Annotated in this window: 57 protein-coding genes and 1 tRNA gene (2 of these 58 only partly in view); 19 read left to right on the top strand and 39 right to left on the bottom strand. The window is 59.6% G+C overall.

Translation table 11 applies throughout. From position 1 onward, the window contains the following. Both ACR0IK_RS10735 and ACR0IK_RS10730 read right to left on the bottom strand, forming a co-directional pair. Nucleotides 1-685, bottom strand: the beginning of a protein-coding gene (locus ACR0IK_RS10735) for an adenylate/guanylate cyclase domain-containing protein (RefSeq protein ID WP_480641473.1). The gene continues 857 nt to the left of window position 1, outside the view; 685 of the gene's 1542 nt are visible here — the first part of the coding sequence; it begins with the start codon at nt 683-685; the stop codon falls past the left edge of the window. Between the two features lie 183 nt (nt 686-868). Next, entirely contained in the window at nt 869-2086 is a 1218-nt protein-coding gene (locus ACR0IK_RS10730) for a BCCT family transporter (RefSeq protein WP_480641472.1), read from the bottom strand. A 170-nt stretch (nt 2087-2256) separates the two neighbouring features. Here ACR0IK_RS10730 and ACR0IK_RS10725 point away from each other — a divergent pair, with 170 nt between their 5' ends. Next, nucleotides 2257-3144 carry a DMT family transporter gene (locus ACR0IK_RS10725; protein ID WP_480641471.1) on the top strand — a complete coding sequence of 296 codons (888 nt, stop codon included), beginning with the start codon at nt 2257-2259 and terminating at the stop codon, nt 3142-3144. On the opposite strand, the gene ACR0IK_RS10720 is transcribed toward ACR0IK_RS10725, so the two are convergent. Beyond that, a complete protein-coding gene (locus ACR0IK_RS10720) occupies nt 3120-3641 on the bottom strand; it encodes a glutathione peroxidase (protein WP_480641470.1) in 522 nt (173 codons plus the stop codon). The genes ACR0IK_RS10725 and ACR0IK_RS10720 overlap by 25 nt on opposite strands. 142 nt (nt 3642-3783) lie before the next feature. Between ACR0IK_RS10720 and msrB the strand changes: the two genes are divergently transcribed. Together msrB and msrA are read left to right on the top strand one after the other, a co-directional pair. Further along, nucleotides 3784-4233: a peptide-methionine (R)-S-oxide reductase MsrB gene (gene msrB / locus ACR0IK_RS10715; RefSeq protein ID WP_480592127.1), complete on the top strand. Its 450-nt coding sequence runs from the start codon at nt 3784-3786 to the stop codon at nt 4231-4233. Then, nucleotides 4230-4739, top strand: a complete 510-nt coding sequence (gene msrA, locus ACR0IK_RS10710; protein WP_480641469.1) for a peptide-methionine (S)-S-oxide reductase MsrA — start codon at nt 4230-4232, stop codon at nt 4737-4739. The genes msrB and msrA overlap by 4 nt, the downstream gene beginning before the upstream one ends. 19 nt (nt 4740-4758) lie before the next feature. Here the strand turns inward: msrA and ACR0IK_RS10705 are convergent, their stop codons facing one another. The 8 genes from ACR0IK_RS10705 to ACR0IK_RS10670 all read right to left on the bottom strand — a co-directional run bounded on the left by ACR0IK_RS10705 (nt 4759) and on the right by ACR0IK_RS10670 (nt 16975). Continuing rightward, nucleotides 4759-6762 (bottom strand): hydantoinase/oxoprolinase family protein, encoded by a 2004-nt coding sequence (locus ACR0IK_RS10705; RefSeq protein ID WP_480641468.1) that lies wholly within the window; start codon nt 6760-6762, stop codon nt 4759-4761. 72 nt (nt 6763-6834) lie between these two features. Then, nucleotides 6835-7872, bottom strand: a complete 1038-nt coding sequence (queG, locus tag ACR0IK_RS10700) for a tRNA epoxyqueuosine(34) reductase QueG (protein WP_480592122.1) — start codon at nt 7870-7872, stop codon at nt 6835-6837. Between the two features lie 76 nt (nt 7873-7948). Beyond that, nucleotides 7949-8614 carry an FtsZ-binding protein FzlA gene (gene fzlA / locus ACR0IK_RS10695; protein WP_480592121.1) on the bottom strand — a complete coding sequence of 222 codons (666 nt, stop codon included), beginning with the start codon at nt 8612-8614 and terminating at the stop codon, nt 7949-7951. Between the two features lie 60 nt (nt 8615-8674). Further along, a complete protein-coding gene (gene mtgA, locus ACR0IK_RS10690) occupies nt 8675-9409 on the bottom strand; it encodes a monofunctional biosynthetic peptidoglycan transglycosylase (RefSeq protein ID WP_480592119.1) in 735 nt (244 codons plus the stop codon). A 39-nt stretch (nt 9410-9448) separates the two neighbouring features. Then, a complete protein-coding gene (locus tag ACR0IK_RS10685; protein ID WP_480641467.1) occupies nt 9449-10363 on the bottom strand; it encodes a Hint domain-containing protein in 915 nt (304 codons plus the stop codon). A 186-nt stretch (nt 10364-10549) separates the two neighbouring features. Beyond that, complete coding sequence (gene gltB, locus ACR0IK_RS10680; protein WP_480641466.1) at nt 10550-15082, bottom strand: glutamate synthase large subunit; 4533 nt, start codon at nt 15080-15082, stop codon at nt 10550-10552. Next, nucleotides 15079-15513 carry a GFA family protein gene (locus ACR0IK_RS10675; protein ID WP_480641465.1) on the bottom strand — a complete coding sequence of 145 codons (435 nt, stop codon included), beginning with the start codon at nt 15511-15513 and terminating at the stop codon, nt 15079-15081. Before ACR0IK_RS10675 ends, gltB begins: the two co-directional genes overlap by 4 nt. Nucleotides 15514-15541: 28 nt before the next feature. After that, entirely contained in the window at nt 15542-16975 is a 1434-nt protein-coding gene (locus ACR0IK_RS10670) for an NAD(P)-dependent oxidoreductase (RefSeq protein ID WP_480641464.1), read from the bottom strand. A 230-nt stretch (nt 16976-17205) separates the two neighbouring features. Here ACR0IK_RS10670 and ACR0IK_RS10665 point away from each other — a divergent pair, with 230 nt between their 5' ends. Further along, the gene (locus tag ACR0IK_RS10665; RefSeq protein WP_480641463.1) at nt 17206-18009 is read left to right on the top strand and encodes an undecaprenyl-diphosphate phosphatase; all 804 of its coding nucleotides are present in this window, start codon (nt 17206-17208) and stop codon (nt 18007-18009) included. Here ACR0IK_RS10665 and ACR0IK_RS10660 read toward each other — a convergent pair whose 3' ends face one another. Next, complete coding sequence (locus ACR0IK_RS10660; RefSeq protein ID WP_480641462.1) at nt 18010-18993, bottom strand: complex I NDUFA9 subunit family protein; 984 nt, start codon at nt 18991-18993, stop codon at nt 18010-18012. A 200-nt stretch (nt 18994-19193) separates the two neighbouring features. Between ACR0IK_RS10660 and ACR0IK_RS10655 the strand changes: the two genes are divergently transcribed. Further along, nucleotides 19194-19280: transfer RNA gene (locus ACR0IK_RS10655), tRNA-Leu, on the top strand. A gap of 446 nt (nt 19281-19726) precedes the next feature. After that, a complete protein-coding gene (locus ACR0IK_RS10650) occupies nt 19727-19915 on the top strand; it encodes a hypothetical protein (RefSeq protein ID WP_480641461.1) in 189 nt (62 codons plus the stop codon). 52 nt (nt 19916-19967) lie between these two features. Here the strand turns inward: ACR0IK_RS10650 and ACR0IK_RS10645 are convergent, their stop codons facing one another. From ACR0IK_RS10645 to ACR0IK_RS10575, 15 genes are all read right to left on the bottom strand, one after another. Then, nucleotides 19968-20663 carry an RraA family protein gene (locus ACR0IK_RS10645; protein WP_480641460.1) on the bottom strand — a complete coding sequence of 232 codons (696 nt, stop codon included), beginning with the start codon at nt 20661-20663 and terminating at the stop codon, nt 19968-19970. Next, on the bottom strand, nt 20660-21355 hold the full coding sequence (locus tag ACR0IK_RS10640; protein ID WP_480641459.1) for an alpha/beta fold hydrolase: 696 nt from the start codon (nt 21353-21355) through the stop codon (nt 20660-20662). The genes ACR0IK_RS10645 and ACR0IK_RS10640 overlap by 4 nt, the downstream gene beginning before the upstream one ends. Beyond that, the gene (locus ACR0IK_RS10635; RefSeq protein WP_480641458.1) at nt 21352-22476 is read right to left on the bottom strand and encodes a cobalamin-independent methionine synthase II family protein; all 1125 of its coding nucleotides are present in this window, start codon (nt 22474-22476) and stop codon (nt 21352-21354) included. Before ACR0IK_RS10635 ends, ACR0IK_RS10640 begins: the two co-directional genes overlap by 4 nt. A gap of 10 nt (nt 22477-22486) precedes the next feature. Beyond that, complete coding sequence (locus tag ACR0IK_RS10630) at nt 22487-23089, bottom strand: class I SAM-dependent methyltransferase (RefSeq protein ID WP_480641457.1); 603 nt, start codon at nt 23087-23089, stop codon at nt 22487-22489. Beyond that, the gene (locus ACR0IK_RS10625; RefSeq protein ID WP_480641456.1) at nt 23086-24045 is read right to left on the bottom strand and encodes a cupin domain-containing protein; all 960 of its coding nucleotides are present in this window, start codon (nt 24043-24045) and stop codon (nt 23086-23088) included. The genes ACR0IK_RS10630 and ACR0IK_RS10625 overlap by 4 nt, the downstream gene beginning before the upstream one ends. 154 nt (nt 24046-24199) lie before the next feature. Then, nucleotides 24200-25189: a nuclear transport factor 2 family protein gene (locus tag ACR0IK_RS10620; RefSeq protein ID WP_480641455.1), complete on the bottom strand. Its 990-nt coding sequence runs from the start codon at nt 25187-25189 to the stop codon at nt 24200-24202. After that, nucleotides 25186-26229, bottom strand: coding sequence for a LacI family DNA-binding transcriptional regulator (locus ACR0IK_RS10615; RefSeq protein ID WP_480641454.1), 1044 nt, complete (start codon nt 26227-26229; stop codon nt 25186-25188). Before ACR0IK_RS10615 ends, ACR0IK_RS10620 begins: the two co-directional genes overlap by 4 nt. Beyond that, nucleotides 26229-26993, bottom strand: a complete 765-nt coding sequence (locus ACR0IK_RS10610; protein WP_480641453.1) for an SDR family NAD(P)-dependent oxidoreductase — start codon at nt 26991-26993, stop codon at nt 26229-26231. Before ACR0IK_RS10610 ends, ACR0IK_RS10615 begins: the two co-directional genes overlap by 1 nt. Further along, a complete protein-coding gene (locus tag ACR0IK_RS10605) occupies nt 26993-28045 on the bottom strand; it encodes an ester cyclase (protein ID WP_480641452.1) in 1053 nt (350 codons plus the stop codon). The genes ACR0IK_RS10610 and ACR0IK_RS10605 overlap by 1 nt, the downstream gene beginning before the upstream one ends. Beyond that, nucleotides 28042-29373: a histidinol dehydrogenase gene (gene hisD, locus ACR0IK_RS10600; RefSeq protein WP_480592085.1), complete on the bottom strand. Its 1332-nt coding sequence runs from the start codon at nt 29371-29373 to the stop codon at nt 28042-28044. The genes ACR0IK_RS10605 and hisD overlap by 4 nt, the downstream gene beginning before the upstream one ends. A 14-nt stretch (nt 29374-29387) precedes the next feature. Then, complete coding sequence (locus tag ACR0IK_RS10595) at nt 29388-29915, bottom strand: ester cyclase (RefSeq protein WP_480592083.1); 528 nt, start codon at nt 29913-29915, stop codon at nt 29388-29390. 126 nt (nt 29916-30041) lie between these two features. Then, nucleotides 30042-31196, bottom strand: a complete 1155-nt coding sequence (locus ACR0IK_RS10590) for a carbohydrate ABC transporter permease (protein WP_480641451.1) — start codon at nt 31194-31196, stop codon at nt 30042-30044. Between the two features lies 1 nt (nt 31197). Then, the gene (locus tag ACR0IK_RS10585; RefSeq protein ID WP_480641450.1) at nt 31198-32220 is read right to left on the bottom strand and encodes a carbohydrate ABC transporter permease; all 1023 of its coding nucleotides are present in this window, start codon (nt 32218-32220) and stop codon (nt 31198-31200) included. 73 nt (nt 32221-32293) lie between these two features. Continuing rightward, complete coding sequence (locus tag ACR0IK_RS10580; protein ID WP_480641449.1) at nt 32294-33505, bottom strand: ABC transporter substrate-binding protein; 1212 nt, start codon at nt 33503-33505, stop codon at nt 32294-32296. A gap of 48 nt (nt 33506-33553) precedes the next feature. Continuing rightward, nucleotides 33554-34627, bottom strand: coding sequence for an ABC transporter ATP-binding protein (locus ACR0IK_RS10575; protein WP_480592075.1), 1074 nt, complete (start codon nt 34625-34627; stop codon nt 33554-33556). A gap of 161 nt (nt 34628-34788) precedes the next feature. Here ACR0IK_RS10575 and ACR0IK_RS10570 point away from each other — a divergent pair, with 161 nt between their 5' ends. Beyond that, complete coding sequence (locus tag ACR0IK_RS10570; protein ID WP_480641448.1) at nt 34789-35790, top strand: ester cyclase; 1002 nt, start codon at nt 34789-34791, stop codon at nt 35788-35790. Then, on the top strand, nt 35787-36656 hold the full coding sequence (locus tag ACR0IK_RS10565) for an amidohydrolase family protein (protein WP_480641447.1): 870 nt from the start codon (nt 35787-35789) through the stop codon (nt 36654-36656). Before ACR0IK_RS10570 ends, ACR0IK_RS10565 begins: the two co-directional genes overlap by 4 nt. Nucleotides 36657-36676: 20 nt before the next feature. Here ACR0IK_RS10565 and ACR0IK_RS10560 read toward each other — a convergent pair whose 3' ends face one another. The 4 genes from ACR0IK_RS10560 to ACR0IK_RS10545 form a co-directional block, all read right to left on the bottom strand. Continuing rightward, complete coding sequence (locus tag ACR0IK_RS10560; protein WP_480592068.1) at nt 36677-37129, bottom strand: SRPBCC family protein; 453 nt, start codon at nt 37127-37129, stop codon at nt 36677-36679. A gap of 113 nt (nt 37130-37242) precedes the next feature. Then, complete coding sequence (locus ACR0IK_RS10555; RefSeq protein ID WP_480592066.1) at nt 37243-38781, bottom strand: tripartite tricarboxylate transporter permease; 1539 nt, start codon at nt 38779-38781, stop codon at nt 37243-37245. A 10-nt stretch (nt 38782-38791) separates the two neighbouring features. Beyond that, nucleotides 38792-39223: a tripartite tricarboxylate transporter TctB family protein gene (locus tag ACR0IK_RS10550; RefSeq protein WP_480592065.1), complete on the bottom strand. Its 432-nt coding sequence runs from the start codon at nt 39221-39223 to the stop codon at nt 38792-38794. Nucleotides 39224-39293: 70 nt separating this feature from the next. Next, nucleotides 39294-40262, bottom strand: coding sequence for a Bug family tripartite tricarboxylate transporter substrate binding protein (locus tag ACR0IK_RS10545; protein ID WP_480592063.1), 969 nt, complete (start codon nt 40260-40262; stop codon nt 39294-39296). A gap of 147 nt (nt 40263-40409) precedes the next feature. On the opposite strand from ACR0IK_RS10545, the gene ACR0IK_RS10540 reads away from it, so the two are divergent. From ACR0IK_RS10540 to ACR0IK_RS10530, 3 genes are read left to right on the top strand one after another with little or no spacing between them, the layout of a single operon-like run. Continuing rightward, nucleotides 40410-41081, top strand: coding sequence for a response regulator transcription factor (locus ACR0IK_RS10540; RefSeq protein WP_480641446.1), 672 nt, complete (start codon nt 40410-40412; stop codon nt 41079-41081). Continuing rightward, nucleotides 41074-42465 carry a sensor histidine kinase N-terminal domain-containing protein gene (locus ACR0IK_RS10535; protein WP_480641445.1) on the top strand — a complete coding sequence of 464 codons (1392 nt, stop codon included), beginning with the start codon at nt 41074-41076 and terminating at the stop codon, nt 42463-42465. The genes ACR0IK_RS10540 and ACR0IK_RS10535 overlap by 8 nt, the downstream gene beginning before the upstream one ends. Continuing rightward, on the top strand, nt 42462-43496 hold the full coding sequence (locus ACR0IK_RS10530) for an ABC transporter substrate-binding protein (RefSeq protein WP_480641444.1): 1035 nt from the start codon (nt 42462-42464) through the stop codon (nt 43494-43496). The genes ACR0IK_RS10535 and ACR0IK_RS10530 overlap by 4 nt, the downstream gene beginning before the upstream one ends. Here the strand turns inward: ACR0IK_RS10530 and ACR0IK_RS10525 are convergent. From ACR0IK_RS10525 to ACR0IK_RS10515, 3 genes are read right to left on the bottom strand one after another with little or no spacing between them, the layout of a single operon-like run. Next, on the bottom strand, nt 43493-45025 hold the full coding sequence (locus tag ACR0IK_RS10525; RefSeq protein WP_480641443.1) for a heme biosynthesis HemY N-terminal domain-containing protein: 1533 nt from the start codon (nt 45023-45025) through the stop codon (nt 43493-43495). The two genes, ACR0IK_RS10530 and ACR0IK_RS10525, sit on opposite strands and share 4 nt — an antisense overlap. 10 nt (nt 45026-45035) lie before the next feature. Then, nucleotides 45036-46295 carry a COG4223 family protein gene (locus tag ACR0IK_RS10520; RefSeq protein WP_480641442.1) on the bottom strand — a complete coding sequence of 420 codons (1260 nt, stop codon included), beginning with the start codon at nt 46293-46295 and terminating at the stop codon, nt 45036-45038. A 54-nt stretch (nt 46296-46349) separates the two neighbouring features. Beyond that, nucleotides 46350-47075, bottom strand: a complete 726-nt coding sequence (locus tag ACR0IK_RS10515; protein WP_480641441.1) for a uroporphyrinogen-III synthase — start codon at nt 47073-47075, stop codon at nt 46350-46352. Between the two features lie 85 nt (nt 47076-47160). Here ACR0IK_RS10515 and tsaD point away from each other — a divergent pair, with 85 nt between their 5' ends. From tsaD to ACR0IK_RS10495, 4 genes are read left to right on the top strand one after another with little or no spacing between them, the layout of a single operon-like run. Further along, nucleotides 47161-48258 carry a tRNA (adenosine(37)-N6)-threonylcarbamoyltransferase complex transferase subunit TsaD gene (gene tsaD, locus ACR0IK_RS10510; RefSeq protein WP_480641440.1) on the top strand — a complete coding sequence of 366 codons (1098 nt, stop codon included), beginning with the start codon at nt 47161-47163 and terminating at the stop codon, nt 48256-48258. Next, nucleotides 48255-49217 (top strand): NAD(P)H-dependent glycerol-3-phosphate dehydrogenase, encoded by a 963-nt coding sequence (locus ACR0IK_RS10505; RefSeq protein ID WP_480641439.1) that lies wholly within the window; start codon nt 48255-48257, stop codon nt 49215-49217. The genes tsaD and ACR0IK_RS10505 overlap by 4 nt, the downstream gene beginning before the upstream one ends. Nucleotide 49218: 1 nt before the next feature. Continuing rightward, on the top strand, nt 49219-49488 hold the full coding sequence (locus ACR0IK_RS10500; protein ID WP_480641438.1) for a YciI family protein: 270 nt from the start codon (nt 49219-49221) through the stop codon (nt 49486-49488). Then, nucleotides 49488-49910 (top strand): EVE domain-containing protein, encoded by a 423-nt coding sequence (locus ACR0IK_RS10495; protein WP_480641437.1) that lies wholly within the window; start codon nt 49488-49490, stop codon nt 49908-49910. The genes ACR0IK_RS10500 and ACR0IK_RS10495 overlap by 1 nt, the downstream gene beginning before the upstream one ends. 224 nt (nt 49911-50134) lie before the next feature. On the opposite strand, the gene ACR0IK_RS10490 is transcribed toward ACR0IK_RS10495, so the two are convergent. Next, nucleotides 50135-50476, bottom strand: a complete 342-nt coding sequence (locus ACR0IK_RS10490) for a DUF2853 family protein (protein ID WP_480641436.1) — start codon at nt 50474-50476, stop codon at nt 50135-50137. Nucleotides 50477-50674: 198 nt separating this feature from the next. Between ACR0IK_RS10490 and ACR0IK_RS10485 the strand changes: the two genes are divergently transcribed. Beyond that, nucleotides 50675-51322 (top strand): DUF899 family protein, encoded by a 648-nt coding sequence (locus tag ACR0IK_RS10485; RefSeq protein ID WP_480641435.1) that lies wholly within the window; start codon nt 50675-50677, stop codon nt 51320-51322. A gap of 57 nt (nt 51323-51379) precedes the next feature. Here the strand turns inward: ACR0IK_RS10485 and ahcY are convergent, their stop codons facing one another. Together ahcY and ACR0IK_RS10475 are read right to left on the bottom strand one after the other, a co-directional pair. Continuing rightward, nucleotides 51380-52768: an adenosylhomocysteinase gene (gene ahcY / locus ACR0IK_RS10480; RefSeq protein WP_480592033.1), complete on the bottom strand. Its 1389-nt coding sequence runs from the start codon at nt 52766-52768 to the stop codon at nt 51380-51382. A gap of 101 nt (nt 52769-52869) precedes the next feature. Beyond that, complete coding sequence (locus tag ACR0IK_RS10475; protein WP_480641434.1) at nt 52870-53184, bottom strand: hypothetical protein; 315 nt, start codon at nt 53182-53184, stop codon at nt 52870-52872. A 205-nt stretch (nt 53185-53389) separates the two neighbouring features. Here ACR0IK_RS10475 and ACR0IK_RS10470 point away from each other — a divergent pair, with 205 nt between their 5' ends. Together ACR0IK_RS10470 and ACR0IK_RS10465 are read left to right on the top strand one after the other, a co-directional pair. Then, a complete protein-coding gene (locus ACR0IK_RS10470) occupies nt 53390-53983 on the top strand; it encodes an HD domain-containing protein (protein WP_480641433.1) in 594 nt (197 codons plus the stop codon). A gap of 225 nt (nt 53984-54208) precedes the next feature. Then, complete coding sequence (locus ACR0IK_RS10465; protein ID WP_480641432.1) at nt 54209-54778, top strand: CHAP domain-containing protein; 570 nt, start codon at nt 54209-54211, stop codon at nt 54776-54778. 49 nt (nt 54779-54827) lie between these two features. Here the strand turns inward: ACR0IK_RS10465 and ACR0IK_RS10460 are convergent, their stop codons facing one another. Then, nucleotides 54828-55382 carry an ActR/PrrA/RegA family redox response regulator transcription factor gene (locus ACR0IK_RS10460; RefSeq protein WP_058283361.1) on the bottom strand — a complete coding sequence of 185 codons (555 nt, stop codon included), beginning with the start codon at nt 55380-55382 and terminating at the stop codon, nt 54828-54830. A 76-nt stretch (nt 55383-55458) separates the two neighbouring features. Then, on the bottom strand, nt 55459-56079 hold the full coding sequence (locus tag ACR0IK_RS10455; RefSeq protein WP_480592025.1) for an SCO family protein: 621 nt from the start codon (nt 56077-56079) through the stop codon (nt 55459-55461). Nucleotides 56080-56171: 92 nt separating this feature from the next. Here ACR0IK_RS10455 and regB point away from each other — a divergent pair, with 92 nt between their 5' ends. After that, on the top strand, nt 56172-56456 hold the start of the coding sequence (regB, locus tag ACR0IK_RS10450) for a sensor histidine kinase RegB (protein ID WP_480641431.1). The gene runs 1113 nt beyond the window's last position; only the first 285 of its 1398 coding nucleotides appear in the window; the start codon lies at nt 56172-56174; the stop codon falls past the right edge of the window.

The following is a 56456-nucleotide window of genomic DNA, read 5'->3' as shown; positions in this document are numbered from 1 at the left end:
AAAGGGCGGTCCCCGTTGCAATTGTTGCCGCCATTACGACCATTTCACGGGTCGACTGAAAAACTTCAGCGTTCCTGATTGCGCGGTCGCGCATTTCACCTTCAGCAGTCTGCACGAGGGTATATGCGTCGTCTTGCACTGAACGAATGCGGCGAAAGATCTGGTTCAATCCCAATTCAGCGGCATTCTTCATGTTTCCGTCTCTTCGAAATCGGAGGATGGCGACTGCCTTGGTTTTGATGTCACTCAATTCTACGCGGATTTCATTTATTGCTCGAGCCTCTTCGCTGCCCGTTTGCACGAATCGACGTATCCCTTGCGCAATGTGATGTTGCAGATTCTCGATCTGACCGATGAAGTTGCCGGTTGAAAATGCAAAAATTTCGTCCGAATCGTCTCCGGGCGTTTGATCAATGACCAGGGACAAGTTCATCAGGTTCAACTCGCTCAAAGCCAAATGGATTTCGTTGAAATATGCAATTCTCTCCTGATCGTGAATCATAGCATCGACACGTCCGTTCGATTGCTGCAACGCCGCCATTGCAAAAAGCGCCAAGCCTAGAAGCAACAAGGTAATCCCCAAAAAAGCGACCAGCAGTTTAACGTGAACAGATAACGCCGCTTTTGCCACGCTCCGTGCGATCAGATTGGGTTGCTGAGAGTCTTTTTCGCCTTGCTCCCACATAGATTGTGCCCGACTCGATTGGTGGCGATACATTGAACAGAATACCTATTGCCGCAGGACAAGTCACTTTTGGCCTCAGTTCTTCGGCGGCAATGTCCGCATCGCGGGCAAAGACGCGGCCAGAAGCTGTGCAAAAAAAAATGGGCGCCGAGGCGCCCGTTCTTGTTTCATTGCCAAGGTTTATCAGTGAACCGTCTCGACCTTGTGGAAGTCCAGATCGCGGTCTTCCGGCATCGAGTCGATGCTCATCACCTCTTTGCGCTTGGCAATCAGGATGTAGACCACACAGGCCAGGTACAGGCCGACGACCACGGCGCCGATCCACTGGATCTGCAGCCACTGGCTCTGGAACAGCAGGGTCAGGATGAACAGCAGCGCAACATTGCCACCGACATAGACCAGTTTGCCCAGACGCTCGACCGTCAGGTTCAGGTTGTCGGTGTACAGACGGATCAGCGAATCAAGCGAGTTGATCACGAAGGTCACGCCGACAATCACCATCGCGATGTTGGTGAGGCCTGCGGTGTTGATACCGTTCAGGTGGTAGTAGTAGAGAACGGAGAACCAGATGCCCAGCGGGATCGACGGGAAGATCAGCAGTGCCGCCAGCAACTGCCACGTGGTCAGGCCGCCGACAAAACGCGAGGTGAACTGGCCGATCATGATTGACCAAGCAAACCACCAGAACAGGTAGAAGGCGTGATAATCGGTCAGCGGCAGAACGAACTTGTGGATGTTCGCAAAATAGGCGCCGATATTGCTGCCGGTTTCCACGAACCCTGTCATGCCCATGCCCGCAGCCATCCACATGCCGAGGATCAGCGCCAGAAACAGGAAGGTCGAACCCACCGACAGGATGCGCACGTATTTCAGGTCTGTCGACGAATAGGCCGCAGCCAGAATGACGACGAACACGATGATATAGAAGGTACCGACCACGGATTCTCCGTCGCCGACCTCGGGCAGGTAGCCGGGCAGGTAGATCAGGAACAGGCTGGCGGTGAAAGCGCAAGTGCCGATGATGACCACGTTGTTGATCAGCTTGACCAACGGGATCTCAAAGAACTTCACGCGGGGCTCGATGACGCAGAAATAAAATGCTGTCAGGAAGTAGAACGCCCAGATCAGAAAGCCCCAGAAGCCGAACTCGATTGCCAGCGGATTGGCGAAGGCATAAGCGGGATCTTCGGCATAACCACCGAACTCGGTCAATGGGAACATGATCAGTCCCACATCCAGACCGGATGTGAACAGGATCGCAATGAAAGTGAACAGATGGACGGGGGTCACGCCGACACAGCGCAGGTTCCACCACTTCACTACAAAGAAAGCGACCAGGCCCAAGGCCAGCAGGACGCCAAACGACAGAATGTATTCCAAAAGCACCAAAACGCCTCCCATGATATTTCGGATGCAGATGCTGTTAACTTTTATTGGCCAGTCAATCAATAAAAACGACCGAACAACCTACAACACGCGCCAAATGTGCCTTTTTTGACGCAAGAAACGCCGCTTCTTGCGGCGGTTGCGAAATTGATGAACAGTGCGCGAAAGTTCTAAGGGGGACCGGAATGGATCTTCGCGCCATTGCCATGGGGCTGACATTTGCGTTCATCTGGTCCTCGGCCTTTACCTCGGCCCGGATTATCGTTGCAGATGCGTCTCCGTTGTTTTCACTGGCGTTGCGATTCCTGATTTCAGGGGTAATCGGTGTCGCCATCGCGCGTGCGATGGGTCAAAGCTGGAACCTGACCCGACCCCAGTGGCGAGCGACCATCCTGTTCGGAATTTGCCAGAATGCCCTGTATTTGGGTCTTAATTTCTATGCGATGCAGACGGTTGAGGCCTCGCTCGCCGCCATCATCGCTTCGACCATGCCGCTTCTGGTGGCACTGGCGGGGTGGGTGTTTCTGGGGGAAAAACTACGACCGATCGCGGTACTGGGCTTGTTTGCAGGTTTTGCTGGCGTGGCCCTGATCATGAGCACACGGATCGGCGGCGGCGTTGATATGTTCGGCGTCGCATTATGCTGTGTCGGAGCTTTGGCTTTGACCTTTGCCACCTTGACCATTCGTGGCGCCACTTCGGGCGGCAACTTCATGATGGTGGTCGGGCTGCAGATGCTGGTAGGTTCTGCCGTATTGTTTGTCTCAGCACCGGTGTTTGAAACAATCTACATCCATCCAACCGTGCCACTGGCGCTGGCCTTCACCTACACGACCCTGTTCCCCGGCCTGTTGGCGACACTGATCTGGGTGTTGCTGCTGGACCGGATCGGCGCCACCCGCGCGGCAACCTTCCATTTCCTCAACCCGGTCTTCGGTGTCACCATCGCCGCCATCCTATTGGGTGAAAAACTGGGCCCGCTGGATGCGGTGGGGGTCGGGATCACGACACTCGGGATTCTGGCGGTTCAGTTGGCACGGCAACCTGCTCAGGGCAGCAAGGCCTCGACCTGACGCAGCAACTTTGGCGCGTCCGGTTTTGTGTTCGCGCCATAGGTGGCCACAACTTCGCCATTAGGGTCCAGCAGGATCTTGTTGAAATTCCACCGGGGCTCGAACCCGGTCTGCGCTGCCACCGCCTTGTAGAAGGGATGCGCATTCGCACCTTTCACCGGGGTGATGTCGGTCATCGGCAGGGTCAGGCCATAGTTCATCTCACAGAACTCCTTCACCTCATCGGCCGAGGCCAGTTCCTGATTAAACGAATCCGATGGCACCGCCAGAACCACAAGGCCCTGATCCGAATAGGTCTCAAATACCTTTTGCAGAGCCGCATATTGACCGGTGAACCCGCAATGCGAGGCGGTGTTCACCACCAGAACCGGCTGGCCCCTCCAGTCCTCGATCGACAAGGTTCCCCCATCGATCGATGCGAACTCCCCCGCCAACGGAGCCGCCTGCACTGCGCGGCCGAGCAGGATCAAAACCGTCAAAAGAAAAATTCTGAGCATGATTTGGACTCCCTTTACTTACACTACGTTTCAAAACCGGTTGCAGATCACCCGCACGAACGCGCGAGGCCACTGAAATAGGACTTTGATTTCCGCGCCCCTACCCCCAGATTATGCCACAAGAAAAACGACCGGAGGAGCCATGACCCGTTATACCAAAGACCCCGAGGCCGTCGCCGCCCTGTCCCCCGAAGAATTCCACGTCACTCAGCGCAGCGGGACCGAGCGTCCAGGCACCGGCAAATACCTGAGCAACAAGGAGCCGGGCATTTATGTGGACATCGTCTCGGGCGAGCCGTTGTTCGCCTCGACCCACAAGTACGAGTCCGGCTGCGGCTGGCCCAGTTTCACAAAACCGATCATCCATGAACATGTGGAGGAATTTCACGACACCACTCATGGTATGATCCGCACCGAAGTCCGATCGAAACACGGTGACAGCCATTTGGGGCATGTGTTCCCGGACGGCCCGCGTGAACATGGCGGGCTGCGTTATTGCATCAACTCTGCCGCGCTGCGGTTCATCCATCGGGACGAGATGGAGGCCGAAGGCTATGGCGAATACCTGATCCACGTGGAGGACATCCAATGACCGATGAACGCGCCGTACTTGCCGGGGGCTGTTTCTGGGGTATGCAGGACCTGATCCGCAAACTGCCGGGCGTGTCCCGCACCCGCGTCGGCTATACCGGCGGTGACGTGCCCAACGCCACCTATCGCAACCACGGCACCCATGCCGAGGGGATCGAGATCGTTTTCGACCCTGCCAAGATCACCTATCGCGAGTTGCTGGAGTTCTTCTTCCAGATTCACGATCCCACCACGCTGAACCGTCAGGGCAATGACCGCGGCATGAGCTACCGCTCGGCCATCTATTATGTGGACGATGCCCAGAAACAGGTGGCCCTGGACACAATCGCGGACGTCAACACCAGCGGCATCTGGCCCGGCAGGGTGGTGACCGAGGTCGAACCCGTGAGCGATTTCTGGGAGGCCGAGCCAGAACATCAGGATTACCTCGAGCGTATCCCGAACGGCTATACCTGCCACTTCCCGCGCCCCGATTGGGTGCTACCCAGACGCGACGCAGCTGAATAAAAGGATAGCCCTTTGGGGGCTATCCTGTCGCCACTCGCGGGCGGCCGCTGGCCTCAACAGTGATCATGGCTTCGACGAACACGTCCTGCGCCTCGATCCGGGCGGTGCGGATATCCCGTTCGACCACGATCCGGATATCCTCGGCGCCCGCCTGACGCACGGCTCCTTCTGCCTCGGTCCGCAACACAGATTCCAGTAATTCCAACGCCGCTTCGGATTCGTTGAAATCCTGCGGCCCGTCTTTAAGATGCACCCTGAACCGACCCTCGGACGGGGACGTGACCGTGCCCGTCCTGCGCAGGGTCAGGCGACCCACCACGGCACCGATGGCATTGGCAACGCCCGCATGTTCCGGCAGGATCATGCGACAGCGCAGACGCTCACCAACCGCCGGGTAATAGCTGGACGCCGACGCCCCAAGCCCCACAACATCCACGTTCAACGCCGTATCCAGCGCCAAAAGGCCGCGATGGCTGGAAAGACCCTTTTGCGTCAGAACATGGCGTGCCAACTCGGCCGATGGCACGCCAAACGGCTCGGACTCATCTGCAAAAGCAGTCTCTAATAAGGTCAATATGGTTTGTTCAGTCAACTGATCCACGATGACCTGCGCCAGCTCCTCCGGCGTCTTGGCCAACCTGTCACCAGTTCCAATTCGCTTGCGCGCGACCAGTTCCAGCGCCTTAAGAGCGGCATCCGCATCCCACGTGCCCAACCGGCCCAGAACATGGCTGGCATCTGATGGTGTCACACCCGAGACCTGTACGATCCCCCGATCAACCAACCGCGCCAAAGCCCCGTTCTCCATCCGGGTCCGCAGCAATTCGCTGAGCGGCAGAACTTTGGCACCCAGCCTTTCCAGCAGGTCCGCTTCCCGCGCACCCAAGCCTTCGGCGTAAATACCGGGAACGCGACGAGCGAAACGCGTATCATGCTCGCCCACCGTTGTCGCTCGCAATTGCGCGTCCAAAGCGGCATGAACGGCATCGGGCGCTTCGGATGCAATCAGCGAGACCGGCAGCACACGGCGCGGACCCAGAAACACGCCACCGCCCAAGCCTTCGGTCATCACATGCACCTGGCTGTCACCACCCAGACCATGAGTGCGCATCGCGACCGCCTCGACCATGGTGCGAAACCCGCCAACCTGCGCCCCCGCCGGGTCAATCGCAGGTTTGCCGTCCCGGATCAGCGCCACATCCGTGGTCGTCCCGCCGATATCCGACACAAGGGCGTCCTCTGTTCCCGTCAACCAGCTTGCCCCGACAATCGACGCCGCCGGGCCACTGAGGATGGTTTCAATCGGTCGCTCGCGTGCCTGCTCGGCGCTCATCAGGGCACCGTCCCCCCGCACCACCATCATTGGCGCGGTAATGCCCATCTCCAGCAGCCGGTCCTGAGCACGCCCGATTAACCGGTCGATCATCCCGATCAGCCGGGCATTCAGCACCGCAGTCACTGCCCGTTTCGGACCGTTCAACTTGGCCGACAAGTGATGCGAGCAAGTGACCGGAGCACCGGTCCGCTCGGTAATGATCCGCGCGGCTTCCAACTCATGCGCGGGGTTCCGTGTTGCGAACTGCGCCGCGACAGCAATGCCCGAAATGCCTTTATGAGAGTCTATAAAGGCCTCAAGCGCCGCCACGTCCAACGGCACGGCCTCTCCTCCGGCATGGGTATGACCGCCCCCAACAACCAGGGCCGGATCACCTTTCAGGGCGTCCCGCAGCCCGTGCTTGTCCAGATCACCGTCCTTGAACCCGATATAGACCAGCGCCACGCGCCCGCCCTGTCCTTCGACCAGCGCGTTCGTTGCCAGGGTGGTCGACAACGACGCCATCGAAATCTGCTCGGGCGCCACCTGCGCGGTGTCCAGAACCGCCTGAATCGCCTTGCCCACACCAATCGCCAGGTCAGCCCGAGTGGTCAGAGATTTGGCCGAGGCTATCACCTCACGCTCATCCTTGATCAACACCGCATCGGTATAGGTTCCGCCCGTATCCACCCCCAAAGCCAACGCCATCGGGATCTCCTTTCTGTTCGCTGCAGATGGGTGTAGCGGTTTGGACCGGCACGTCCAGCCTGTTTGCGGCACTTATGATAATCGTTGCACCGCCCAGCGCGCCGCATCGGCCACGGTTGGGTCCGGATCATCTGTCAGATCCTGTGCAACGGACCGCAAGTCATCCATGCCCGAGTTGCCGATGGCATACAGCACATTGCGTACAAACCGATCCCGCCCAATGCGTTTGACCGGCGATCCGGAAAACTTCGCGCGAAAAGAGGTATCATCCAGCGTCGCCAAATCCGCGAGGGAAGGCGCTTTCAGATCATCTCGGGCGGCGTAGCGCATATCGCTCGCGGCAACGGCAAACTTGTTCCACGGACAAGCCGCCAGACAATCGTCGCAGCCGTATATCCGGTTACCAAGCTTGGCTCGCAAGCCCTCGTCCACCGGTCCTTTGTGCTCGATGGTCAGGTATGAAATACAGCGCGTTGCATCCAACTGGTACGGCGCCGGAAACGCATCCGTCGGACAGGCGTCCAGACAGGCCCGACACGATCCGCAATGATCCACCTCGGCCATATCTGATGGCAGGTCCAAAGTGGTGAAAACAGACCCTATAAAGGCCCAATTGCCCCAATCTCGACTGACCAGGTTGGTGTGCTTACCCTGCCATCCCAATCCTGCGGCATGCCCCAAAGCCTTTTCCGGCACCGGAGCCGTATCGACAAAGACCTTCACTTCTCCGCCGCCCTCGGCAATTAACCAGCGCGCCAGGCGCTTTAGCCGTTTCTTGACCAGGTCATGGTAATCCTTGTTCTGGGCATAAACCGAAATCGCAGCCCTGTCCGGGTGATCCAGCACCTCAGTGGGATCATGGTCGGGCGTATAGCTCTCGGCCAGCATGATCACCGACCGTGCCTCGGGCCACAATGCCGCCGGATCGCCACGCCAGTGGGTCCGCTCCGCCATCCACCCCATCTGCCCATGATACCCGGCCTGCAAAAACGCCTCCAACCGGGCGGGAACCTCGGGCACGTCCCAAGGCCGACACACGCGACAGGACACAAAGCCTTCGCTCAGCGCCTGTTCTGTCAATCTTTCCTTTAAACCCGTTCCGCTCTTCATCTGGCCAACAAAATCCTCGGCGGTGAATTGGCCCAAAAGGCCAAGATGGGGGAAGCAGCAGCCCTGAATTACTCTATCAGAAATCCAGATCAGCGTAATGGACTGGCGGCCTGAACCCCGGCACCTGATCAGCCAGAATCGACCGGAACGCTGGCCGCGACTTTATCTTGGCATACCAGTCTTTGACCGCCTGAGACCGGTTCCAATCCACGTCCGAGATGTAATCCAGCGCCGACAGATGGGCCGCAGCGGCAAAATCGGCCAGAGTCATCTGATCCCCCGCCAGCCAGCGACGGTGATCCAGCAGCCAGGCCATGTAATCCAGGTGATATTTGATCGCACGGGCGCCTTCTTTGACGTTCTTGCTGTCGGGATATCCCTCGCCGGTCACTTTCTTATTCACCCGCTCATACAGCAGTTTCGAAGTGACCTCGTGATGGAACTTGTCATCGAACCATCCCACCAGACGCCGGACTTCGTAGCGCGCTTCGGGTGTTTTCGGCATCAATGCAGGTTCGGGGCGCGTTTCCTCGATATATTCGCAAATGGCAGCGCTTTCCGACATCACCTGCCCGTCCAGTCGCAACACCGGCACTTTCCCGGCGGGGTTGCGGCGCAGGAAATCCGGGTCTTTCTCCCAGTATTTCTCCTCGACCAGCTCAACCTCGATCTTCTTCTCCGCCAGGGACAAGCGGACCTTACGGCAATAAGGGGACAGGGGAACGTGAAACAGACGCGCCATGGGCTTCCTAATCGAACCAGTGAATACCCCATCAGCTTTAGCCTTGAGGGGCGATGGTTTTCAATCCTCGAAACAATCCGCGCGACCATCTGCGCGGATGGTGGCCGCCCCGTCCAGGATTGACGCAGCCCGCCGACGCGTCCGAACTGAGGGGTCAGTGACCGACCGATTACGGGGTGAGGGCAGAATCGCCGCGATCCGCGCGGCCTGTACCGGGCTTAGCCGAGAGGCGGGCACGCTGAAATTGCGCTGGGCCGCGGCCTCGACTCCGAACACGCCCTGCCCGGTTTCGGCCACGTTCAGATAGACCTCGAGAATGCGCTGCTTGCTCCAGAAAACCTCGACAACCGGCGTAATCGAGGTTTCCAACGCCTTACGCACCCAGCTGCGGCCCTGCCACAGGAAGACATTCTTCACCACCTGCTGTGTGATGGTCGATGCACCGCGCGTACCACCATTTTCCAGCGCATCGCGGATCGCTTCGACGTCAAAGCCCCAGTGCAGGCAGAAATTGGCATCCTCGGCCGCCACGACCGAGCGAGCCATGACAGGCGAGATTTCCTCGATCGGCACCCAATCGCGCTCGACCTTGCCCAGCCGGCGCCATTCGGACCATATCGTATGGGTCACCGGCGGGTTCAACACCGAGTAAAGCGCCACCAGCCCAACCACAAAGACAACCACCCCCAACACAGCCCGAGTCACCCAACGGCGAATCCGCAATGTGATTGGTTTTCTTGCCTGTGACGCCTTGCTTTTCTTACTGCTCGACTTGCGCGCTGCTTTTTTTGCCATGATGTTGCTATACGACGCGGCGAACTGGTTTGAAACGGTTTAAATCACCAGCGCGCGCGCCTCGCGCGGGCGGACGACGGGACGCGCGGTTTCCGGCATCACCGGATCTCGGCTGCGCAATTCCGGGAACAGGCGCAGCACTTCGGCCTGTGTGTCACGATCCGCCTGACTCACCGCATGTCCGGGATAATAGCTTTCGCTTTTTGCCCCGTTGGCAATGACGATCTCATGCCGGGCAAACAGAAGGTGGATATATTCGACCTCATCGCTTTCGATACGGGTCACCGTGTCGTCGTTGACCAGACTATGCGCGGCGATCAGAACCTCGGAATGACCGAAGAGGTAAGGCGCACGCCAATCGGCCACCAGCATCCGGTGCTGCGGCGACACTGTCAGAGGGCGATCAAGCCCCAAAACGCCGGCCTCAAACCGGATCGGTGCCAGTTTGCCCCGCGCCTCGACACGGGTGCTGCCCAACCACAGCAAAGGCTGCGCGCCGTGATCGGCGGTGGTGACCATATCTCCCGGCTGCAAATCTTCGACCCGGCGCGGGCCGTCCGGTGTTTCGATCATGGTGCCAGGTGTGAAACAGGGCGGACCCAGATCATCAACGTCCAGTGGGCCCTGGGAGGTAACGAAGGTTGAGGATACAAAAGTACCACTTTGCAATACCTTGCCATCAGTTGGCGTAAAAACCCGCGTTCCATCTGCAAGATAAAACGTCGTACCGACATAGGTTACGTTCCCCTGACCGGGCACGTTGATCGTCACCGTATCTCCAGGCCACGACCGGGTGACATCCACACCATTGACGGTATCGTTGTTGAACCGGTCGATATCGCCGTCGTCATTCTGGTCCACCAGATCGTATTTCTGCACCGTCAGCGTCGTTCCCGCTGCGGGCGGGTTCGCCGGGTCCATGTCAAAGAACTGGTCTGTATAGGTCGTTGGCATGTGCCTGCTCCTGCCTATTCGTCACCTTGGACAGCAGTGTCACTGCAAATCCCGAAGAAACTATGGCCATAGCTAGGCGCGAACAGCGCAAAAATGCAATAAATGCGGGTTAATTACCCCAAATCGGAAGAAACCCGCGTGTTCCAGGTGACACGCGGGTTTTTTCTTCAGGGCATTGCCAGTCGCTTACTCAGCCGGAACCGCCTCTGCCTCGTTGGTCAGAGGATGGCTGAGCTTGTTCAGCATCTCTTTCGGGCAAACCTGCAAGAAGTTGGCTTTTTCCACATCCCAATGCTGCAGAATGTCTGCGGCCTTACGGCTGAAGGTCTCGGCCTGATGGGTCTCAATCATCGTTTTCAGCTGCTCTTCCCAATGGTCGACGGTCACCGGGCAGGTCACCAGGGTTTCCATGTTCATCAGCTTTTCGGCCCTACCTTCCGGATCGTACAGATAGGCCATACCGCCCGTCATACCGGCACCGAAATTGGCACCGATATCACCCAGGATCACTGCAACACCGCCGGTCATGTATTCACACCCGTTCGAGCCACAGCCCTCGATCACCACCTTGGCGCCCGAGTTGCGCACCGCAAACCGCTCGCCGGCACGACCGGCAGCGAACAGATACCCATCGGTAGCCCCGTACAGGACGGTGTTGCCGATGATGGTGTTGTCATCCGCCTTCAGCGGGCTGACCTGCGGCGGGCGCACGACGATCACGCCTCCCGACAGGCCCTTGCCGACATAGTCGTTGGCGTCACCGGATACTTCCAGTTTCAGACCGGGCGCCGCAAAGGCCCCAAGCGACTGACCGGCCGAGCCCTGCAGTTTCACATGCAGGTGGTCGGACTGGAACGTGTTCCGCATGCCGAAATTCTGCACAATATGGCTGGAGACGCGGGTACCCACGGTCCGGTGTGTGTTCTGCACCGCGTAAGACAGCTGCATCTTCTCACCGTCTTTCAGGAACCGGGCCGCATCGCGCACGATCTCGGCATCCAGCGTATCCGGCACTGCGTTGCGGTCCTTGTCGCGGTCGTACACGATGTCATGTGCACCATCGACGGTGATCAGCAGCGGGTTCAGGTCCAGATCGTCCAGATGCGCAGAGCCCCGGCTGACCTGCGCCAGCAGATCGGCACGACCGATGATTTCGTCGATCGAGCGCGCACCCAGGCTAGCCAGCAGCTCGCGCACTTCCTGCGCGTAGAAGGTGATCAGGTTGACGACCTTGTCCGCGCTGCCGGAGAACTTGGCGCGCAGGTCTTCGTCCTGCGTACACACGCCAACCGGGCAGGTGTTCGACTGGCACTGGCGTACCATGATACAGCCCATCGCGATCAGCGCGGCGGTGCCGATGCCGTATTCCTCGGCCCCCATCATCGCAGCCATGACAATGTCGCGACCGGTGCGCAGGCCTCCATCGGTCCGCAGGGTCACGCGGTCGCGCAGATTGTTCATCGCCAGAACCTGATGCGCCTCGGTCAGGCCCATTTCCCAGGGCAGACCGGCATATTTGATCGAGGTCGCGGGCGAGGCGCCCGTACCGCCATTGTGACCCGAAATCAGGATGATATCTGCTTTCGCCTTGGCCACACCAGCAGCAATCGTGCCAACGCCTGAAGACGCCACCAGTTTCACCGTCACCTTGCAGCGCGGGTTGATCTGTTTCAGATCATAGATCAGCTGCGCCAGATCCTCGATCGAGTAGATGTCGTGGTGCGGCGGCGGCGAGATCAGGGTCACGCCCTTGGTCGAGTGGCGCAGACGCGCAATCAGGTCGGTGACCTTCATACCCGGCAGCTGACCACCCTCACCCGGTTTCGCACCCTGGGCGACTTTGATCTCAAGCTCTTCACACTGGTTCAGGTATTCGGCAGTCACACCGAATCTACCGCTCGCCACCTGTTTGATCTTGGCCGAGGGGTTGTCGCCGTTGGGTTCCGGCACGAAGTGTGCGGGATCTTCGCCACCCTCACCGGAATCCGACTTGGCCCCAATCCGGTTCATCGCCACGTTCAGCGTCTTGTGCGCTTCGGGCGACAACGCGCCCAGCGACATGCCCGGCGTGACAAAACGCTTGCGGATCGAGGTGATCGATTCGACCTCTTCAATCGGCACCGGCTTGCCCAGCGGTTTGAAATCCATCAGATCGCGCAGGTGGATCGGCGGGTTCGACTGCATCTTGGCCGAATACTGCTTCCACAGCTCATATGAGGCTCTATTACAGGCCATTTGCATCATATGCATCGAGGTCGCTTCCCACGCGTGGGTCTCACCCGACTTGCGCGCTTTGTAGAATCCACCGATGGGCAGCACATCCAAACCGCTGTCCCAACCTTTGGCGTGGATTTCCTCGACCTTGGTCTGGATACCGGTCACGCCGATACCGGAAATCCGGCTGGTCATACCCGGGAAATACTCGGCCACCATGGCACGGCTGAGGCCTACGGCCTCAAAGTTCAGACCGCCACGGTAGGACGAGATCACCGAGATGCCCATCTTGGCCATGATTTTCAGCAAGCCCTGATCGATGGCCTCGCGGAAGCGGGCGACGTTCTCGGTCAGGGTGCCGTCCAGCAGACCACGGTCGATGCGGTCAGCCAGCGAATCCTCGGCCAGATAGGCGTTGACCACGGTCGCACCACAACCGATCAGCACGGCAAAGTAATGCGGATCGACACATTCTGCCGAACGGACATTCAACGAGCAGAAGGTGCGCAGCCCCTGACGTGTCAGATGCGAATGCACGGCACTGGTCGCCAGGATCATCGGCATCGCTACACGACCCTCGCCCGAGTTCATGTCGGACAGCACCAGATGCCCGGCACCGGACCGCACGGCCTCTTCTGCTTCGGCTCTGACACGGGCCAATGCGGCGCTCAGTGCGCCACGGCCGGGTTCAAAGCTGCAGTCGATCTCGGCCAGCGGCGAATTGAAGTTCTCGACCAGCTTGTCCCATTGCGCATTGCCGACAAAGGGACTTTCCAGAACGATGATCTCGGTCTGGCTGCTGTCTTCGTCCAGCACGTTCTTGAGGTTGCCGAACCGCGTTTTCAACGACATGACGCGATATTCACGCAAAGAATCGATCGGCGGGTTGGTCACTTGGCTGAAGTTCTGGCGGAAGAAATGGCTCAGCGGGCGGTATTGCTTGGACAAAACCGCCGACGGGGTGTCGTCGCCCATCGAAGCGATGGATTCCTTGCCGTCTTCGGCCATTGGCGCGAGGATCTGCTCCAGTTCCTCAATCGAATAACCCGCCGCGATCTGCCGCTTGCGCAGCTCTTCACCCGAGAAAATTGGCGCCTCTGCCAATTCGGCCAGCGTGTCATCCAGATCGTTGATCTTGCCGACCCAGTCACCAAAGGGCAGCGCCCGCGCCAGCTTGTCCTTGATCTGCTTGTCGCGGAACAGCTTGCCCTTTCTCATATCAACGGCCAGCATCTGCCCCGGCCCCAGCGCGCCCTTTTCGGTCACGGACGCCTCGTCAATCGGCACCATACCCGCCTCGGAACCCGCGATGACGAGCCCATCGCCGGTCACCACATAGCGCATTGGGCGCAGACCGTTCCGGTCCAGGCCGGCACAGACCCAACGGCCATCGGTCATCGCCAACGCGGCGGGGCCGTCCCACGGTTCCATCACCGAATTGCAGTAGGAGTACATGTCACGCCATGCCTGTGGCAACTCGACCGCCTGCTTGGACCAGCTTTCCGGCACCAACATGGTTTTCGCCATCGGAGCGGAACGGCCCGCACGCACCAGAACCTCGAAGACCGAGTCCAATGCGGCCGAATCTGACGATCCACCGGCAATGATCGGCTTGATGTCTTCGGCATAGTCGCCAAAGGTGCCGCTGGCCATGCGGATCTCGTGGCTCTTCATCCAGTTGATATTGCCCTTCAGCGTGTTGATCTCGCCGTTATGGGCCAACATGCGGAACGGCTGCGCCAACCACCATTGCGGGAAGGTGTTGGTCGAATAGCGCTGGTGATAGATGGCGAAGGCTGATTCAAAGCGTTCGTCCATCAGGTCGGGGTAGAACACGGCGACCTGCTCGGCCAGCATCATGCCTTTGTAAATGATCGAACGGCAGGACAGCGACGCCAGATACAATCCAGAGATACCAGCAGCAGTGGCGGCCTTTTCGATGCGGCGACGGATGACGTACAGTTCACGCTCGAACGTCTCTTCGTCGACGCCCTTGGAGTTCGAGATCAGAATCTGCTCGATTTCGGGGCGGGTCGCATTGGCCTTGTCGCCCAGACAGGTCACATCGACCGGCACATGGCGCCAGCCATAGATGTAATAGCCCATCCGCAGGACTTCGGTTTCCACGATGGTCCGGCAGCTTTCCTGCGCGCCGAAATCGGTACGGGGCAGGAAGACCTGACCAACAGCGATCAGTTCACCCAGCTTCGGTTCGTGGCCGGTACGACGAATCTGATCATAGAAGAAGGGCACCGGGATCTGCACATGGATACCCGCGCCGTCGCCAGTTTTGCCATCAGCATCCACCGCTCCGCGATGCCAGATCGCCTTGAGCGCGTCGATCCCGGCATCCACAACCTTGCGCGACGGCTTACCGTCAATGGATACAACAAGGCCCACACCACAGGAGGAATGCTCTTCTTCCTCGGAATAGAGACCGTTTTCCGCCATGAATTTGCGCTTGGCCTCCTCGGCCCGCACCCAATCGGCATCATATTTGGTCATTGGCTGTCTCCTTCTTCCGGTTGGGCAAACATGGCTTCGACCTCGGCTTTGGTCATCTGCCGGCGTTCGCCTGCGAACGCGTACCCGTCGGGCTTTTTGTCGATAAAAAGTTCCAGTTTCAGCGGGTTTCCTGTGTCTTCGAACAGGCCCGCTGCCATTTGAGTGTGTCCGTGCATCTCGCCCGGCAGGGTGACCCGGTACCACAGCGCCGAGCCACACTCGGCACAAAAGGCACGCTCGGCCCAGTCGGACGAGGTAAAGGTTTTAACAGGGCCCAATGCGGCATAGCCGGGCTCGGTCTGAAACGTCACCAGCATCGAGCTGGTCCAGCGACGACATTGGTCGCAATGACATGCACCCAGCGAGTCTTCCGCCGGGGTGGCGGTCACGGTGACCGCGCCACACATACATTGGCCTTGCAATTCGGGCATTCGAACCCTCCTGTCGCTGGGCATTGGGTTACTCGGCTGCGACTGCAGCCTTGGTGTTGAACCGGTCGATGATCGCATCGGCGCAGTCGCGGCCGTCACGGATCGCCCAGACCACGAGCGAGGCACCACGTACGATGTCACCAATCGCATAGACACCGTCCATTTCGGTCTCGCCGGTCTGGAACGCGGCCTTTACGGTTCCCCAACGGGTCACCGGCAGATCGGGCTGGTCGAACAGGGTGGGCAGGTCTTCGGGCTCGAAACCCAGCGCCTTGATCACCAGATCGGCCTCTTCGACGTAATCGGCACCTTCGATCAGTTCGGGCGCTTGACGGCCCGAGGCATCGGGCTGACCCAAACGCATCCTCTGCACCATGACGCCCGAGACCTTTTCGTCACCGGTAAATCCCTTGGGTGCGCTGAGCCATTCGAAGATCACGCCTTCTTCCTCAGCGTTTTGCGTTTCCCGCTGCGAGCCCGGCATGTTCGCGCGGTCGCGGCGGTACAGGCACTTGACCGAAGTCGCCCCCTGACGGATCGAAGTGCGCACGCAGTCCATCGCAGTGTCGCCACCGCCGATGACAACAACCTTCTTGCCGTTGGCGTTCAGGCGACCATTGTCGAAGTCTTCAACTGCGTCGCCAAAACTCTTTCGGTTCGAGGCGGTCAGGAAGTCGATGGCCTTCTCGATGCCGGCGAGACCGCTGCCCGGCATGGACAGGTCACGCGACTTGTAGACGCCGGTCGCAATGATCACCGCGTCATGCTTGGCATGGATTTCCGCAAACTTGGCGGCGTCCACGTCGCAGCTCAAAACGAACTCGACCCCGCCATCGGCCAACAGGTCATTGCGACGCTGGACGATGTCTTTTTCCAGTTTGAAGCCCGGAATGCCGTACATCAGAAGGCCACCTGCGCGGTCATAGCGATCGTAGACGGTGACCTGAATGCCAGAGCGGCGCAGCATGTCGGCTGCGGCCAGACCACCGGGGCCACCGCCGATGATGCCGACGCTCTCGCTGCGTTCGGCGCCCGGAGCGACCGGTTTCACCCAACCTTTATCCCAGGCCGTGTCGGTGATGTATTTCTCGATGGTGCCAATGGTAACGGTGCCGTGACCGGATTGTTCGATCACGCAATTGCCTTCACACAGACGGTCCTGCGGGCAGATACGGCCACAGATTTCGGGGAAAGTGTTGGTGGCCTGGCTGGTCTGGTAGGCCTCCTCCAGACGGCCGGTCGCGGTCAGGCGCAGCCAGTCGGGGATATTGTTGTGCAGCGGGCAGTGCGACTGACAATAGGGCACACCGCATTGGCTGCAGCGACTGGCCTGCTCTTCTGCCTTAGCCGACGCGAATTCAGCATAGATTTCGTCAAAGTCTTCTCTGCGTGCTTCGGCGGCACGCTTTTCAGGCATGACGCGGTCGATCTGCACAAATTTCAGCATCGGTTGCTTGGCCACGGGTCAGACTCCATGAATTGGCTTGGTCGAGCTTCTTTAAGAGATACGGCGCCGAATGAAAAGTCAATTATACTGACCTAAATTGAAAAAACCCGAGCTGAAAATCCAATTCTTCAAAAAATAGTCGGTTTTTTAGTACCGAATCGGACCTATTTACACGCTTTCCTTTTCGGCACCACACTTATACCCATTGCGCGCAAAGAACACGTGACGGCAGCACGGCAGGTTAAATGAGTTTTTTTCAGTTGATTCTCGCGGCAGTTATTCAGGGTATCACCGAATTTTTGCCGATCTCCTCCTCGGGCCATCTGATCCTGTTGCCCAGCTTGACCGGTTTGGACGATCAGGGGCTGGCGATCGATGTTGCCGTACATGTGGGTACTTTGGGCGCCGTGGTTCTGTATTTCTGGTCCGACGTGAAGCAAGCCATGGCTGGTCTGCCGCGCGCCCTGACCGGGCGTGTCGATACCCCGCAGGCCCGACTGGCACTGGGGCTGATCATCGCAACGATTCCCACCGTCATCGTTGGCGCCATCCTGTTCAAAACCGGGCTCAGCCAGTCCCTGCGTTCGATGGCCGTGATTGGCTGGACTATGCTGGGTTTCGGGCTGGTGCTGTATTGGATGGACCAGAAAGGCCCTCAGACCAAGCAGGCCGTTGACTGGGGTCTGCGGGACGCCTTTATCATGGGATTGTGGCAGGTTCTGGCGCTGATCCCCGGCACTTCGCGGTCAGGCATCACCATCACCGGAGCGCGACAGCTGGGTTACAGCCGCGAAGACGGCGCACGGATTGCGATGCTGATGTCAATCCCGACGATTCTGGCCTCGGGCGTGCTGCTATCGGTGGATGTGATCCAAGAGGCGGACGCGCAACTGGCGAAGGACGGCGCAATTGCCGCCTTTTTCGCCTTTGTCTCGGCCCTGCTGGCGCTGACCCTGATGATGCGCCTGCTGCGTAGCGTCAGCTTCACGCCCTATGTCGTCTATCGCGTGATCCTGGGTGCGATCCTGCTGGTGATCGCCTACAGTTGATCAGGTCCGCAGATTGCTGGCCGAGTTCTGGATGTCGTCATACTGACCGGCCGGGCGGAACTTCCACAGGTAATCCGGCAGTATCGATTCCAGCGTGGCCGGTTCGATTCCCAGATCGTCGAAGCCCTTGGCGGCCTCGGACACCACGTTGTCACGACGCAGGTTCTTCAGCTGGTCGCGGGTCAGGATGTGGTTCGGGAACAGCTGAAAGCTGACAAATTTCGCTATATCCAGCACGCCAGCCATGATCCTGGCGGCAAAGAACGGCACCCCGATGATGACGCGGCGGCGGTGGATCACCCCCAGCATCTGCTGCATTAGCGCGCGGAAGGATTTCACCTCGGGCCCGCCCAGCTCGTAGGTACCAGCCTCAGCCTGACCCAATACGCCCTGAACGGCAGCTTTGGCTACGTCATCCACATAAACTGGCTGGAACTTGGTTTCGGCCCCGACCAGAGGCAGGAACGGCCCCATCCGGGTCATTCCGGCAAAGCGGTTAAAGAACTGATCCTCTGTCCCGAAAATGATCGACGGACGCAGGATCACCGCGTTCGGCATATGCGCCAGTACACCAGCCTCACCCTGCGCCTTGGTGCGGGAATACTCGCTATTGGAATCCGCGTCCGCCCCGATCGCCGAGATATGCACCATCCGTGCAACGCCCTGTTCGGCGGCGATCCGCGCGATCCGCTCTGCCCCTTCGGCCTGAACGGCGTCAAATTCATTCTTGCCCAGCTCGTTCAGCACGCCGACGCAGTTCACCACCGCATCCGCGCCATGCATAACCGCGGCCACCGAGGCGTCATCGCGGATGTTGCACAGAATGGGTTCGACCTGGCCGACCACACCGTAGGGTTTGACGAACATCGCTTCGTTCGGGCGGCGCACCGCGACCCGCACGCGCCAACCTTCATTCGCCATGCGACGTGCAATGTAACGACCGACAAATCCCGATCCACCATAAATCGTGACCAGTTTGGACATGCGAGGGCTCCTGCTGATGGGTCTTGATCCGATCTACCGCCCAAAGCCCCGGCAAACAAGGCGCAATAACGCCGCGCGTCCGGGAAAAAACCAACGGATTCCGGACGGTTTTAGGCAAGGGTCAAAAAACTTTCAAAAAATCTTTCCGAATCGTGTTGACGCTCCCGGCCAGTAGGCTTAAACGCCCCTCCACGACACCTGCCCAGGTGGCGGAATTGGTAGACGCGCTAGCTTCAGGTGCTAGTGTCCGTATGGACGTGGAGGTTCGAGTCCTCTCCTGGGCACCATATCCCCGACAACGTAAAAGACCAATTCGCACATGCGGATGCTAACCGTGTCTGCGGGAGTCGCCCCTGTTTTCACAGATCGAAATTTCACCGAGTCAGGCCATGGTTCCGGCCTCAGAACCCGGGCAAATCCTACTGGGCCGACGCTCCGCGCAGGCGGTTGGGATAGCAGCTTAAAAAGTGACGTAGCGTCGCGGCGCGTAAACCTCTCCTTCAACGTCTTTACGTAAAGGTAAGGTTTGAAATCATTTTTTGATTGAACGGTTAAAAAATGACGCAAATGGGTAAATTCTTCCCCCTTGTCCGAAAAAACACGGTGCGTAAATGCCCCCTGTCGCTGCGGATCGCCACTCACGGATCATCGATCCTTGAGCCCGAAACCAGCGGGTTCGGATCAGGTCCGCAGCGGCAAGTTTATAAGACCGGAATTTTGGAGGAAAGTGACAATGCAGATCAGATCATTTCTCAATCGCTTCAAAACGACTAAATCGGTGCAGGGCGCTGTTTCTGAGGACGTGCAACCCACAACGGCAACGGGCCGCAGGGTTCCACCGATCAAAAAATCCGAACTGACCGCGCTGTTCCAAACCGTTTTGGAAGAAAAACGCGACGATCTTCGGGCCGGGCGCAAGTAACATGCGCCTGACCTTCCTGCTCCCCGGTATTATTGCGTAACCGGGAACCGTTTCAAATCCGCGACTTTTCGAACTTTTCCCAGGCCGATTGAAAAGCCTGAAAATCAAATCCCGGCTGGGTGGCAGCATCAAGGACGACGCGTTCCGTGGACAGCAGTTTCTGGATCGCGGCCTCAAGCTGATCGACAACACCCGCTGGCACCACAAGCGCACCATGCCTGTCGGCGTGGATCAGATCACCGGGGTTGACCGTCAGACCAAAGACAGACACCGGTGTATCGACCTCGCGCACATGGACAAAGCCATGGCTGGGCCCGATCGATCCGGCAACCACTGGGAAACCTTCGGGCAGATCGCCGAGGTCACGCATGACACCATTGGTCAGGGCGCCCGACATGCCAAAACCTTTGTGCACGGTGGTGTTGATCTCACCCCAATAGGCACCGATGCAGTTGGGGAAATCGACATCCTCGATCACCGCAACCGAGGGCGCAGGGCCTTCGGCCATGTACTTGTAATAGGCCATGCGGCGTTCCTTGATGACTTCCGGCGCCTCGGAGGGCGGCCGTACTGCGGCGATCTTTGCGGTGCGGGCATATCCCACGATCGCGGGCTCGGACGGGGCCGAACACAGCATTGTACCGCGGGTGAACGCATTGAACCCACGCTTGCCCTGCGCCACCTCGATGGCATTGCAGACGGTGGGCGTGTCGACCTTGCGCAACAGGGTCAGAAGGGACGGTGTCATTTGGCCTCCAGCCAGCGGATCAGGGCCGCTGTCGTGTCGTTGGGTTGTTCCAGAGTGGGCAGGTGCCCGGCCTGCTCGATGATTTCCAAGGTACTGTTGGGTAGCAGCTCATGCATGAGCTGGTGCCTCTCGACCGGACACAAGCCGTCTTCACGGCCGCACAGAACAACCGAATTGCCGGTGTAAGCTTTCAAGGTTTCAGATTGGTCGGGGCGATCCATCAAAGCGCGGGACTGACGCAGGAATACATCCGCGCCAAGATCCTCGGCCATCGCCATGCACAGGTCCAAAATGGCACCCTGATTGGGCCCATCGGCCAGATAATTGGGCTTCATTTCATCCCGCATCACCTGCCGCAGCTTGCCCCCGCGCACAGCCTCCATCTGCGGTCCGCGCCGTTCCTTGACCTCGGGTTTTTCGGCCAGCGGGTTGGTGTCCAGCAGGGCCAGCTTTTCGACCCGATCGGGCGCCTGCCGGACAACCTCCATCGCGACGATGCCGCCCATCGACAGCCCCGCCAGTGCAAAGATCGGCGGCGCGTTGCCCAGGATATCGGCGGCCATCGCCTGTATGCTGTCCCGCGCCGCCAACGGGAAGGTCAGCAAGGGTCTGGACCCGGACAAAGCTGCGATCTGCGGCTGATACAACCGCGCATCGCACATCATACCGGGCAAAAGAACCAGCGGTGTCATATGTCGGCCAGCTTCGCGCCTTCGGACAGCGCGGACAGCTTGGCATAAGCGATATCGGGATCGACCGCACCAAAGCCCGCAAATGTGCCGAAACCGCAGTCACTGCCCGCGATCACCCGGTCCGCGCCGACGATATCGGTGAAACGCGTGATGCGCTGCGCGACCAGCTCGGGGTGTTCCACGAAATTCGTCGTGGTGTCGACAACGCCGGGGACCAGAACCTTGTCGTCCGGAATCTCGGACTTGCGGTCGCGGAACACGGTCCATTCATGCGCGTGGCGCGGGTTCGAGGTTTCGAACAGCACATAGCGGGACTTTGTGTTCATCAGCGTCGTAAACACCTTGTCCATGGCGATATCACAGCAATGAGGCCCTTCGTAATTGCCCCAGCAGATATGCACCCGAACGCGGTCCTGGGGAACGTTTTGCAGCGCGTGGTTCAGGGCCTCGACATGCATGTCGGCGATCTTGACGAATTCCACGTCGGACAGATCGGTGAACAGCATGTGGCGCGAGAGCGCAAGGTCGGGGCAATCCAGTTGCAAGTCCAATCCGGCGGCCACGATGGTTTCGTACTCGTCCTTCATCGCATCCGCCAGCGCGGCCAGATACGCCTCGCGCGTGGGGTAGAAATCGTTTTGCAGAAACAACGAGATGACCCCAGGAGATGCGGCATTCATGAACCCCCGCTCAGCCTCGTGCTGCGCCATCGCGGCCTTAAGGTTGGCGATGTCCTTCTCCAGCTCGCCCTGCCCTTTGGAGCGCACCTCTCCGGTGCATTGCGGGCGGGCGTATTGGGGGGTGCCACCGTCATCGGCCAGCCGTTGCAGGAAACCGGGGAACATCTTCAGATCGGCCGGGGCATTGCGCGGGCTGTCGCCCGAAAACCCGGTGTAGCGATCTTTGACATAGGTTGCGTAGGAAATCTTTGAGGTCTCGCCATCACTGACGATATTCACCCCGGCCGCAACCTGTTTGCGCACAGTTTCGGACACGGCATTCGCCATGCTCGCATCGAAAGCGGCCTGATCGAAAGACTCTTCCCGTTCGCGGGCAAAAATGAAATCCACCACCTCTTGCGAGCGCGGCAGGGAGCCGACATGCGTTGTCTTTATGGTCATGGAACCTCCGTTAATTTTTGCGCGCCATCAGCACGGTATGGCTTTGGGTGTCCGGGTCCTTGGCCAGAAACCCAGTCAGGATCATGTCGTTTTCCTCAAGGCAGGTGGCATAGGCTGCGGGCGAAAGGGATGCGTGATACACCGGCTCTCCGCCGACAGTTCCCTGTTCCTCACCAGCGCTGGGACCGACCGTCAGCATCAGCATCCCGCCCGAACGCAGATGACGCCCCATTCGGGCGATGCAATCTTTCTGTTCTTCAGCCGTTAGGTGGAAAAAGCTGTTCCAGGAGATAATGCCATCAAACCTCTGATCCAGTTCGAAATCCCGCATGTCTGCCTGCAACCAATTGCCATCGGGCCAGCGGTCGCGGGCGATCTCAAGCATGGCTTCGGAAAAATCGACGCCGGTGACGGTGAACCCTTCGGCCTTGAACCAGCGGGCGATGGGTTCTCCTGTACCGCAGCCCAGATCCAGAACGTGATCGCCCGCTTTCAAACTGGCGGTGAAGCGCGCCAGCCAGCGCGCTTCGAACAGGGCCTTCGAGCGTTGCTCGTCATAGGCCCTGGCCTGCCGTTCGTAAACGGCATGGGTATCGTCCGGATCGACGGTCATCCGACCCAGGTCGCACCGGCGGGATCGTCGGTGGCCGTGATACGGTACAGGCCCGCCTGCCCGGTCATGGACGGCGCGATTGTGTAGGTTTCGCCGGGCATGACAACCGCAGTGTCACCGTTGGACAAGGTGGTGGAATAGCCATCCACGGTGATGCGCCAATGGCCACTTGCCGGCATCAGAACCACAGGCCTTTCGGCTTTGACCGGATCGTTGACGGCCGAGCCACGGGTCAGGAAATCAACCTCGAAGCCCGGTTTATCCTTGATGAGACCGGTCTCACCGATCACCGTTGCAGGTTTGTCTGCCGCCAGCGCCATCAGGTCCCAATACCGCGCCACGTACTTGCCGATCACGGCATCGACGGGCACCTCTGGATAGGCTTTCAGCTCTTCCTCGGTCAGCAGAGGCATCGGACGCACGTTGTGCGGCAGTTCCTGACCCTTTTTGCTGTCATACAGCACGCCATTGTCACCCAGCATCAGACCATGCGCCTGCGCGTCTTCGATCACCTGCGGTGCCCATGTCACGCCGCCACCGGCATTGTCGCCGCCCAGCATCGACATGATCATGCCGTAGTCGTCGCCCACATTCTCGAACCCGCGGAAGATGCCAGTCGGGATGTTGAAAATATCGCCTTCCTCGGCGATGAACTCTCCGGCCGTGCCATAGCGGCCCCAGAAGAAACGCCAACGGCCTTTGGCGACAAAGAAGACCTCGGCCGTGGTGTGGCTATGCAGCGAGTTACGGCATTTCGGAGGCTGTCCCGCCGCGCCGATATTGAAACCGATCTTGTCGGTGATGTGAACGTGCTGATCCGGGGATTCCGATACGCCACCGCCGACGATGGTAAAGTTCTCTTTCTGATCGCTGCCCGGGGTGTGGGCGTCGATAAAGGCAGTTTTGCAGGGTTGCAGTTCGCCATAGCGGACGATGCGTTCTTGGATGGTGCTCATTTTGGTCTCCTAACGGGTTTGGTGTTGCAACAGGGGGGTCAGCCCGTTGCCCCGGGAGGGCGGTTGTTAAGCCGCTTTGCCCGCAAAGAGGCCCGGTGGCAGTGATACCGCCGGGTCCCTTCGCTGGTATCAAGAGGGGCAGGCACCAAGGGCATCACACGTCCCCGGTCGCCAGAATAATCTGCTTCCAGACCGATGTTTCATCGAACAGGGTCCACTCACGGCGCAGCCTGACATCACCGCCGGTCAGTTCTCCCCATTCAGCGTGGCTGATGCCCAGCACATAAATTTCAGCGCCGGTTGGCTTACCAAATGCGCCCCAGCCATCGTGCTTACCGTGAAGGCTCCAGCGGATCGCCGAGCGTGGCGGCATGTTCGGATCATCGCGCCCGATCTGGTGATGAACGGTGAAGGTCGCATTGGGCATCGCCGCACGCAACGACATCCAGAACCGATCCACCGAGTCCCATCCGTGTCCGGTGACGCCACCCGGGTATTCGGACTGCACGGCCCGGTCATAGTCACGTTCGACCGCACCCATGTCCGCGCTCATCATCCGGGTCAGCAGATCGGCATGACGCTGACCCCACTCGTTGTTGTTTCCGCGGCCCTTGTAGGGGCCTTCGACATCGTTGGCCGGGGTCAGCGGCCTGACGCAGTTTTCTGCGCCACCTTCCCGCGCAATCAGATCGGCAGCGTATTCCTTGGGATCCCAGCCCATCTGGCGGACGATGGCGCCCTGGTCCCGGATCAGCCATTCGTCATTGATCATGTTGTCGATCGCATGGCAATCGGCCAGGATTCGGTACCGCAGTTTGGTTCCGGTGGGCTTGCCATACACCCCCTCGGCCAAATGCGTCGCGGTTGAGATGATCCGGTGAGAGCTGAGCATGCCGTCCTCCGGTGTTCCCGACCAGATCACGTCCTCTCCCAACAGTTGGCGATCCGGGAACTCGGCAAGCGTGGCCATTGTAGCGCCGATGACATTCTGGTTGCCCATCACGACAGATCCCGGTGAGCGGACAACAATGTCCTCGGCGTAGTACTCGTGCAAGGTCGAGATGCCGCGGTCTTCCCAAATCTCTTTGGTAATACCGATGATATAGTCGGGAAAATCCCGAAACTTCGGATCGAAGCCTTTCATGTCTCTGTCCTTTGTGGGTTCCACCCTTTGGGCAACCTGGCCGATGTCCGCACGACCAGAGGCCCATCAATGGCCACTTTGCGCGGTTTCGCCGTTACCGGGGCGTCGATATGTTCAAGCAATGCGATGACGGTTTCGGCCACCATAAGATTGGCGCGCTGCCGGATCGTTGTCAGGTTGTATGCAGGCCACCCGGCCGGCGGCACGTCGTCATACCCCACGACCGAAACGTCCTCGGGCACGCGCAAACCCAGTTCAAACCGGATCACGTCCATCACTGCCAGCGCCATGTGATCATTGGCGACAAAAACCGCGTCCGGGCGGGTCTCGGGCGGGACATCAAACATGCGCCGTGCCGCCGCCCGCGTCTTTTCAGTGTCAAAGTCACCGACCTCATGGGCAAACAGGCTCTGTCCGGCTTCCGACAGTACAGCACGGAACCCGGCCTCGCGGTCGCGCTGGGTCGAGGCACCCTGCCAGCCAGCGATATAGCCGATACGCTCGTGCCCGCCCGCCAGAAGGAACTCGGCCACCTTGCGCCCGCCCACATAGTTGTCGGATGTGACCGAGGTGATGCCCTCGATATCCTGACTACGGTTGAACAGCACGACCGGCACACCGGCCTGCTGGCAACGCATTGCAATTTCCGACGACATGGCAACCGAGGCCAAAATGACCCCATCCACCTGATAGTCGAGAATCTCCGCCATCACGTCTTCGATGTTCCCGGCCGTCCTCGAAGCCATGAAGATCAGAACATGATAGCCCTTTTCCTGCAGCGCATTGGACAGTTTCTCAAGCGCTTCGGGGTAAAAGTAGTTATCCAGATACCCGACCACCAAACCGATGATCCGGCTTTTTCCCGAAACCATCGCCCGCGCCAGTACGTTGGGGCGATAACCAAGTTCGGCGGCGGCCTTGCGCACCTTTTCTTCAGTCTTCTTGCTTACAGAGGCACCGGGCGTGAACACTCGGCTGACCGCCGATTGGCTGACACCCGCCAGCTGCGCAACCTGAAGAGAAGTAACTTTCTCAGCCATCAGTCCGCCGTCCAACCTCCGTCAATCAGCATCGATGTTCCCGTGACCAACGCCGAGGCGTCCGAGGCCAGGTAGGTCACCGCGCCCATGATGTCCTCGACCTCGCCGATCCGGTCCAGCTTGATCTTGTCCATGATCCAGGCGGCCCGCTCGGGATTGTCGAATGTGGATTGGGTCAACGGCGTGCGGATGAAGGTCGGGCACACCGTATTGATGCGGATGCGCTGCTTGCCCCATTCAATGGCCATGGCTTTGACCATGCCCTCCAGCCCATGTTTGGTGGCGCAATAGAGCGCACGGTCAACGCCACCCACATGACCCATCTGGCTTGAAATATGGATGATCGACCCGGGCTTGCCCGCCGTCATCAACGCCTTGGCTGCATAAGACGACAGAAAGTAGGCCGAGCGCAGGTTGACGCTGGTGACCGCGTCGAAATCCTCAGGTGAAGTTTCAACCGCCGGGCCGTGACGCGCCGTTCCGGCAGAGTTCACCGCCACATCAAAGACACGACCGTCGAACAGGCCACGCAGCGCCTCAAGATCACCCTGATCCACCACGGCTGCCTCTGCCGACCAGCCCTGCGCCTGAAACGCGGCGACGGTTTCGTTCAAACGATCCGCCCCACGCGCAGCGCAAACCACATGCGCACCCGCTTCGGCCAGCGCCACGGCACAGCCCTGCCCGATGCCAGATGACGCGCCGGTAACAAGGGCGGTCTTGCCCGCCAGAGAAAACGAAGGGGTGCGGGGCAGATCACTCATCAGCTCATTCCATCCGGGATATTGATACGCCCCATGTTGCGGGCCTTGTTGAATTCCCGCAGTCGGGCGAAAACGTCAACGCCAAGCTGGCGATACGCGTCCAGAAGATCGACCAGAACCCAGTTTTCGCGGATTTTGCCGTTTTCCACCCGCCAGAAATCGAGGCTGCGCATGGTAATGCGCTTGCCCGAGGGTGCGATCCCCATCCAGCCATCGTGGGTCACGGTCTGGATCATGTTGGGCCAGCCGGTCACGGCGGCATAGTCACCATCACCAAAGAAGTGATAGGTAATGTCATCCACATATTGCCCACGATCCGGCATCCCGTTCAGAAATGGAATCTGGTGCCAGTTCCGGAACCCGGAAAACCCTCGCCCAGTACCGATGCCCGCCGGGCCGTACCAATTCATCCGAGGATGCCAGAACCGCTCTGGCTCCATCACCTCCGGCCCGCCCTGTGAGGGGTGCTTCTTCAGGTGTTCAAGCATGTCGATGATATGCTGACAGGCCGCCTGTCCCTTGGCCGCATCATAAGGGCCGGGCACAAAACCGTCCTGCGTGGCCGGTCCGGGCACATGCCATTCGCGACCAAGGCTGGGGGCCATTGGCCAGGCACCCGCCTGCATCATCACCTCGGGAATGTCCCACAGGGCCTGAATCTCGACCACTTTGCCGTCTTCGAAACGGTAGAACTCGTGGAACCGCATTGTCACCTGATGGCCGGTCGGCGGGATATCCAGCCAAGGCCCGGTGAAAGTGCCGGTGTAGTAACCACCGCATCCGACCCAATCAGCCCCATGTTCATCCGGGCCTGCCATGACGATATAGTCGCGACGCTCCAGATCGGGCCAGGCCGATAGCAGGTATTTGTAGGCGGTATCGTAGTACGCGTCGCTGCCGGTGCTGTCGCCAAAGGGATGGCCCAGCCTGAAAACAGCGTCAGGGGCGCTGACTTCTGCCAGCGCCCTGCGCACACCGTCCTCGCTGAAGTCGTACATTGCCGTCCGAAGCGGCGAGATCAGCGATTTGTGATGTGTTTGTGTGTCACTCATTCAGCGGCGTCCCGATAAGGCGCGGGCTCACCGTAAGGTACGTTGATCCCGCCATAGCGGCGCACTCGGATGTTGCACTGCTCGGCATGGCCAACAAACCCTTCGAGCAGACACAGGCGCGAGCCATATTCACCGATCAGCGTTGCCGCCTCATCGGTTACAATCTTCTGATAGCTATGCGTCTTCAGGTATTTACCGACCCAAAGGCCACCAGTGTAACGACCCGCTTTCTTGGTCGGCAGCGTGTGGTTGGTGCCGATAACCTTGTCGCCGTTCGAAACATTGGTCCGCGGACCAAGGAACAGCGCGCCATAGCAGGTCATGTTCTCAAGGAACCAGTCGTCACGGTCGGTCATGACCTGGACGTGCTCGGACGCGATATCATCGGCGACCTGCAGCATCTCGTCATAGGTGTCGCAGACGATCACTTCGCCATACTCATCCCAGGACACTTTCGCAGTGCCAGCGGTCGGCAGAATGCCCAGAAGACGGTCTACTTCCGACAGGGTTTCTTCGGCCAGTTTGCGCGAATTGGTCAGCAGAACGCAGGGGCTGTTATAGCCATGCTCGGCCTGACCCAGCAGGTCGGTGGCGCACAGCTCGGCGTCGGCTGCGGTTTCATCGGCGATGACCATGGTCTCGGTCGGACCTGCGAAAAGGTCGATGCCCACGCGGCCGAACAGCTGGCGCTTGGCTTCGGCAACAAAGGCGTTGCCGGGACCAACCAGCATGTGAACGGGATCGATGGTCTCGGTTCCCAGCGCCATGGCACCGATGGCCTGAATGCCGCCCATCACATAAATCTCGTGCGCACCGCCCAGATGCATGGCCGCGATCACGGCTGCGTTCGGCTTGCCGTTGAAAGGGGGCGTGCAGGCGATGATGCGCGGAACACCCGCGACCGAGGCTGTCGCCACGGACATATGCGCCGAAGCAACCATCGGGAACTTGCCGCCGGGCACATAGCAGCCAACGGACTGAACGGGGATGTTCTTGTGACCCAGGATCACGCCCGGCAGGGTTTCAACCTCGATATCCAGCATCGAGTCGCGCTGTGCCTGCGCAAAGTTGCGCACCTGCTCCTGCGCGAATTTGATGTCTGCCAGTTCACGCTCGGTCAGCTGGCCGATCAGATCGTCAATCTCTTGATGCGACAGCCGGAAGGACGCGGGCGAGTAATTGTCGAACTTCTCACTCAGCTCGCGCACGGCGGCGTCGCCACGGGTTTCGATGTCTTTCAGCGTGGCTTCCACCACGGCGCGGGTTTTGGCGTCATCCTCGGCCCGGTCGGCGTCAGACTTACCGCGTTTGAGATACTCAATTGCCATTGTCTAAACCTTTTTTATGCAGGACGAGGAGCTGTTTTCTCACCACGGTCATAGGCTTCCCAGCCTTCACCGTTGAAGATATCGACACCCAGCTGCGCGGCGACATGGGCAAAATCGACGTTCACCCAGTTGTCGACGATCCTGCCATCGACCACTTTCCAGAAATCCATGTAGCGGATCTCGACCCGTTTGCCGGTGGGCGCGATGCCCAGAAACTCGCCGGAGTGGGTGGCCTCTTGCCGACCAAAGGCCGCAGCCCACTCACCCATGTAAAGGCGCGCTTCGTCGATGCAGGTCTTGTCCGAGAACGCCGCCTGAAACGGGCGTTGCCAGTTGTCCTGAAACTCCTTCAGGCCGGTTTTGGTGCCACAGCCCTGGTTGCCCAGCCAACGGAAACCTTCCGAGAAAAACTCGCCGATATCGTCGATCCGGTGGTCGTTCAGACCGTCAACCATGGTTTCGATGACACGGCGGGTGTCTGCGGTTTTGCTCATGTCCGTGTCGCGGGTCAAAACCGCTTGTTCGGGACGAGAACCTTTCATTTTCTATCCTTTCAGATCGCAAGAGTGTGTGAGGGGGGCGAAAACCCCGCCGTCACAAAAAGTCCCTCGGCATTCTGTTCAGCGCCGGGTGGCGCGATACAGCGCCGGTGCGCGACCGACTGCTCATCAGCCTTTCACCGCCCCTGCGGTCAGTCCGCTGACGATCTGGCGCTGGAAGATCAGAACAAGGAAGATCAGCGGCGCGGTGATCGACACGGCGGCAGCCACGGCGACTACCTGATCGGTTGTGGTGGTTTCGCGGTTGAACATGCCGACGATGGCCGGAACCATGGTCTGGTTCTGCGCGTCCAACAGCAACGAGGTCACCAGAAAGTCGTTATAGGCCAGCAAAAAGCTGAACAGACCCGTGGTAATCACACCCGGCCACATCACCGGCATGATGACACGGCGGAAGGCCTGGAAGTGGCTGCACCCATCGACGCGGGCGGCCTCATCCAGTTCGGCCGGGATATTCTGGAAAAACGACCGCAGCATCCAGATGGTGAAGGGTTGGTTGATCGCAACCAGAACCGCAATCACCGCGAAGGGCTTGCCGTAAAGCGTCGGGGCATTTTCGCCCAGGATCGGGCTGAGCCATTCCGCTGAGTTGATGAAGACCGGAAGGTAGCCCGCCACCAGAACCGAGTGCGGCAGGGCGCGGAACACCAGTGCCACGATCAGAATCCAGAACGCAAAGGTAGACCCCGAGCGCGCCAGGCCATACCCCGCCAGCGTCCCAACCGTCAGCGACACGGTCACTACACCGGTGGTCACGATCAGCGAGTTCCGGAAGTTGTTGGAAAAGCCGCGATCAATCCAGACGGTCTTATAGTGTTCGGTCGTCAGACCCAGAACGTCCCGGCCCAACGGGCCAAGGATCGGGTTCAGTACGCCAAGGATTGCGGGCAGGATCACGAAAAACACCACCAGAAAACCCACAGCCACGACCAGCACCCCGATAATCCAGCCGATCCATTCCTGACCCGGCTTGGAATAGGATTTCACCATCGAAGGCAGGATCTTGGTCGCCACCAATATGGTGCCCCAGATCACCGCGATGCCCAGAATGATATCCAGCAGCGACAGGCCGTTTCCCTTGGCCAGAGTCGCGGGCCCGAAGATCACGTTCAGCGCATTGCTGTCAAAGGCATCCACAGGGGATTTGAAACTCATCACCGCGATCCAGAAGATCGGGAAAGCAGCGACCAGACACCAAAAGACCAGGAAGACGTTCGAGGTCAGTCGCAGGCCGAGCGGCTGGCGAAGCGCGCGTGAGGACATATCAGTGACCCCCTTTGTGATCGCGCCATGTCCGGCGCAGCGGAAGGATAAGCAGGATGACGATACCGATCATGGTCAGCATGGCACTGGCCGAAGCCCGGCTAATCGACCGGTTACCGGCCTGGTCCGGCACCAGGAAGTCATAGGTCAGCCACTGCAGCGAGATGACATAGCCCTGGCTAGAGAAACCGACGATCTCTTCGAACACGCGGTAGGCGTCCATCAGGTGAATCATGGCCACGAATATGATCAGCGGCATCAGGTGTGGGATGACGATGTACTTCATCCGCTGCCAGCGGGTCGCCCCGTCTATCACGGCGCTTTCAAGGCTGTCCTGATTAACCGTTTGCAGACCGGCATAGAACACGATGGCAGCAAAGGGTGCAACGTGCCAGACGCGGTAGAGCATCATCAGGATTTCAATGGTCCAAGCTTGCGCAAACAGGGCAATATCGCGGTTCAGCCACCATTCGATCAGCGCGGTCAGGATACCGTCACCCCGGAACAGCCAGTTGATCGACAACACCCCAATGACCGGCGTGATGATGAAAGGCAGCAGCGAGATAAAGATCACCGGCCCGCGGATAGACCGCGCCGCGTTGTTGATCAGAACCGCAATGCCCAACCCGCAGACAATCACCAGAGGCAGAGTGATCAACGTGAATGTCAGGGTGAACCGCAGCGCCTTCCAGAAGTTGATTGTGGACAGAACGCTCAGGCTGCCTTCGCTGATCGCTCGCCAGGCCCGGTCCGGTTCCAGCACGTTGCGATAGCTTTGCAGCCCCACGTACTGGGTCTGGGTGATGACCTCGCCATGTTCATCCAGCTTCGGCTGCGACTTCAACTCGGTAACACAGGTCTGGGTCAGGAAACCGGGGGTGCAGGTTTCGACCTCGACCGTCTCATAGATCGGCTGGGTGATGTAAAAGCTCTGCTTGAACACGCTGACCAGCGGAAACGCGATGAAGAGAAGCATCATAAAGACAGAGGGGCCAACAAAGGCGGCAAATGTCCGGAAATTCATGGCTCTGCCTTTCTCATGGTTCTCGAGGGATCAGGAGGGGATGGGAGGGCCGGAGCCCTCCCCCCGGGGAGGATCAGTTGTTGACCAGACCTGCTTCTTTCGCAGCAGTCAGATAAGCGGCTTCGATATCGGCCAGAGTGGTCGATGCGTCTTTTGCACCAGTCAGATAGTCGGCCAGCCCGTTGCCCAGCGCGCTGTGCAGAACGCCCATCGGGGCCGACGCAGGGTACGCCTTGGCACCGTTTTCTGCCGACGCTGCGGCACCGGCTGCCAGATCACCCGGCGTGTAGGCGGGACTCAGCCAGACGGCGACGTCGTTGTTAGCGCTGACCATGTCACCGTCGATGCCTTCCATGACCAGACGGAATGCGGCATCCGCTTCTTCCTCGCTCATGTTCGCAGCCAGAACGACACCATCCCACCAGATGGTAGTCGATGGCGCAGCCGCACCCATCGGGGCCGACGCCATGGTCACTTTGCCGACCACCTGGCTTTCGGCTTCGTCGTTCATCGCAGCGGCGCGGCTGGCCCACAGGTTGGCCATGGCGATCTTGCCCTGCTGGAACTGTTGCTGAACGTAGGTCGAGTCAGAAACCAGAAATTCCGGATCCATGAACTCGGTCATCGCTTTCATGGTCTCAAGCGCTTTGACGCCCTGCTCGTTGTTGATCGAGGGCATGTTGCCTTCGCCAAAAAACTCACCGCCTTCGCCCATGTACATGTTGACGAATTCCTGGGCCAAGTTCCAACCGGTCTTGAAGGTGCCGCCGATCGGGTACTCCATGACGCCCGCTTCTTTGATCTTGGCGGCGGCGGCCAGAACGTCGTCATAGGTCTTGGGCTCTTCGATACCCAGGTCAGCCAGAACGTCGTTGCGGTACATCAGGTGCTGCGCATTCACCATCATGGCAATCGCCATGACTTTGCCGTCCACCTTGATCAGCTGGTTCGGCAGCAGATCCTGGCCGTACTTTTCGACCAGATCATCCAGCGGACGCAGCGAGCCGGCGTTCAGCAGCGGGATCATTGTCTCGTTTGCAACGCCACCGATCTGATACAGCGAAGGGCTCGCTGCAAAGGCTTCAGGCTGCTTCTCGCGGAATTCCTGGTCCAGCGAAGCACTGAAGTTGCCGCATTCGGCCATCGCGTCGGTGACAGCTTTCCAGGCCTCAAAACCAGCCGAAAGCGATTTCAGCGGTACTTCGTTTTCATATGCGCATTCGGCCCATGCGCCAGTTGCTGCGAGGGACATGGCGCCTGCCATGAAGAGTGATTTGAGTTTCATGCGTTTCTCCCTGTCAGGATCGGTCCGTCGTCGACGTCCGGACCGGTGTTATGCCCGAATGGGCTGTTTGTGGGATTGCTCCCCGATCCGCGCACCGCTTTCAGCTTCAAAGAGGTGACAGATTTCCGTTGGCACCGAGAACGAGACCATCTCGCCGATCTCGGCTCGGAAGGCTTTGTCAGCCTTGACCGATACAAGCGCACCACCGACCCGGACCGAGATCATGGTCGCGTCGCCCAGCAGTTCCAGTGTGTAGATCGGTGCCGTGATCTGGCCCTGCCCTTCGGCAATGCTGGCGTCCTCGGCGCGGAAGCCCAGGGTCATGGGACCATCTGTGGCATCGACCGGAATTTCCACGTGCTTTGTCCGGAACACACCGCCCGAAACCTCACCGTCCATCAGGTTCATCGCAGGCGAGCCGATGAAGCTGGCGACAAAGGTGTTTGCCGGGCGGTCATAGATCTCGGTCGGGCTGCCGACCTGCTGAACCACACCTTTTTTCATGACCACAACGCGGTCGGCCAGGGTCATCGCTTCGATCTGGTCGTGGGTTACATAGATGGTGGTCACCGCCAGTTCGTGGCTGAGGTTCTTGATCTGCGCCCGGGTCGAAACCCGCAGCTTGGCGTCGAGGTTCGACAGCGGCTCATCCATCAGGAATACGTTGGGTTCACGGACGATGGCGCGGGCCAATGCCACGCGCTGCCGCTGACCACCGGACAGTTCGGCAGGCTTGCGGTGCAGGAATTCGTCCAGTTCGACCATCGCGCTGGCACGACGCACTTTTTCGTCATGCGTTGATGGGTCGATGCCGCGCACTTTCAGCGGAAATCGGATATTCTCATAGACGTTCATATTCGGGTAGAGCGCATAGCTCTGGAAAACCATCGCCACGTCGCGGTCCTTGGGCTCCAGATCGTTGACCACCTTGCCATCGACCAGAATCTCGCCCTCGGTGACGTCTTCCAGACCGGCGATCATCCGCATCGTGGTAGTCTTGCCGCAGCCCGACGGGCCCAGCAGCACCAGAAACTCGCGATCCGCGATGGTCAGGTCGAAATTGTGGACCCCGACAAAGCTGCCCCAGCGTTTGCCGACGTTGCGAAGTTGAATTTCCGCCATGGTGCCCCCTGCAAGGATTTGCTTTGCATACGTTTGCAAAACTGTATTCTTCAGTAATCATTTCTGGCAAGACTTTTTTGCATACGTATGCAAGAAAGTTCCTAACCAGCGATTCTCAATCGCTTAAATCCGAAGTTGACCATCAGAAAAGCAGTACAAACGTGAGCTTTCAGAAAGAAAAAACACTCGTGTCCTCGTTCTTCGAAACCCTCGACTCAGCCAACGGGTCGAATCTGCCCGACGTTATTGGGCAGTTCTGCGCTGATGATGTTTTATGGCGCGGCTTCCATCCGTTCGACGAAATAACCGGCGCAGACGCGGTCGCACGGGCGTTCTGGCAGCCGCTGAAAACCAGCCTGAAGCGGATGCAGCGCCGGCAGGATGTCTTTTTCGCGGGCACCAACTCTCTGGAACCGGATGCGGATGTCTGGGTGGTTTCGATGGGTCATCTGATGGGCCTGTTCGATGCGCCATGGTTGGGGATTCGCCCCACCGGCAAGATGGTGTTTCTGCGTTGTTGCGAGTTTCACAGGATCACGGGCGGCAAGATCGTCGAAACGGCGATGTATTTCGACATTCCGCATCTGATGGTTCAGGCCGGACAAAACCCGTTTCCACCGCAAACTGCAGCGCATCTGATCCAACCTGGGCCGCTGACCCATGACGGACTGCTGACCGAGGACCAGCCCGAGGAAGAAGGCCGCAAGACACTAGCGGCGATCAATGCGATGATCGCGGACCTTGGTCAGTGGAACAGCGGCTTGTCGCTTGAAGACGAGTTGGCCCGCACATGGCATGACGACATGATCTGGTGGGGCCCCGAAGGGATCGGTGCCACCTACACGATCGAACGGTATGCCAAGCAACATTCCGGCCCATTCCGTGCGTCATTCACCGAACGCTCCAAGACCAGGCATATCTGCCGTCTGGCCGAGGGGTATTACGGCGGCTTCTTCGGCTGGCCTAACTTCACCGCCGTGCCGACAGGCGGTTTCATGGGCATGCCCGCCACCGGAAAACCCGGCGAGTTCCGGGTGATCGACATCTATCGCCGCGCGGGTGACAAACTGGCCGAGAACTGGATTTTCATCGACCTTCTGCACTTCTGGAAACAGCAGGGCGTCGACATTCTGGCCCGCACAACTGGGATTGAAACGCCATGAGAATCGATGCGCATCACCACCTGTGGAACCTGAAAGCGGTGGAATACCCATGGCTCATGGAGAAGGGAGCGGTGCGGTTCTTTGGTGATCCCACTCCGATTCAGCGCGACTATCTGCTGCCTGAATTCCGCAAAGATGCCGAGGCCGCCGGGTTTACTGCCTCAGTTCACATTCAGGTCGGCGCCGCCGATCCCCGGGCCGAAGCGCAATGGGTGCAGTCCGTCGCCGATCAATATCCCGAATGGCCGCTGGTGCAGGTCGCCTTTTGTGACCTGACCGCGGACGACCTGACCCAAGAGTTGGACCGGCTGCAAACCCGGCCCTCGCTGCGCGGGGTGCGCCAGATCATCGGTCGCGCCCCGGGTGAAGATCAGCTGTCGGGCACAAATGACCTATTGGACAATCCAAAGTTTCTGACCGGGCTGAAACAACTGGGTGAGCGCGGCCTGTCCTTTGATCTGCAACTATTGCCCGAATTGATGGAGCGGACCGCCGCCGTACTGGCTCAGGCACCGGCAACGCAAGTGGCGCTGTGCCACGCGGGGTCGCCGCATGACCGGTCCACACAGGGACTGGAAGGCTGGGCCAAGGCGCTGCGATCGCTTTCGGCACTGCCGCAAGTCACCTGCAAACTCTCGGGCCTCGGCATGTTCGATCCCAATTGGAGCACCGACAGCGTCAGGCCAATCGTCGATCACTGCCTGGACCAATTCGGGCCTGAACGCTGCATGTTCGGGTCGAACTTTCCGGTCGACATCCTGTCATCCAGTTACGCGGACCTGATCGCCAGACACAAAGCACTCATCTCTGAGGCCCATCATGATCAGGTTTTCGGACGCACCGCGCAGCAGTTTTATCACATGTAACGGGCAGGATGTTCTGACGGTCAGGGCACCGATTGCTCGGACACGATCTCACCAAACCGGGTGAAAAACTTGCCCGACAGCTTTTTCGCGGTGCCCGCGATCAGGCGGCTGCCCAACTGGGCGATCTTGCCGCCGACATCAACCTTGGCAGTATAGGACAGCACCGTCTCATCCCCGTCTTCGGTCAACGTCACGTCGGCCCCACCTTTGGCAAAGCCTGCCGCCCCGCCCTTACCTTCGCCGGACAGGGAAAACCCGTCTGGAGCGTTGGAGGTGTCCAGCGTGACCTCTCCGGCGAATTTTGCCTTGACCGGCCCGATCTTCAGCACGACCTTGGCCGCCAGCTCATCGGGCGCGTTCTGGGTCAGCTCCTCGCAACCCGGGATGCATTCCTGCAAAATCTCGGGGTTGTTCAAAGCCTGGTACACGACATCCCGTGGTGCCGAGATGCGGATTTCATCACTCAGGTCCATGCGCGCTTCCTTTGATCAGTGACTTGCCCTGTTCAGCAAAGTTACAGGTTCCACCGCATCTTTCCAGAGTCTGTTTCGGCGCCGCCGATCCCTGACCGGCGGCACATGGTTCATCAGTCGCTGATCGCGCCTTCTTCATCCCGGCGCTGGTGCATCTTGGCCTTGACCCGGGCCCCCACGATCAGGGGCAGGACAAAGCCGATGATGGCGATGGACCACAACGCGATGGACAGCGGGCTGTCGATCAGGGTCCACCAGTTGCCATTGTCGATGGTGACCGCACGGCGAAGGTTGTTCTCCATCGAGTTGCCCAGCAGTGTGCCAAGGATGATGGGCACCAAAGGCACGTCCAGCTTACGCAAGACCCAACCCATAACGCCGAAGCCGATCATCACCAGCAAATCAAAGCTGGAGCCCGAGATGCCGTAGATGCCGACAAAGCTGACCATCGCCACGATCGGCATCAGGATGCGCGAGGGGATCATCAGCACGCGGGTGAACAGGCCAACCATCGGGATGTTCATCGCCAGCAACATGAAGTTGGCAATGAACAGCGCGGCGATCAGGCCCCAGACCACATCCGGGTTCTGCGTAAACAGCAGCGGTCCCGGCGTGATGTTCAGCGCCAGAAGCACCGCCAGCAGAACAGCCGTTGTCCCCGACCCCGGCACGCCCAGCGCCAGCATCGGCACCAGGGCACCACCGGCGGCCGCGTTGTTTCCGGCCTCGGGTGCGGCCACGCCACGGGGATCGCCGGTGCCAAAGGTGTTTTCCTTATCGACCAGCCGTTTCTCCATCGAATAGGAAATGAACGATCCCAGCGATGCCCCTGCCCCAGGCAGAACACCCGCGATGAAGCCAAGGAAAGAGGTCCGCAGCATGGTCGGCGTGCATTTCTTGACCATCGACATTGGCGGATAGAGGCGACCGATGTTCAGTTTGCGGCCTTCGGCATCCGACCCTCCGTGGCGATGTTCAAGAAAGATGAACACTTCGGACAGGGCGAACAGACCGACAATGGCCACCAGGAAATCGATCCCGTCGTACAGATGCACCTCGCCATAGGTAAATCGCGGCACGCCGGTCTGGGTGTCGACGCCGATGGTCGCCAAGCCAAGACCCAGCGCGGCGGCAAAGGCCGATTTGGCCTGGTTGGTCGAGGACACGCCACCCAACGTCATGAAGGCCAAAGCGAACAGGGCGAAGTACTCGGCCGGGCCGAACAGCAGGGCAACCTTGACCAGCTGCGGTGCCAGCAGGATCAGGCCCCATGTGGCCAGAAACGCGCCAACGAATGAGGCGATGCCGGACAGCGACAGAGCTTCGCCCGCCAAACCCTTCTTGGCCATGGGATGGCCGTCGAGGCAGGTCATCATCGCGGGCTCGTCGCCGGGGATGTTTAGCAGGATCGAGGATATACGCCCCCCGTACATTGCCCCGTAATAGACACTGGTCAGCAGGATCAGCGAGGGAGTGGCGCCCAGCCCCAGCGTAAACGCCAGCGGGATCAGGATGGCCACGCCGTTCGACGGGCCAAGACCGGGCAGCGCGCCCATGATCGTGCCCAGAAAACAGCCCAGCAGGGCCAGCATCAGGTTCTGCCATGTCAGCGCGATGGCGAAACCGTCTGCGAGGGATGCAAGAGTTTCCATGTCCTATTCCTCAGAACCCCAGCGGGCCGCGGGCCAGCGAAAGGCCCAGAACCAGATGGAAGATGACGTAGATGCCGACGGACGTGCCGACACCCACAAGCACGCTTTCGATCAGGCCGGACCCCAGACGCCAGGCCAGATAGGTGGCGGCGAATGCGGTGGCGATGACAAAGCCAAGCTCGGGCAGCAGTTCAGCGTAAAGGATCATCATGACCACGGCGGCGCCGACCTCGACCAGACGGCTCAGCGTGGGCCATTCGGGCTCGGTATCCGGGCGCAGGGCGATGACGATGCTCGACAGGCCCAGAATGGCGGCGATGATCAGGGGGAAGGCTTTGGGTCCGACGGCATCGGACAGAAAGCTCTCCTCGATCGCCAATGCGGAAAAAGCAAATCCGATGGCGAGTAGCAGTCCGACGACCCCGAAGATACGGTCACTCATCGGTGTCTCCTATTGTTCGGGTAAATGGGTCGATCCGGGCACGGCTGGGTGCCCGGATCGCTGTGAGTGGTTATTTGATGATCCCGATCTCTTTCGAGATGGTCTGGATCTGACCCACGGATTCCGCGACAAAGTCCTGGAAGGCCGCGCCCTGCAGGTCCAGCGGGGCGAGACCGTTGGCAGCCATCACCTGTTTCCATTCGTCCGAGGCATAGAGGTCACCGATCTTGCCGACCCAATCGCCATAGGCCTCGTCGGTCATACCGCCAGGAGCGTAGAACCCACGCCAGTTGGCACCGATGGCGTCAACGCCCTGCTCCTTGGCGGTCGGGAAATCCGCGAATTCACCGGGCAGGCGTTCGGGGGCCAGCACCGCGATCACCTTGATGTCACCGGAGTCGACGAAACCTTTGGCCTCGGAGATATCGCCGGTGAACGCCTGAACCGATCCGGCCAGCAGCTGGGTCACAGCCTCGCCACCGCCGTCAAAGGCGATGTATTTGACCGAGCGCACATCGTCGATGCCATAGGCATTGGCTGCGATCAGAACCTTCAGGTGGTCCCATCCGCCCACCGCGGACCCGCCCGCAACCGACACCGAAGCCGGGTCCGCCTTGATCTGGTCCAGCAGTTCCGGCAACGTGTTGACCGCGCTGTCAGCGGCTACGGCAATCACGCCATAGTCGGCCCCGATGGCGGCAAGCCAGCGCACCTGTTCCATGGTGTTGCCCGGATAGGCCCCCTGCGCCAGGCGGGTCGCAGTGGCCGCGCTGGCCGCAACGATCAGCTCGTTATCTTCGCCGCGCTTGTTCACCACTTCGGCAAAGGCCACGCCACCGCCGCCACCGGCAAGGTTCACCACCTGCATGGTCTGGTCGATCAGGCCCAGATCCTGCAGCGACTTACCCACCTGACGGCAGGTGAAATCCCAGCCACCGCCGGGGTTGGCCGGGGCGATACATTCCTGTGCGCTGGCGGCCACGCCGGACAGGGCAAAGACAGCAGCTGCAATTGCGCCACTGGTTCCAAACAGTTTCATTCGTGTCTCCTCCTTGGTCTTTTTGGGCCACATTTCAGCGGCCGAAACCGATCCCCGCAGGCGCGTGTCCTTGCAGGTCGTATCTGTTTACCGAATAATGCTGTCACGAACCTGTCACGGTTCCTGCGTCCGGCTTTGGGAGGGGTCATGCGCGTTTTGATGATTGAGGATGCAGAGGATCTGGCCGAGGGTGTCGTGGCCCATCTGGCCCGCTCCGGCGTGGTGTGTGATCTGGCAACCACCGTGGAATCCGCCTGCGATTTCCGTGCGGTACAAAGCTATGATGCCATGCTGCTGGACATTAACTTGCCCGACGGGTCCGGCCTGAACTTCCTCGGCAAGATCCGAGCCTCAGGCGACCGCACCCCAGTGCTGATGCTGACCGCGCTGACCTCGGTCGAGGATCGCGTGGCCGCCTTGGACAAAGGCGCCGACGACTATCTGGGCAAACCATTTGATCAGCGCGAGTTGGAAGCGCGGCTGCGCGCTCTCGTCCGCCGGGACGCTAACCGCAAGAGCGAACAGATCACGCTGGGTCCACTGATCTACGCCCCCAAGGATCGCAGCGCCACGCTGGACGGAAAGCGCCTGAACCTGACCGCACGCGAGGCCGCCGTGCTGGACGAACTGATCCGGCACGAGGGGCAGTATCTATCGAAAACGCGGCTGTATGACTCGCTTTACGGGTTCGAAGACGCAGATGTAGGCGAGAACGCGATCGAGCTGTATATCGCGCGCCTGCGGAAGAAATTCACCGGCAGCGCAGTCGGCATCACCACCCAGCGCGGAGTGGGCTATCGGATCGGTCTGGATGGCTAGACTGCTCTTGCCCCACAGTCTGACCGCCCGTGTTCTAAGCGCGGTGATGCTGATCCTGATACTCGGCGGCTGCCTTGTGGCGCTGTCGATCTGGGCCAATGGACGATTGGCGGCGCGGCAGGCTTATGACCGCCTGCTGCTGGGCGCAGCCAGCGACATTGCAGAATCCGTGCGCATACAGGATGGCGAGCCGTTTGTGGATCTGCCGGTCTCGGCCTTTCAACTGCTGGCGCAGGCCCCGGATGACCGGATATTCTATGCGGTGCAGGTGCCCGGTGGTCCGTTCATCACCGGGCTGGACCGCGACACGGTGATCGAGGTACCACAGCAACCCGGCACCGCACCCTTCTACTTCACCGCCGACCTGAACGGAGAACCCGCGCGCTTTGTCCGTGTCGCCCGCCTGTTTGCCGAACGGGATTTCTCGGGCGAGGTTGAGGTGCTGGTCGGCCAGACCCTGCGCGCACGCCAGTCCATGACCGCCGGGCTGATGCGCGACGCGCTGCTGCCTATGGCCGTCGCGGGTATTTTGCTGCTGGTCATGTCGTGGTTTGTTACCCGTTCCGCCCTGCGCCCGCTCGAGGCGCTGTCCGAAGACCTCACCCGCCGCGATCCGCATGACCTCACACCGATGGCCAGCGCCGGGTTGCCGCGTGAGCTGCAGGTGATGCTGACCGCGATGAACCGGTTCATGGGGCGATTGGACCGGCAAGTGGAGACGATGCGCAACCTGATCGCCGACACCGCGCATCAACTGCGCACACCCGTCGCTGCGATCCGAGTACAGGCCGAGATCGCGCAGGACGACCCCGACCCCCCGGCCCGCGCGCGGGCATTGGATCGGTTGCTAAGACGCACGCGGTCACTGGGCACTTTGCTGGATCAGCTGCTGTCCCGCGCCATGGTGATCCACCGCATCGACAGCGCACCCCGCCGCCCCGTTGATCTGCGCGAGGTGGCGCTGGATGTGCTGGAACAGAGCGATCACGAACTGGTTGCGCCGGGCGTTGAGGTTCGGCTGGAAATCGGAGAAACCCCGGTGCTGGTGAATGCCGATGCCTTTTCCCTTGGCGAGGCGGCCAAGAACCTGCTGGGCAACGCATTGCGGCACGGTGAACCGCCGGTCAGCATTGGCGCGAAGCAGGAGGGCAACCACGCCGTTCTGTGGGTCCGCGATCACGGCCCCGGCCCCGCCACGCCCATCGCCGATCACGTCGGAGATCGGTTCAACCGCACCACCGGCTCGGGCGAGGACAGCAGCGGGCTGGGCCTGTCCATCGTGAAATCTACCGCCGAGGCTTTTGGCGGCACGGTTGAGATGGTCCGCGACGAAACTGGATTTCGCGCGGCACTCAATTTTCCGGCCACAAGGGGAATAGAATGATCCGCGTCCTGTTGTTCTGCCTTCTGTTTGCTCTGCCCGGCACTCTGCGCGCGCAGGAAGCCACGGCCAGCTTCGGCGGTGGAGACGACCCGATGCTGATCCGGTCAACCACCGATATCGCCATCATCGCTCCGGTTCTGGAACGGTTCGTCGAGCTGAATCCCGACCTGGTGATCACCTACGAGCAATGGGGCTCGAACGCGCTGTTCCAGCACAGTCGCACCGTCTGCAAGGGCGGTCAGGCTCCCGCCGATGTGGTGTTTTCTTCGGCGATTCAGCAGATGGTGTGGCTGGTCAATTCCGCCTGTGCCCACCGCTACCGCTCGCCCCGGACCGAGGCGCTGTCGGACGCGCGGCGCTGGCGCGATGAGCTTTGGGGCATCACCACCGAACCCGCCGTCATCGCCTATAACAAAGTCCTCCTGGACGACCAGCACGTCCCTCGCAATCGCTTTGCCCTGCTGGACGCGATGCGCACGCAGCCCGAACTGCTGCGGGGCCGGGTGGCGACTTATGACATCGCCGCCTCGGGCCTTGGGTATTTGTTCGCCTATGGTGACAGCCTCGAGGCTACAACCTTTGGCTCTCTGATCGAGGGGTTTGCCCGCATCGATGCCGTGGCCACCTGCTGTTCGTCCGAGATTATTCGCGACGTGGCCGAGGGCCGGTTCCTTATCGCCTATAACGTTCTGGGATCCTATGTGGCCAATGCCCATGCGCCGGGCGTGGGAGTGATCCTGCCCGAAGACTACACGCTGGTCCTGTCCCGCGCCTTGATGATCCCGGCGCAGGCGGGCAACAAGGACGCCGCAACCGGGTTTCTGGATTTTCTGCTGTCTCCCGAGGCGCAAAGCCTGCTGGCGGCCTCGGGCCTTGTTGCCCAGATGGATGCGGCCGAAACCGGCCTGACACCCAGTGCCCGCCGTTTTATTGCACTGTCCCCGGCGCTGCTGGTCGCACGGGACCAGAACCGCCGGGCAGAGCTGTTCAAACTGTGGAACGATGCCTTTGACGTGGAAACCGCGCGCTAGGCCTGTTTCTCGACCACCGGCTCTCCCTCGGCATTGACCGCCGGTTCGACATCGGGCCGGACAGGTTCCGCCTCCATCTCGATAACCTCGGGCTCGACTATCTCTTCGACTTCTTCGATTTCGGGCTCGGGTTCGGGCTCCTGTTTGTCCTCAAGCGCGCCGACAATCAGCGGCAGCATGTGAACGCCGGTGGCCGTTGCGATCTCGGGCGTTCGCGGGGTCTGCCAGCTGAGCGTGTCAAAGCTGTGGCAGTTCTGACAGACCGGGCCCCATTCGGCCTGAATGTCATGGCAGTTGTCGCAAACCCATTGCGGCCCACGCGGCGCGTTCAGCGCCTTGGCCAACCAGCCCTGCACCACGGCGTCCGAGGCACCCTCGCCCCGTTCAATCGCCGCCATCAGGGTGTAAGCGCGCGCATCGGCCTGTTTTTCCACCACATCTCCCAGCGCCCGGCGGGCTTCGGGGAAATCCTCGGCGACGATGTTCAACTCGGCCACGATCAGGCGGGTTTCCGGGTTTTCCGGGTGAATGCGGGTCAACGCCGCAAAGCGTTTGATCCGCGCCTCCGGCGTTTCATCCGGTGCAATCTCGGCAAAGGCATGGGCCAGATCGGGATGCGGATGCACCTCCCACGCCTTTTTCAGGATCTTGGTGGCGGCGCGCGGCTTGCCCTTTTTGATATAAGCGCGTGCGGCCATCGCGGCGGCCGGCACCAGATCGGGCGACAGGCGGTTGGCCTCAATCGCGTGTTCCTGCTGTTCTACGGTGGCACCCTCGGCCAGAATATCCTTGGCTTCGGACAAGGCCAGCACCGCATCGCGGCGCTTGAACACGTCGCGCGGCAGATGACCGGCCTTCAGCTTGGCGGTCAGGGTCGAACGCGCGCCGGTCCAGTCCTGCGATTTTGTCTGCAGACCCAGCAGGATATCCTGCGTCTCGGCATGGCGCGGTTTGATCGCCAGCGCCTTTTCGGCCAGCTTACGGGCGGTGTCATCATCGCCTTCGGCCAGTTTCTGTTTCATGATGCCGCGCACCCCGACAAAGCGGGTGGCGTTGTTGGTGACCAGCTTCTTGTAGGTATCTGACGCCTTTTTGGTATCGCCGTTCATTTCGGCCGCCTGCGCGACCAGAAGATTGGTCAATTCCGGCTTGTTCAGCAGCTTCTCGGCCTTGTACGCCTTGTTCATCGCCACGCGCCCCTCGCCCGAGGCCAGCGCCATCAAACCATCGGACAGCGCCTGATAGCCCCGCTTCTCGCGGTTGCGGTCGAAGTAACGCGACAGGGCGGTTTCATCCCCGTTGAGGAATTTCAGTGTCGCGATCAGCAGCGTCAGCAGTTTGAAGAACACCCATATCAAAACAACCAGCACGCCCAGCGCGATCACCGATTGCAGCGGCCCCAAGGTGAATTCCTGACCCCACGCCGTGATCTGCACGCCGCCACTGGTTTCCATCAGGAACATGGCGCCTATGGCCAGCAGGCCGATAATCGCTACAAAAACAAGGATCTTTAACAATGACCACAGCATGGCAGGTCCTTCAGTTCGAGTTTACGCTGGATTGCAGCGCATTTGCGGCATCCACGGCGGCCTCACGGGTCTGGGCCGCCTGTTCCCAACCGGCCAGTGCCGCCTTTGCCGCCTCGGGCAGGGACTTTAGTTCGCTCAACGCCGCAGCGACATCGCCGCCCGCCAGAGCAGCCTCGGCCCGCGACAGCACCGCGTCGGGGCTATCGCCCTCTTGCGGAGTGACCGAACGCGCGCCGGTCTGGCGTTGCAGAAACGCGACCAGACCCGTGGTCTTGTCCGCATCCCGCGCATCTGCAAGGGCAGTGCGGGCTGCGGGCGTGAAAGACTCCCGCAGCGCGGCCAGGGAGGCAACGCCTTCTTTTGCCGGGGCCGTCAGTGCCTCTGGTACGGTCACACCACCGGCTGCCAACTCGGCAACCAGACTTTCATAAGGCTGACCCGCGTCCAATTGGCTGTGCACCTGAGACAGGATCGATGCATTGGTTGCCGCCTGCGCCTTGGCAGCGGCCTGCGCCTCGAGCGCCTGCGCGTCCGAGACCATTTTCTCGACCTCGGCGCGTTGCGCGGCCAGCGAATCCTGCAGTTTCTTCAACTCGGCCTCAAAAGCGGCTGACACTTCGGGCGATGCACCTTGCGTCAGCGCACTGCTTTCCAGATCGCTCAGGCGGCCGGCCAGAGGGTCGATCTTACCCGCAAGCCCGTCGAGGCCGGATTTAACCGCGTTTAGTTCCGCGCTGAGTGGCGTTATCTGATCTGTCAGGGCGGCGATTTTGCTGTCCACTTCCGAAGTGTCTGAACTGTCGGCCAGCGATTTCGTAAGTGCCTCGATCTGGCTGGACTGATCATTGAGTTTCGCCTCAAGCGCCGCTAGGCCATCAGATTCGCCTGACCCGAAAAATCCCGCGCTGCCTGCCGCAAAACCGATCCCGGCCGCAAGTACACCGCCAAGCAGGGCTGGCACAAAGCCGCCGCGTTTTTCCTGTTCAGGTTCGGCGGGTTTTTCTGCCACCGTCGCAACGGGCTCTTCCGCAACCGGCTCGACGGCCGCTTCGGCTTCGGCTTCGGCTTCGGCTTCGGCTTCGGCTTCGGCTTCGGCTTCGGCTTCGGCTTCGGCTTCGGCTTCGGCTTCGGCTTCGGCTTCGGAAAGGACCTCTTCTACCGGCTCAGCCGCGTCAACAGACGCATCGTCCTGGGTGGAAACAGTTTCAACCGCTTCGTCCGACTTGGGGTCTTCCACTGGCTTTTGATCGGTTTTTTTCTTACGAGCCACCGCAACATTCCCCTTATCGAATCCAATTTCACATGAATAACAGGCCACTCTAGGTTAATCGGTGGTCTCGCTGCCCTCAACCCGCATCGCATGTTTCACAAGCTTTTTAACAGCTTTCTGCATTGTCTTCGGGGTCGGCTCCTTGGCGATCTTCAGGTGCGCATAGTCCAAGGAATAAAGGGGTTCCGCTGTCGCTTCGCTGATTGCGACGAGCCACAAGGGTGCCGTACCGGTCCAGATATCGGCAAATTGTCGCGCCGTTCTGGGTGAAAAGAGGGGCGCAATCACCGGTGTATCTCCGCCGGCGGTCGCGGCAGCCTCGGGTGTCAGCGGTAACAGGCGCTGCAGATAGACGGGCTGTTCGCGCACGGTCAGACCCGACTCGGTCAGGCGGGTGGCTATATTGCCCCGGCTGTGCTCGCCGCGCAGATGCAACAGCGGACTGTCCGGCCGGTGTTTCAACAGATAGGCCACCAGTTCCTCGGCGGTTGTGCCGACCATCTGCGCGTCCCATCCGGCCACTTTTGCTGTACCCGTCGTCGCAGGGCCGACACAGAAGGCGGGCATGTCCCGTGCCAGGCCAAGGGACACGGCGGCATTCACCGCATTGGCCGAGGTAAAGATCAACCCCTGAAAACCCTGCGTGTTCACTTTGACCGGCAGAGGTCTGATTTCGAGGATCGGGGAATAGATGACCTGGACCCGGGATCTGGTGCGGGTCGGCAGCTGCGCAACGAATCGTTCAGAGGCAGCACGCGGGCGGGTCATCAGCAAATACAACAGTCGGCGCCTTCCGCCTTGGGATTGTTTGCGTCCGCGCAGGGTGATACCCCGCTTGGCAATCAAGGTGTAGCGGATCGAGCCAATGGTGCAAACACTTACCGTCCTCGGACTGGAAAGCAGCTGTGACGACACGGCCGCCGCCGTCGTGCGCCAATCCGACGGCGCCGGGGCTGAAGTGCTGTCATCCATCGTGCATGGACAGACCGAGTTGCACAGTGCCTTTGGCGGTGTGGTCCCCGAGATCGCTGCCCGTGCCCATGCGGAAAAACTGGATATATGCGTGGTTCAGGCGCTGGAGGCCGCGGGTCTGACTTTGGCTGATATGGACGCCATCGCGGTGACCGCCGGGCCGGGCCTGATCGGCGGCGTTATGTCCGGCGTCATGTGCGCCAAGGGCTTGAGCGCCGCAACCGGCCTGCCGTTGATCGGGGTAAACCATCTGGCAGGCCACGCCCTGACGCCGCGCCTGACAGACGGGATCGCGTTCCCTTACCTGATGCTGCTGGTATCGGGCGGGCATTGCCAGTATTTGATCGCCCACGGGCCGGAGCAGTTCACCCGCCTGGGCGGCACCATTGACGATGCACCGGGCGAGGCCTTCGACAAAACCGCGCGCCTTTTGGGCCTACCGCAACCCGGCGGTCCTTCGGTCGAGACCGAAGCGCGGTCTGGCGATCCCAAACGGTTCCGCTTTCCCCGGCCGCTGCTGGACCGGCCCGGATGTGACCTCTCATTTTCCGGACTCAAAACCGCGCTGATGCGGATGCGGGACCAGATCGTCGCCGAGAAGGGCGGCCTGACCCGTCAGGACCGCGCTGATCTGTGCGCCGGGTTCCAACAAGCCATCGTGGATACTCTGGCCGAGAAAACCCGCCGCGCAATGGATCGTTATCTGGAGGAAAACCCTTCAAACCCGGTGATTGCCGTGGCGGGCGGCGTGGCCGCTAACTCCGCCATTCGGGCCGCGTTAGAGACTGTTTGCAGCGAGAGAGGGGCGTGTTTTACCGCCCCGCCTCTCTCCCTATGCACTGACAACGCGGCCATGATCGCCTATGCCGGGTTGGAGCGGTTTCGCACGGGCGCCCGCGATGGTCTGGACCTGACGGCCCGGCCCCGCTGGCCCTTGGACCAAACCAGCCCCGCCATGTTGGGCAGCGGCAAGAAAGGCGCAAAGGCATGAGTGTTTCTGTTCTGGGATCAGGGGCTTTTGGAACGGCGTTGGCAATTTCGCTGGCAGGAAACGGGCCGGTAACCCTGTGGGCGCGGAATGCGGATCAGGCCAATCTGATGCAAACCATCCGCGAGAACGCTGCGCGGCTGCCCAATGTGATTTTGCCTGAAGGTGTCTCGGTCACCTCTGATATCGCTAAGGCCGCTGACAGCCAGATGCTGCTTGTTTCGGTTCCCATGCAGAAATTGCGCGCAGCATTAACCGAACACGCTTCGGCGCTGGCCGGAAAAACGCTGGTCGCCTGCTGCAAGGGGATTGAATTGTCCACGGGCCTCGGGCCCATTTCCGTGATCCGTGAAACCATCCCGGACGCGCAACCCGCTCTTCTGACCGGGCCCAGCTTTGCCGATGACATCGCGCGAGGCCTACCCACGGCACTGACCCTGGCCTGCGCCGATGACGCCCTGAGCCAGAACCTGCAGCACGAGTTGACCACGGCCAACCTGCGCCTTTATCGCACAACCGATGTCGTTGGGGCCGAACTGGGCGGCGCGTTGAAAAACGTCATGGCCATCGGGTGCGGGGCCACCATCGGGGCGGGCCTTGGTGACAGTGCCCGCGCCGCCCTGATGACCCGCGGGTTCGCCGAAATGCAGCGGTTCGCCCTGATGCGTGGTGCGCGACCCGATACGTTGATGGGCCTGTCAGGGTTGGGGGATCTGGTACTGACCTGCTCGTCCGAACTGTCCCGAAATTACCGTTTTGGCCTGAGTTTGGGTCTGAATCGCCCCTTTGACAGCCATACGACCGTCGAAGGTGTCGCCACGGCCCGCGCCATGTCCAAGATCGCCGCGAAAGAAGGGTTGGACATGCCTATCAGCGCCACGGTGGCAGACCTGAGCCACGGCGCCTACAGTGTGGCGCAAGCCATCGAAACCCTGCTCAACCGCCCCCTCAAGGAGGAATAACATGCTGATTGCTCTCATCGCCCGTGACAAGGACGGCGCCCTGCAAACCCGGCTGGACAAACGCGCCGCCCATTTGGCCTATATCGAGGAAACCGGTGTTGTTTCTCAGGCCGGTCCGTTGCTGGACGGAGACGCGATGATCGGCTCTCTGGTGATATTGGAGGTCGAAGGCATGTCGGCCGCCGAAACCTGGGCCGAAAACGATCCCTATGCCAAGGCGGGGCTGTTCGATTCCGTCGACCTGATCCCCTGGAAGAAAGTGATCGGCTGATGGCGTACTGGCTGTTCAAATCCGAGCCGTCGACCTGGAGCTGGGACCAGCAGGTTGCCAAAGGGGATGCGGGTGAAGAATGGGACGGCGTGCGTAACTATCAGGCGCGCAATTTCATGCGGCAGATGGCGGTTGGCGATCGCGGGTTCTTTTACCACTCGCAAAAGGACAAGGCGATCGTCGGTATCGTCGAGGTCTGCGCCGAGGCCCATCCCGACAGCACCACCGAGGACGAACGCTGGGAATGCGTGGACATCAAGGCGGTGCGACCGTTCACAACGCCGGTGACTCTGGACCAGATCAAAGCAGATGAGCGCCTGGCCGAGATGGTGCTGGTGAAGAATTCGCGCCTTTCGGTTCAACCGGTCAGCGAGGCGGAATGGCAGGTAATCTGTGCCCTGAGCGACACGCAAGCGGGCTGATCAAGAAAAAAGGGAAGGCTCTGACGGATGCAGAACCTTCCCTACCCCCGCGTGCTCCCTACTCACCACACGCGTATGGAAATCTCTGGTTCTGACCGTCCTGGTCACACTTTGACCCTAGCCGGGTTTCAGCAAGCATTTCAAATACCAAGTCTTTAAAGAATAGCTCAAATACGAAACGCCCGCCGATGGGGAGGCGGGCGTTTCAATTGAAAATGAACAGTTTAGCCGTAGACGGCTTCTTTGCCGAAATGCTTGGTCAGCATGTAATAGACCACGGCGCGGTGTTTGTTGCGCTCGGACATGCCATAGGTTTCCAGCACTTTATTTATGGCTTCCATCAGTTCGGGCCCATCAGCCAAGCCCAGTTTCTTGATGAGGAAGTTGTTCTTGACCGTCTCAAGCTCGCCTTCTTGCGTGGCCGCAACGGTTGACGCGTCGGCGTCATAGATCGCCGGACCACAGCCGATGGTAACCTTGGTCAGCAGGTCCATATCAGCGTCCATCCCGCATTTTTCTTTCAGATCTGCAGCGTATTTGGCGATCAACTCGTCGCGTTTTCCCATTGTCATCTCCTGGTTCAATATTGGTTTCTGGCTACACCAGCGCCGCGAACACGGTAACGGGTGCGAAAAATAGCACAAAGGGAAAATTCTCCAGCATTCCCCCCAAAAATCACGCGGTACATCCTCGGCTTGATTTTCGCACGACATTATTTAACAATTAAGTTAAATAACGTTGCCACTTGGAATCAGGAGGACAAAATGCCCGTGTCGCTACCAAATGAGAACCCGCAATACAGAGCTGCCCGAAACACCTTGCTGAAGGCAGAAACCGAACTAAGAGCCAGTGTCGAGAACGTCGCAAACCTGCGGCGCAGCCTTCCCAAAGGAGGGGAGGTTCCGCAGGACTATACTTTCAGTTCAGAACGGGGTGAGCCTGTAAAATTGTCTTCTCTGTTCGGTTCTCATGATACGCTGGCCATCTACTCCCTCATGTATGGTCCGGAAGCACAGTCGCCCTGTCCCATGTGCTCAGCCTTCCTGGATGGGTTGAATGGGCAAATGACGCATATTTCCCAGAATATTGCCTTTGCAGTAGTGGCTCAGAACACACCGGATAAACTGGTTGGTCTCAAAACCAAGATGGGATGGAGCGATCTGCCGCTCTATTCCGCACTTGGTACAGACTATCAGCACGACTATCTGGCCCAGGCTGAGGACGGAAGCCAATTACCGATCCTGAGTATCTTTCAACGCGATCAGGGCAGTATCACTCATTTCTGGAGTTCTGAGCTGTTTTTTGAGCCCAGCGAATGGCATCCGCGGCATGTGGATGCGGCCTGGCCCCTGTGGAACATACTGGATTTCACTCCGCAGGGCCGAGGTGACTTCATACCATCGCTACGCTGACTGCAAAAGAAAACGGCGGCCGACCGGCCGCCGTTTCATTTCCGACAGAAACGGAAATCAGTAACGATAATGCTCGGGCTTGTACGGGCCTTCAGGCTTCACGCCGATGTAAGCGGCCTGCTCGTTGTCCATCTTGGTCAGTTTGACACCGATGCGGTCCAGATGCAGGCGGGCCACTTTCTCATCCAGATGCTTGGGCAGGATGTAGACCTTATTTTCGTACTCGTCACCCTTGGTGAACAGTTCGATCTGCGCCAGAACCTGGTTGGTGAACGAGGCCGACATCACAAAGGATGGGTGACCGGTGGCGTTGCCGAGGTTCAGCAGACGGCCTTCGGACAGCAGGATGATGCGGTTGCCCGAAGGCAGCTCGATCATGTCCACCTGTTCTTTGATGTTGGTCCACTTGTGATTCTTCAGGCTGGCCACCTGAATCTCGTTGTCAAAGTGGCCGATGTTGCCGACGATAGCCATGTCCTTCATCGCGCGCATATGGTCGATGCGGATCACGTCCTTGTTGCCGGTGGTGGTGATGAAGATATCCGCGCTGGCGACTTCGTCTTCCAGCAGGGTAACTTCGAACCCGTCCATCGCAGCCTGCAAGGCGCAGATCGGGTCAACTTCGGTCACTTTCACACGGGCACCAGCGCCGCGCAGCGATGCGGCCGAACCTTTGCCTACGTCGCCGTAGCCGCAAACCACTGCAACCTTGCCGGCCATCATGGTATCAGTGGCGCGGCGGATACCGTCGACCAGTGATTCTTTACAGCCGTATTTGTTGTCGAATTTCGACTTGGTGACCGAGTCGTTCACGTTAATTGCCGGGAACGGCAGGTGACCGTCTTTGACCAACTGATACAGGCGGTTCACGCCGGTGGTCGTTTCCTCGGACACGCCCTGAATCTGATCACGCATCTTGGTGAACCAGCCAGGGCTTGCTGCCATGCGCTTGGCGATCTGGGCCTTGATGACCTCTTCCTCTTCCGAACCGGGAACCGGGATGATGTCTTCACCCGCTTCGGCGCGTGCGCCCAGCAGGATGTACAGCGTCGCGTCGCCGCCATCGTCCAGAATCATGTTCGGGCCTTCGTCGAACAGGAAGGATTTGTCCAGGTAATCCCAGTGCTCTTCCAGCGTCTGGCCTTTGATGGCGAAGACGGGGATGCCTGCCTCGGCAATCGCGGCGGCGGCATGGTCCTGCGTCGAGAAAATGTTGCACGACGCCCAGCGCACATCCGCGCCCAGCGCAACCAGTGTTTCGATCAGCACAGCTGTCTGGATGGTCATGTGCAGCGAGCCGACGATCCGTGCGCCTTTCAGCGGCTTGCTCTCGCCATATTCCGCGCGCAGGGACATCAGACCTGGCATTTCGGTTTCAGCAATATCCAGCTCTTTGCGGCCGAACCCGGCCAATGAAATGTCTTTAACGATATAGTCCCCGGCCATCAGGTGCTCCATTGAGGTAAATCACGTTCCGGCTGCCCCTAGCATTCCTTGGGGCAGGTGGCAACGTTATTGGCCGGAAACGGGGTATTCCGCCGTTCAATTCAGCTGGGTTGACCCTTTAGCTTAATCTTCGGGATCGCTTCAAAAAAATCTGTGCCAACGGCGACAATACAACTAATGCCGTTCGCCTGAGTCACCAGAACCGTGTAGCTTCCGGTTTCCTTCGAGGTCCAGACCTCCATGATCGTCTGCGCACCGCGTGTTTTCTGCAATCCGCCAAAGACCAGCTCTTCTGAATAGCTGTCCTGCAGCTTGGCGATCACGTGCTCGCGCTGTGCACAACTTTGGGCAAATGCGGGTGGGGCAGTGGCGGCCATTCCAAAGGCCATGGTGATTCCAAACAGTCGCTTAAACATAGCTAGCTCCTTTCGATACGAGTTACGTTCCGAGAGGGGCACACCAGGAGGAGCATGCGCCCCCCTCAGCACAAATGTCGGTATCACCACGCGCTGGTTCAAAGCACGTCTGGTCAAGAAAAAGTTGGCAGCTGGTGATCTCGACAGGTACATCATAACACAAAAGCGCGAAACTAACGTGTCCAACTTCACATGGTATGGCGGAATGGCAACACAACCTAGGGCATGGCAAAGAATGCTGTCGGGGCGCAGGCTGGACCTGCTGGACCCGACCCCTGTGGACATCGAAATCGAAGATATCGCCCACGGACTGGCCTTTGTGGCCCGTTGGAACGGCCAAACCGCTGGCGATTTCGCCTATTCCGTGGCCGAACATTCCCTGCTGGTCGAAGAGCTTTTTGGCCGGATTGCCCCCAAAACACCGGTGAAATGGCGGCTCGCGGCCTTGTTACATGATGCGCCGGAATATGTGATCGGAGATATGATCTCACCGGTGAAATCCGCCGTCGGACCCGATTACGGCGCGCTGGATGACCGGTTGGCGGCTGCGATCCACATCCGCTTTGGCCTGCCCGCTGCAGTGCCGAAAACGGTGAAACGTCAGATCAAAAAGGCCGACAAGATCAGCGCCTGGATGGAAGCCACCCAAATCGCGGGGTTCTCCGAGGCTGAAGCGACGAAGTTCTTCGGTCGCCCGGATCAGGCGGTGATGGAGGGTTTAAGGATAACGCTTAGGCCTCCAGTTGAGGTACGAGAGGCGTATATGGCACGGCATGAGGCGTTGATATCCTTGCTATAGAATACAAACCCGTTCCAATGTCGGCTCTCCTCCCATAGTGGGCTATGTTTTCAAGCCCGGTACTAGACATTAAAGATGCAACTTACGCTTCTGCTCATTCAGGTGTCTTCTCAATCGCGGAACGAGGAACCGGCGAAATCTTGCCGTGGAATAGTCTGGCCTCTTTTCACAACCCGTAAAGTCACCGTACAACCCCATTTGTCTTGCAACGGGCAATAGAGCTTCTTGAAAAACAGCGTACGCAAAACGAACACGCGCTGGCCGCGCTTGTCCGGCTCCGCCCGAACCGCAATTGCGTTGGGGCTTTTTGGTCTGGTCTCTGCCTGCACCGATAGCCCAACCAATGCAGAACTCGATCCTGAACGTCAATCGATGGCGTTGCGCGAGGTCTCGCAAAAGCAGGCCAGAGGGCAAAGGGTATGGTGTGTTCCCTACGCACGTAGCCTCAGCGGTATCGAAATTCGCGGCAACGCAAAGGACTGGTGGGGTAAGGCGCGCAGTACTTTTGATCGAGGCAGTGAGCCGGTTGTGGGCGCGGTCATGTCGTTTCGGGCGACCCACGGGATGCCGCTTGGCCATGTGGCTGTCGTGTCCAATGTTGTCACCGACCGGGAAGTCATTGTGAACCACGCCAACTGGCACCGAAACAAGGTATCCTTGAAAATGGGGGTCAAGGACGTATCCAAACACAATGACTGGACGCTGGTTCGGGTCGAAAGCCTTCCGGGTCAGTATGGCAGCTTGTACCCAGTGAACGGGTTCATCTATCCGAACTCTGACAAGAAGACTAAATGAATATCCTCTGAACAGAAACCTGTTCAGATCGAACCCAATATACTGCTCACTATCGCGGGCTACGCTTCGCCAAAATCCGCTGCAATGTCCGACGGTGCATGTTCAAACGCCGCGCGGTCTCAGAGACGTTCCGGTCACACAGCTCATAGACACGCTGGATATGCTCCCAGCGTACACGGTCCGCGCTCATGGGGTTTTCCGGCGGCGGGGGCAGTTCGTCGCCCTTGGCAAGCAATGCGCTGGTGATGTCGGTGGCATCGGCGGGCTTTGACAGGTAATCGGTCGCGCCGATCTTTACCGCTGCCACTGCGGTGGCAATCGCGCCGTATCCGGTCAGAACCACTACCCGGCTGTCGGGGCGCTTTTCGCGCAGCACTTCAACCACATCCAGACCGTTGCCATCCTCCAACCGAAGGTCGACGACCGCGTAAGCTGGTGGACGGGCGGTGGATATTGCGCGGCCTGCGGCGACGGAGCCTGCGGTTTCAACTTCGAACCCGCGCTTTTCCATCGCTTTGGCAAGACGTCTCAGAAACGGCTCGTCATCATCCACCAGAAGCAGGGATTTATCGGGGCCGATATCGAGGTCAGAGCTGTCCGCCATATTCTGTTCTTTCCGCTATTTCACGCCTTTGGCTTAAACATGAGTAATAGCAGCGCCATTTCAAAGGTCAAACGCATCAGAGCTTGTCCAGAAAACATCCAACCTTGTCGGCCATCTGCTCGGCGGTGTCGTCGCGGTTGAAAAACTCGAGGAAGCCGTGCTCGGGCGTCACCAGGTAGGTAAAGGTGGAATGGTCGACCAGGTAGTATTCGTCGCTCTTGTCATGTGCCCGGTAATAGGTCTTGTAGGCTTGGCTGGCGGCTTTGACCTGCTCGGGCGATCCGGTCAGTGCGATGGTCTTGCCGCCAAGGTTGAAGGCAAAGTCATCTACCACCGGCGGCGTGTCACGATCCGGGTCGATCGAAATAAACAGCGGCGTCACCGATTGGCCACGCTCGGCCAGAATATCGACGGCCTCGGCGTTGCGCGACATGTCGAACGGGCAGATATCGGGGCAAAACGTATAGCCGAAATAGACCAATGTCGGTTCGGTGATCACGTCCTTGTCGGTGACCGTTTCACCCTTGCCGTTGACCAGCTCGAACGGGCCGCCAATTGCAGCAGTACCGCCCGCGATCTGCGCCGAACGGCATTGTGCGAACTGATCGTTCGATCCCGCCCCTCGCGTCAGCAGCCACATGGCGCCCAGACCGACGGCCAGAACAACGGTTGCAAGGATGGCGTAAAGACGGATCATGGCATCAATCCTGGGATGAGAGGGGTTGTTGATCGTTTCGACGCGGACACCTATCAAGATGATCAGCCGATGCAACAGGACATAATAGACCGATGGCAAATTCCAACATCACATTATGGCGCAGTCAGGAACGCAGTAGCTGGATCCGCCTGCGCACGCTGATCCTGCTGCGCTGGGTGGCCATCATCGGTCAGTTTACCGCCATCACTGTTGCGCAGCAGTATTTTCAGGTGCAGCTGGAGTTGGCGCTTTGCTATCTGGCTATCGGTATTTCGGTCATGGGCAACACGACCGCCATTCTGCTGTTCCCGAAAAACAAGCGCCTGACCGAATTCGAAAACTTTCTGATGGTGTTGTTCGACCTGTCGCAACTGGCG

This window comes from Ruegeria sp. BF7, from assembly GCF_056538605.1.
The sequence above is the reverse complement of the archived record's forward strand: the minus strand, read 5'-3'. Positions and strand labels throughout refer to the sequence as shown.

Coding starts and splice junctions, on each gene's coding strand:
- ACR0IK_RS10660 (WP_480641462.1), bottom strand. CDS start 18,993: ATGTCCAAACTGGTCACGATTTATGGTGGATCGGGATTTGTCGGTCGT.
- ACR0IK_RS10730 (WP_480641472.1), bottom strand. CDS start 2,086: ATGGGAGGCGTTTTGGTGCTTTTGGAATACATTCTGTCGTTTGGCGTC.
- ACR0IK_RS10705 (WP_480641468.1), bottom strand. CDS start 6,762: ATGGCGTTGGCTTTGGGGGTGGATACGGGCGGAACCTATACCGATGCG.
- hisD (WP_480592085.1), bottom strand. CDS start 29,373: ATGGCAATTGAGTATCTCAAACGCGGTAAGTCTGACGCCGACCGGGCC.
- ACR0IK_RS10685 (WP_480641467.1), bottom strand. CDS start 10,363: ATGCCAACGACCTATACAGACCAGTTCTTTGACATGGACCCGGCGAAC.
- ACR0IK_RS10620 (WP_480641455.1), bottom strand. CDS start 25,189: ATGAAAGGCTTCGATCCGAAGTTTCGGGATTTTCCCGACTATATCATC.
- ACR0IK_RS10530 (WP_480641444.1), top strand. CDS start 42,462: ATGATCCGCGTCCTGTTGTTCTGCCTTCTGTTTGCTCTGCCCGGCACT.
- ACR0IK_RS10720 (WP_480641470.1), bottom strand. CDS start 3,641: ATGCTCAGAATTTTTCTTTTGACGGTTTTGATCCTGCTCGGCCGCGCA.
- ACR0IK_RS10535 (WP_480641445.1), top strand. CDS start 41,074: ATGGCTAGACTGCTCTTGCCCCACAGTCTGACCGCCCGTGTTCTAAGC.
- ACR0IK_RS10505 (WP_480641439.1), top strand. CDS start 48,255: ATGAGTGTTTCTGTTCTGGGATCAGGGGCTTTTGGAACGGCGTTGGCA.
- ACR0IK_RS10725 (WP_480641471.1), top strand. CDS start 2,257: ATGGATCTTCGCGCCATTGCCATGGGGCTGACATTTGCGTTCATCTGG.
- ACR0IK_RS10610 (WP_480641453.1), bottom strand. CDS start 26,993: ATGAGTGATCTGCCCCGCACCCCTTCGTTTTCTCTGGCGGGCAAGACC.
- ACR0IK_RS10650 (WP_480641461.1), top strand. CDS start 19,727: ATGCAGATCAGATCATTTCTCAATCGCTTCAAAACGACTAAATCGGTG.
- ACR0IK_RS10495 (WP_480641437.1), top strand. CDS start 49,488: ATGGCGTACTGGCTGTTCAAATCCGAGCCGTCGACCTGGAGCTGGGAC.
- ACR0IK_RS10545 (WP_480592063.1), bottom strand. CDS start 40,262: ATGAAACTGTTTGGAACCAGTGGCGCAATTGCAGCTGCTGTCTTTGCC.
- queG (WP_480592122.1), bottom strand. CDS start 7,872: ATGAAGAGCGGAACGGGTTTAAAGGAAAGATTGACAGAACAGGCGCTG.
- ACR0IK_RS10625 (WP_480641456.1), bottom strand. CDS start 24,045: ATGAGCACCATCCAAGAACGCATCGTCCGCTATGGCGAACTGCAACCC.
- ACR0IK_RS10635 (WP_480641458.1), bottom strand. CDS start 22,476: ATGACCATAAAGACAACGCATGTCGGCTCCCTGCCGCGCTCGCAAGAG.
- ACR0IK_RS10525 (WP_480641443.1), bottom strand. CDS start 45,025: ATGCTGTGGTCATTGTTAAAGATCCTTGTTTTTGTAGCGATTATCGGC.
- ahcY (WP_480592033.1), bottom strand. CDS start 52,768: ATGGCCGGGGACTATATCGTTAAAGACATTTCATTGGCCGGGTTCGGC.
- ACR0IK_RS10550 (WP_480592065.1), bottom strand. CDS start 39,223: ATGAGTGACCGTATCTTCGGGGTCGTCGGACTGCTACTCGCCATCGGA.
- msrA (WP_480641469.1), top strand. CDS start 4,230: ATGACCGATGAACGCGCCGTACTTGCCGGGGGCTGTTTCTGGGGTATG.
- mtgA (WP_480592119.1), bottom strand. CDS start 9,409: ATGGCAAAAAAAGCAGCGCGCAAGTCGAGCAGTAAGAAAAGCAAGGCG.
- ACR0IK_RS10615 (WP_480641454.1), bottom strand. CDS start 26,229: ATGGCTGAGAAAGTTACTTCTCTTCAGGTTGCGCAGCTGGCGGGTGTC.
- ACR0IK_RS10585 (WP_480641450.1), bottom strand. CDS start 32,220: ATGAATTTCCGGACATTTGCCGCCTTTGTTGGCCCCTCTGTCTTTATG.
- ACR0IK_RS10665 (WP_480641463.1), top strand. CDS start 17,206: ATGAGTTTTTTTCAGTTGATTCTCGCGGCAGTTATTCAGGGTATCACC.
- ACR0IK_RS10555 (WP_480592066.1), bottom strand. CDS start 38,781: ATGGAAACTCTTGCATCCCTCGCAGACGGTTTCGCCATCGCGCTGACA.
- ACR0IK_RS10580 (WP_480641449.1), bottom strand. CDS start 33,505: ATGAAACTCAAATCACTCTTCATGGCAGGCGCCATGTCCCTCGCAGCA.
- ACR0IK_RS10500 (WP_480641438.1), top strand. CDS start 49,219: ATGCTGATTGCTCTCATCGCCCGTGACAAGGACGGCGCCCTGCAAACC.
- ACR0IK_RS10645 (WP_480641460.1), bottom strand. CDS start 20,663: ATGACACCGTCCCTTCTGACCCTGTTGCGCAAGGTCGACACGCCCACC.
- ACR0IK_RS10455 (WP_480592025.1), bottom strand. CDS start 56,079: ATGATCCGTCTTTACGCCATCCTTGCAACCGTTGTTCTGGCCGTCGGT.
- ACR0IK_RS10475 (WP_480641434.1), bottom strand. CDS start 53,184: ATGTTTAAGCGACTGTTTGGAATCACCATGGCCTTTGGAATGGCCGCC.
- ACR0IK_RS10590 (WP_480641451.1), bottom strand. CDS start 31,196: ATGTCCTCACGCGCGCTTCGCCAGCCGCTCGGCCTGCGACTGACCTCG.
- ACR0IK_RS10460 (WP_058283361.1), bottom strand. CDS start 55,382: ATGGCGGACAGCTCTGACCTCGATATCGGCCCCGATAAATCCCTGCTT.
- ACR0IK_RS10630 (WP_480641457.1), bottom strand. CDS start 23,089: ATGACCGTCGATCCGGACGATACCCATGCCGTTTACGAACGGCAGGCC.
- ACR0IK_RS10565 (WP_480641447.1), top strand. CDS start 35,787: ATGAGAATCGATGCGCATCACCACCTGTGGAACCTGAAAGCGGTGGAA.
- ACR0IK_RS10560 (WP_480592068.1), bottom strand. CDS start 37,129: ATGGACCTGAGTGATGAAATCCGCATCTCGGCACCACGGGATGTCGTG.
- ACR0IK_RS10605 (WP_480641452.1), bottom strand. CDS start 28,045: ATGAGTGACACACAAACACATCACAAATCGCTGATCTCGCCGCTTCGG.
- ACR0IK_RS10490 (WP_480641436.1), bottom strand. CDS start 50,476: ATGGGAAAACGCGACGAGTTGATCGCCAAATACGCTGCAGATCTGAAA.
- gltB (WP_480641466.1), bottom strand. CDS start 15,082: ATGACCAAATATGATGCCGATTGGGTGCGGGCCGAGGAGGCCAAGCGC.
- ACR0IK_RS10595 (WP_480592083.1), bottom strand. CDS start 29,915: ATGAAAGGTTCTCGTCCCGAACAAGCGGTTTTGACCCGCGACACGGAC.
- ACR0IK_RS10470 (WP_480641433.1), top strand. CDS start 53,390: ATGGCAACACAACCTAGGGCATGGCAAAGAATGCTGTCGGGGCGCAGG.
- ACR0IK_RS10575 (WP_480592075.1), bottom strand. CDS start 34,627: ATGGCGGAAATTCAACTTCGCAACGTCGGCAAACGCTGGGGCAGCTTT.
- ACR0IK_RS10675 (WP_480641465.1), bottom strand. CDS start 15,513: ATGCCCGAATTGCAAGGCCAATGTATGTGTGGCGCGGTCACCGTGACC.
- ACR0IK_RS10640 (WP_480641459.1), bottom strand. CDS start 21,355: ATGACACCGCTGGTTCTTTTGCCCGGTATGATGTGCGATGCGCGGTTG.
- fzlA (WP_480592121.1), bottom strand. CDS start 8,614: ATGGCGCGTCTGTTTCACGTTCCCCTGTCCCCTTATTGCCGTAAGGTC.
- ACR0IK_RS10540 (WP_480641446.1), top strand. CDS start 40,410: ATGCGCGTTTTGATGATTGAGGATGCAGAGGATCTGGCCGAGGGTGTC.
- msrB (WP_480592127.1), top strand. CDS start 3,784: ATGACCCGTTATACCAAAGACCCCGAGGCCGTCGCCGCCCTGTCCCCC.
- tsaD (WP_480641440.1), top strand. CDS start 47,161: ATGGTGCAAACACTTACCGTCCTCGGACTGGAAAGCAGCTGTGACGAC.
- ACR0IK_RS10485 (WP_480641435.1), top strand. CDS start 50,675: ATGCCCGTGTCGCTACCAAATGAGAACCCGCAATACAGAGCTGCCCGA.